57 protein-coding genes (2 of these 57 running past the window's edge) are annotated in these 54,712 nt (G+C 64.2%); 28 read left to right on the plus strand and 29 right to left on the minus strand.

Annotated elements, in window-relative coordinates; translation table 11 throughout:
• The 4 genes in view from AB7Z56_RS26860 to AB7Z56_RS26875 are tightly spaced (at most 20 nt apart) and all read left to right on the plus strand, a layout consistent with a single transcriptional unit that may run on beyond the window.
• Positions 1-362 carry the final stretch of an ABC transporter ATP-binding protein gene (locus tag AB7Z56_RS26860; protein ID WP_063983924.1) on the plus strand. It extends 382 nt beyond the left edge of the window, so 362 of the gene's 744 nt are visible here — the last part of the coding sequence; its start codon lies off the left edge, out of view; the stop codon is at positions 360-362.
• Complete coding sequence (locus tag AB7Z56_RS26865; RefSeq protein ID WP_063983925.1) at positions 359-1,213, plus strand: branched-chain amino acid ABC transporter permease; 855 nt, start codon at positions 359-361, stop codon at positions 1,211-1,213. The genes AB7Z56_RS26860 and AB7Z56_RS26865 overlap by 4 nt, the downstream gene beginning before the upstream one ends.
• On the plus strand, positions 1,210-2,187 hold the full coding sequence (locus AB7Z56_RS26870) for a branched-chain amino acid ABC transporter permease (RefSeq protein ID WP_354176840.1): 978 nt from the start codon (positions 1,210-1,212) through the stop codon (positions 2,185-2,187). Before AB7Z56_RS26865 ends, AB7Z56_RS26870 begins: the two co-directional genes overlap by 4 nt.
• Before the next feature lie 20 nt (positions 2,188-2,207).
• Positions 2,208-3,347, plus strand: coding sequence for an ABC transporter substrate-binding protein (locus AB7Z56_RS26875; protein ID WP_166352383.1), 1,140 nt, complete (start codon positions 2,208-2,210; stop codon positions 3,345-3,347).
• Positions 3,348-3,412: 65 nt separating this feature from the next.
• On the opposite strand, the gene AB7Z56_RS26880 is transcribed toward AB7Z56_RS26875, so the two are convergent.
• From AB7Z56_RS26880 to AB7Z56_RS26895, 4 genes are read right to left on the minus strand one after another with little or no spacing between them, the layout of a single operon-like run.
• Positions 3,413-4,852: an amidohydrolase family protein gene (locus tag AB7Z56_RS26880; RefSeq protein ID WP_441256524.1), complete on the minus strand. Its 1,440-nt coding sequence runs from the start codon at positions 4,850-4,852 to the stop codon at positions 3,413-3,415.
• Positions 4,853-4,879: 27 nt separating this feature from the next.
• A complete protein-coding gene (locus tag AB7Z56_RS26885) occupies positions 4,880-5,905 on the minus strand; it encodes an ABC transporter substrate-binding protein (protein ID WP_028146640.1) in 1,026 nt (341 codons plus the stop codon).
• A gap of 40 nt (positions 5,906-5,945) precedes the next feature.
• Positions 5,946-6,722, minus strand: coding sequence for an ABC transporter permease (locus AB7Z56_RS26890; protein WP_063983930.1), 777 nt, complete (start codon positions 6,720-6,722; stop codon positions 5,946-5,948).
• Positions 6,722-7,579: an ABC transporter ATP-binding protein gene (locus AB7Z56_RS26895; RefSeq protein WP_063986446.1), complete on the minus strand. Its 858-nt coding sequence runs from the start codon at positions 7,577-7,579 to the stop codon at positions 6,722-6,724. The genes AB7Z56_RS26890 and AB7Z56_RS26895 overlap by 1 nt, the downstream gene beginning before the upstream one ends.
• 198 nt (positions 7,580-7,777) lie before the next feature.
• On the opposite strand from AB7Z56_RS26895, the gene AB7Z56_RS26900 reads away from it, so the two are divergent.
• Complete coding sequence (locus tag AB7Z56_RS26900; RefSeq protein WP_231144594.1) at positions 7,778-8,533, plus strand: GntR family transcriptional regulator; 756 nt, start codon at positions 7,778-7,780, stop codon at positions 8,531-8,533.
• 84 nt (positions 8,534-8,617) lie between these two features.
• Here the strand turns inward: AB7Z56_RS26900 and AB7Z56_RS26905 are convergent, their stop codons facing one another.
• Positions 8,618-9,034 (minus strand): hypothetical protein, encoded by a 417-nt coding sequence (locus AB7Z56_RS26905; RefSeq protein WP_063983932.1) that lies wholly within the window; start codon positions 9,032-9,034, stop codon positions 8,618-8,620.
• Between the two features lie 148 nt (positions 9,035-9,182).
• On the opposite strand from AB7Z56_RS26905, the gene AB7Z56_RS26910 reads away from it, so the two are divergent.
• The 3 genes from AB7Z56_RS26910 (at position 9,183) to AB7Z56_RS26920 (ending at position 12,164) form a co-directional block, all read left to right on the plus strand.
• Positions 9,183-10,421, plus strand: a complete 1,239-nt coding sequence (locus tag AB7Z56_RS26910) for an amidohydrolase family protein (protein WP_441256525.1) — start codon at positions 9,183-9,185, stop codon at positions 10,419-10,421.
• 73 nt (positions 10,422-10,494) lie between these two features.
• Positions 10,495-11,700: an amidohydrolase family protein gene (locus tag AB7Z56_RS26915; protein WP_441256526.1), complete on the plus strand. Its 1,206-nt coding sequence runs from the start codon at positions 10,495-10,497 to the stop codon at positions 11,698-11,700.
• 152 nt (positions 11,701-11,852) lie between these two features.
• Positions 11,853-12,164, plus strand: coding sequence for a hypothetical protein (locus AB7Z56_RS26920; RefSeq protein ID WP_063983934.1), 312 nt, complete (start codon positions 11,853-11,855; stop codon positions 12,162-12,164).
• 19 nt (positions 12,165-12,183) lie between these two features.
• Here the strand turns inward: AB7Z56_RS26920 and AB7Z56_RS26925 are convergent, their stop codons facing one another.
• The 6 genes from AB7Z56_RS26925 to AB7Z56_RS26950 are packed head-to-tail and all read right to left on the minus strand — an operon-like array spanning position 12,184 to position 17,059.
• Positions 12,184-13,098: a DUF1932 domain-containing protein gene (locus AB7Z56_RS26925; protein ID WP_441256527.1), complete on the minus strand. Its 915-nt coding sequence runs from the start codon at positions 13,096-13,098 to the stop codon at positions 12,184-12,186.
• The gene (locus AB7Z56_RS26930; RefSeq protein ID WP_441256528.1) at positions 13,098-13,967 is read right to left on the minus strand and encodes a hypothetical protein; all 870 of its coding nucleotides are present in this window, start codon (positions 13,965-13,967) and stop codon (positions 13,098-13,100) included. The genes AB7Z56_RS26925 and AB7Z56_RS26930 overlap by 1 nt, the downstream gene beginning before the upstream one ends.
• A 21-nt stretch (positions 13,968-13,988) precedes the next feature.
• The gene (locus tag AB7Z56_RS26935) at positions 13,989-14,672 is read right to left on the minus strand and encodes a 4-carboxy-4-hydroxy-2-oxoadipate aldolase/oxaloacetate decarboxylase (protein WP_441256529.1); all 684 of its coding nucleotides are present in this window, start codon (positions 14,670-14,672) and stop codon (positions 13,989-13,991) included.
• On the minus strand, positions 14,669-15,382 hold the full coding sequence (locus AB7Z56_RS26940; RefSeq protein ID WP_027517331.1) for a PIG-L deacetylase family protein: 714 nt from the start codon (positions 15,380-15,382) through the stop codon (positions 14,669-14,671). Before AB7Z56_RS26940 ends, AB7Z56_RS26935 begins: the two co-directional genes overlap by 4 nt.
• Before the next feature lie 51 nt (positions 15,383-15,433).
• Positions 15,434-16,318: an amidohydrolase family protein gene (locus AB7Z56_RS26945; RefSeq protein ID WP_441256530.1), complete on the minus strand. Its 885-nt coding sequence runs from the start codon at positions 16,316-16,318 to the stop codon at positions 15,434-15,436.
• A gap of 30 nt (positions 16,319-16,348) precedes the next feature.
• Positions 16,349-17,059, minus strand: coding sequence for a TetR/AcrR family transcriptional regulator (locus AB7Z56_RS26950; protein WP_441256531.1), 711 nt, complete (start codon positions 17,057-17,059; stop codon positions 16,349-16,351).
• 114 nt (positions 17,060-17,173) lie between these two features.
• Here AB7Z56_RS26950 and AB7Z56_RS26955 point away from each other — a divergent pair, with 114 nt between their 5' ends.
• From AB7Z56_RS26955 to AB7Z56_RS26965, 3 genes are all read left to right on the plus strand, one after another.
• A complete protein-coding gene (locus tag AB7Z56_RS26955) occupies positions 17,174-18,151 on the plus strand; it encodes a tripartite tricarboxylate transporter substrate binding protein (RefSeq protein ID WP_441256532.1) in 978 nt (325 codons plus the stop codon).
• A 10-nt stretch (positions 18,152-18,161) separates the two neighbouring features.
• The gene (locus tag AB7Z56_RS26960; RefSeq protein WP_441256533.1) at positions 18,162-18,962 is read left to right on the plus strand and encodes an ABC transporter substrate-binding protein; all 801 of its coding nucleotides are present in this window, start codon (positions 18,162-18,164) and stop codon (positions 18,960-18,962) included.
• A gap of 104 nt (positions 18,963-19,066) precedes the next feature.
• Positions 19,067-20,317, plus strand: a complete 1,251-nt coding sequence (locus AB7Z56_RS26965) for a DUF763 domain-containing protein (protein ID WP_441256534.1) — start codon at positions 19,067-19,069, stop codon at positions 20,315-20,317.
• Here the strand turns inward: AB7Z56_RS26965 and AB7Z56_RS26970 are convergent.
• From AB7Z56_RS26970 to AB7Z56_RS26980, 3 genes are all read right to left on the minus strand, one after another.
• Positions 20,218-21,525: a cytochrome P450 family protein gene (locus AB7Z56_RS26970; protein ID WP_441256535.1), complete on the minus strand. Its 1,308-nt coding sequence runs from the start codon at positions 21,523-21,525 to the stop codon at positions 20,218-20,220. The genes AB7Z56_RS26965 and AB7Z56_RS26970 overlap by 100 nt on opposite strands.
• Positions 21,526-21,614: 89 nt before the next feature.
• Positions 21,615-21,938 (minus strand): hypothetical protein, encoded by a 324-nt coding sequence (locus AB7Z56_RS26975; protein ID WP_441256536.1) that lies wholly within the window; start codon positions 21,936-21,938, stop codon positions 21,615-21,617.
• A gap of 106 nt (positions 21,939-22,044) precedes the next feature.
• Complete coding sequence (locus tag AB7Z56_RS26980) at positions 22,045-22,818, minus strand: ferredoxin--NADP reductase (protein ID WP_085404801.1); 774 nt, start codon at positions 22,816-22,818, stop codon at positions 22,045-22,047.
• Positions 22,819-22,975: 157 nt separating this feature from the next.
• On the opposite strand from AB7Z56_RS26980, the gene AB7Z56_RS26985 reads away from it, so the two are divergent.
• Together AB7Z56_RS26985 and AB7Z56_RS26990 are read left to right on the plus strand one after the other, a co-directional pair.
• Positions 22,976-24,172: an amidohydrolase family protein gene (locus AB7Z56_RS26985; RefSeq protein WP_441256537.1), complete on the plus strand. Its 1,197-nt coding sequence runs from the start codon at positions 22,976-22,978 to the stop codon at positions 24,170-24,172.
• Between the two features lie 125 nt (positions 24,173-24,297).
• Entirely contained in the window at positions 24,298-24,981 is a 684-nt protein-coding gene (locus AB7Z56_RS26990; protein WP_441256538.1) for a hypothetical protein, read from the plus strand.
• Positions 24,982-24,985: 4 nt separating this feature from the next.
• On the opposite strand, the gene AB7Z56_RS26995 is transcribed toward AB7Z56_RS26990, so the two are convergent.
• The 9 genes from AB7Z56_RS26995 to AB7Z56_RS27035 all read right to left on the minus strand — a co-directional run bounded on the left by AB7Z56_RS26995 (position 24,986) and on the right by AB7Z56_RS27035 (position 33,768).
• Positions 24,986-25,375 (minus strand): hypothetical protein, encoded by a 390-nt coding sequence (locus AB7Z56_RS26995; RefSeq protein ID WP_441256539.1) that lies wholly within the window; start codon positions 25,373-25,375, stop codon positions 24,986-24,988.
• Positions 25,376-25,539: 164 nt separating this feature from the next.
• On the minus strand, positions 25,540-25,995 hold the full coding sequence (locus AB7Z56_RS27000; RefSeq protein ID WP_063983949.1) for a MarR family winged helix-turn-helix transcriptional regulator: 456 nt from the start codon (positions 25,993-25,995) through the stop codon (positions 25,540-25,542).
• A 14-nt stretch (positions 25,996-26,009) separates the two neighbouring features.
• Positions 26,010-26,714 (minus strand): ABC transporter ATP-binding protein, encoded by a 705-nt coding sequence (locus AB7Z56_RS27005; RefSeq protein ID WP_085404805.1) that lies wholly within the window; start codon positions 26,712-26,714, stop codon positions 26,010-26,012.
• Entirely contained in the window at positions 26,711-27,496 is a 786-nt protein-coding gene (locus AB7Z56_RS27010) for an ABC transporter ATP-binding protein (RefSeq protein WP_063983951.1), read from the minus strand. The genes AB7Z56_RS27005 and AB7Z56_RS27010 overlap by 4 nt, the downstream gene beginning before the upstream one ends.
• Positions 27,493-29,382, minus strand: a complete 1,890-nt coding sequence (locus AB7Z56_RS27015; protein ID WP_441256540.1) for an ABC transporter permease — start codon at positions 29,380-29,382, stop codon at positions 27,493-27,495. The genes AB7Z56_RS27010 and AB7Z56_RS27015 overlap by 4 nt, the downstream gene beginning before the upstream one ends.
• Positions 29,383-29,534: 152 nt before the next feature.
• Positions 29,535-30,737, minus strand: coding sequence for an ABC transporter substrate-binding protein (locus tag AB7Z56_RS27020; protein ID WP_063983953.1), 1,203 nt, complete (start codon positions 30,735-30,737; stop codon positions 29,535-29,537).
• An 80-nt stretch (positions 30,738-30,817) separates the two neighbouring features.
• Entirely contained in the window at positions 30,818-31,402 is a 585-nt protein-coding gene (locus AB7Z56_RS27025) for an amino acid synthesis family protein (protein WP_063983954.1), read from the minus strand.
• 15 nt (positions 31,403-31,417) lie between these two features.
• Complete coding sequence (locus tag AB7Z56_RS27030; protein ID WP_063983955.1) at positions 31,418-32,314, minus strand: UPF0280 family protein; 897 nt, start codon at positions 32,312-32,314, stop codon at positions 31,418-31,420.
• Positions 32,311-33,768: a 6-hydroxynicotinate reductase gene (locus AB7Z56_RS27035; protein WP_187387735.1), complete on the minus strand. Its 1,458-nt coding sequence runs from the start codon at positions 33,766-33,768 to the stop codon at positions 32,311-32,313. Before AB7Z56_RS27035 ends, AB7Z56_RS27030 begins: the two co-directional genes overlap by 4 nt.
• A gap of 250 nt (positions 33,769-34,018) precedes the next feature.
• Here AB7Z56_RS27035 and AB7Z56_RS27040 point away from each other — a divergent pair, with 250 nt between their 5' ends.
• Positions 34,019-34,501 (plus strand): (2Fe-2S)-binding protein, encoded by a 483-nt coding sequence (locus AB7Z56_RS27040; protein ID WP_063983956.1) that lies wholly within the window; start codon positions 34,019-34,021, stop codon positions 34,499-34,501.
• On the plus strand, positions 34,501-38,028 hold the full coding sequence (locus AB7Z56_RS27045) for a molybdopterin cofactor-binding domain-containing protein (protein ID WP_063983957.1): 3,528 nt from the start codon (positions 34,501-34,503) through the stop codon (positions 38,026-38,028). The genes AB7Z56_RS27040 and AB7Z56_RS27045 overlap by 1 nt, the downstream gene beginning before the upstream one ends.
• A gap of 71 nt (positions 38,029-38,099) precedes the next feature.
• Here AB7Z56_RS27045 and AB7Z56_RS27050 read toward each other — a convergent pair whose 3' ends face one another.
• On the minus strand, positions 38,100-39,068 hold the full coding sequence (locus tag AB7Z56_RS27050; protein WP_038955078.1) for a catechol 2,3-dioxygenase: 969 nt from the start codon (positions 39,066-39,068) through the stop codon (positions 38,100-38,102).
• Between the two features lie 367 nt (positions 39,069-39,435).
• Positions 39,436-39,654, minus strand: coding sequence for a hypothetical protein (locus AB7Z56_RS27055; RefSeq protein ID WP_231144588.1), 219 nt, complete (start codon positions 39,652-39,654; stop codon positions 39,436-39,438).
• On the opposite strand from AB7Z56_RS27055, the gene AB7Z56_RS27060 reads away from it, so the two are divergent.
• From AB7Z56_RS27060 to AB7Z56_RS27080, 5 genes are all read left to right on the plus strand, one after another.
• Positions 39,653-41,242 (plus strand): ATP-binding protein, encoded by a 1,590-nt coding sequence (locus tag AB7Z56_RS27060; RefSeq protein WP_224580704.1) that lies wholly within the window; start codon positions 39,653-39,655, stop codon positions 41,240-41,242. The genes AB7Z56_RS27055 and AB7Z56_RS27060 overlap by 2 nt on opposite strands.
• A 136-nt stretch (positions 41,243-41,378) precedes the next feature.
• Positions 41,379-44,387, plus strand: coding sequence for an ATP-binding protein (locus AB7Z56_RS27065; protein WP_354176872.1), 3,009 nt, complete (start codon positions 41,379-41,381; stop codon positions 44,385-44,387).
• A 274-nt stretch (positions 44,388-44,661) separates the two neighbouring features.
• Positions 44,662-46,434 (plus strand): di-heme-cytochrome C peroxidase, encoded by a 1,773-nt coding sequence (locus AB7Z56_RS27070; protein ID WP_063983960.1) that lies wholly within the window; start codon positions 44,662-44,664, stop codon positions 46,432-46,434.
• A 114-nt stretch (positions 46,435-46,548) separates the two neighbouring features.
• The gene (locus AB7Z56_RS27075; protein ID WP_063986449.1) at positions 46,549-47,130 is read left to right on the plus strand and encodes a peroxidase-related enzyme; all 582 of its coding nucleotides are present in this window, start codon (positions 46,549-46,551) and stop codon (positions 47,128-47,130) included.
• Positions 47,127-47,624 carry an MgtC/SapB family protein gene (locus tag AB7Z56_RS27080; RefSeq protein ID WP_063983961.1) on the plus strand — a complete coding sequence of 166 codons (498 nt, stop codon included), beginning with the start codon at positions 47,127-47,129 and terminating at the stop codon, positions 47,622-47,624. The genes AB7Z56_RS27075 and AB7Z56_RS27080 overlap by 4 nt, the downstream gene beginning before the upstream one ends.
• A 32-nt stretch (positions 47,625-47,656) precedes the next feature.
• Here the strand turns inward: AB7Z56_RS27080 and AB7Z56_RS27085 are convergent, their stop codons facing one another.
• Together AB7Z56_RS27085 and AB7Z56_RS27090 are read right to left on the minus strand one after the other, a co-directional pair.
• Positions 47,657-47,824: a hypothetical protein gene (locus AB7Z56_RS27085; RefSeq protein ID WP_166094532.1), complete on the minus strand. Its 168-nt coding sequence runs from the start codon at positions 47,822-47,824 to the stop codon at positions 47,657-47,659.
• A gap of 139 nt (positions 47,825-47,963) precedes the next feature.
• Positions 47,964-48,695 (minus strand): Crp/Fnr family transcriptional regulator, encoded by a 732-nt coding sequence (locus AB7Z56_RS27090; RefSeq protein ID WP_063983962.1) that lies wholly within the window; start codon positions 48,693-48,695, stop codon positions 47,964-47,966.
• Positions 48,696-48,857: 162 nt separating this feature from the next.
• Between AB7Z56_RS27090 and AB7Z56_RS27095 the strand changes: the two genes are divergently transcribed.
• Positions 48,858-49,061 (plus strand): hypothetical protein, encoded by a 204-nt coding sequence (locus AB7Z56_RS27095; RefSeq protein WP_063983963.1) that lies wholly within the window; start codon positions 48,858-48,860, stop codon positions 49,059-49,061.
• Between the two features lie 43 nt (positions 49,062-49,104).
• Here AB7Z56_RS27095 and AB7Z56_RS27100 read toward each other — a convergent pair whose 3' ends face one another.
• A complete protein-coding gene (locus tag AB7Z56_RS27100) occupies positions 49,105-49,248 on the minus strand; it encodes a hypothetical protein (protein WP_166094525.1) in 144 nt (47 codons plus the stop codon).
• A 276-nt stretch (positions 49,249-49,524) separates the two neighbouring features.
• Here AB7Z56_RS27100 and AB7Z56_RS27105 point away from each other — a divergent pair, with 276 nt between their 5' ends.
• Positions 49,525-49,680 (plus strand): hypothetical protein, encoded by a 156-nt coding sequence (locus AB7Z56_RS27105; RefSeq protein WP_166094517.1) that lies wholly within the window; start codon positions 49,525-49,527, stop codon positions 49,678-49,680.
• Between the two features lie 15 nt (positions 49,681-49,695).
• On the opposite strand, the gene AB7Z56_RS27110 is transcribed toward AB7Z56_RS27105, so the two are convergent.
• On the minus strand, positions 49,696-50,325 hold the full coding sequence (locus AB7Z56_RS27110; protein WP_063983964.1) for a ParB-like protein: 630 nt from the start codon (positions 50,323-50,325) through the stop codon (positions 49,696-49,698).
• Between the two features lie 336 nt (positions 50,326-50,661).
• Here AB7Z56_RS27110 and AB7Z56_RS27115 point away from each other — a divergent pair, with 336 nt between their 5' ends.
• From AB7Z56_RS27115 to AB7Z56_RS27140, 6 genes are all read left to right on the plus strand, one after another.
• Positions 50,662-51,003 (plus strand): hypothetical protein, encoded by a 342-nt coding sequence (locus AB7Z56_RS27115; protein WP_441256541.1) that lies wholly within the window; start codon positions 50,662-50,664, stop codon positions 51,001-51,003.
• Positions 51,004-51,212: 209 nt separating this feature from the next.
• Positions 51,213-51,500 (plus strand): acyl carrier protein, encoded by a 288-nt coding sequence (locus AB7Z56_RS27120; protein WP_007592476.1) that lies wholly within the window; start codon positions 51,213-51,215, stop codon positions 51,498-51,500.
• Between the two features lie 10 nt (positions 51,501-51,510).
• Positions 51,511-51,981, plus strand: a complete 471-nt coding sequence (locus AB7Z56_RS27125) for a 3-hydroxyacyl-ACP dehydratase FabZ family protein (protein ID WP_063983966.1) — start codon at positions 51,511-51,513, stop codon at positions 51,979-51,981.
• Positions 51,978-53,183: a beta-ketoacyl-ACP synthase gene (locus AB7Z56_RS27130; protein WP_063983967.1), complete on the plus strand. Its 1,206-nt coding sequence runs from the start codon at positions 51,978-51,980 to the stop codon at positions 53,181-53,183. The genes AB7Z56_RS27125 and AB7Z56_RS27130 overlap by 4 nt, the downstream gene beginning before the upstream one ends.
• A 47-nt stretch (positions 53,184-53,230) precedes the next feature.
• Positions 53,231-54,508 carry a beta-ketoacyl-ACP synthase gene (locus AB7Z56_RS27135; protein ID WP_063983968.1) on the plus strand — a complete coding sequence of 426 codons (1,278 nt, stop codon included), beginning with the start codon at positions 53,231-53,233 and terminating at the stop codon, positions 54,506-54,508.
• Between the two features lie 8 nt (positions 54,509-54,516).
• Positions 54,517-54,712, plus strand: partial view of a lipid A biosynthesis lauroyl acyltransferase gene (locus tag AB7Z56_RS27140; RefSeq protein ID WP_441256542.1) — the 5' portion only. Its footprint extends 737 nt past the window's final position; 196 of the gene's 933 nt are visible here — the first part of the coding sequence; its start codon is at positions 54,517-54,519; its stop codon lies beyond the right edge, outside the window.

Here is a 54,712-nt window from a genome sequence, read left to right on the forward strand (position 1 = left end):
CGCGCCTCGCCGAGCGCCGTTCGCACAAGGGCGCAGCACTCTCCGGCGGCGAACGGCAGATGCTCGCGGTCGGGCGCGCCTTGCTCGCCGGCCCGCGCGTGCTGATGCTGGACGAGCCTTCCGCGGGCCTCGCGCCCCGGCTGATCACCGACCTGCTCTCCCGCATCCGCCTGCTGGTCGATCGCGGCCTGCCGGTGCTGCTGGTCGAGCAGAACATCAAGGCGGCGCTGAAGGTGGTCGACCACCTCTACCTGCTCGAACGCGGCAAGATCGTCGGCGAAGGTCCTGCCGACGTCATGGCCGCGGACCATCGCATCATCGAGGCCTATCTCGGCACCATCGCCGATGGAACGCCGGCATGAATATCGCGCAGCAGGTCATCAACGGCATCGTGCTTGGCTCCGGTTATGCCTGCATCGCGCTGGGCTGGACCATTTTGCTCGGCGTCGCACGACTGGTGAATTTCGCCCATGGCCAGCTCTACATGCTCGGCGCCTTCGTCACCTGGTACGCCATCACCAAACTGGGCCTGCCCTACCCGCTCGCCATTCTGGTGGCGATCATCGTGCTCGGCGTGATCGGCCTCCTGATGCAGAACGCGATGATGCGCCTGGTCATGACGCAGAACCTGACCAGCCTGATGATCGTGACGCTCGGTCTCGGCTACGTCCTGCAGGGCAGCAGCGCGCTGATCTTCGGCGGCAATCCGCAGACGCTGCCCGGAACATTGGCGCGCGCCAAGATCGACATCGGTCCGCTCTGGTTCACCTGGCAGGACGTGCTGGTGCTGGTCGTAACCCTTCTTCTTTACGGCGCAGTCTGGCTGTTCACCCAGCGAACCCGCTTCGGCTCGGTCATCCGCGCCGTCGCCGAGGACCCGAAGCTCGCAGAGCTGTTCGGGATCAACGCAAAGTTCGTCTATCTCGGCGTCTTCGTGTTCGAATGTTCCGCGGTCGCGCTGGGGGCGGCGCTGGTGGCGCCCCGCTCGCCGATCCTGACCAGCATGGGTTTCAACGAGGTCATCATGACCTTTGTCGTGGTCGTGCTCGGCGGCATCGGCTCGATCGGCGGCGCGCTCGCAGCCGGGCTCGGGCTCGGCCTATTCACCGCCTTCTTCGGCGCGTTCGTCGCGCCGGCCTATACGACGGCGGCGGCCTTTGCGCTGTTGCTGGCGCTGCTCGTGATCCGTCCCGCGGGGCTTGCAACCAAATGACCGCGATCGAATCCCCGCAGCCCGCCTCGATCCCGTTCCTGCGCCTCACCGTAGTTGCGGCCTTCGTCGTGATCGGCTTCTTCCTGCCGCGCCTGCTGGGCGGTACCTCGGTCGCCTATTCCACGCTGACCACGATCGCGATCTTCGCGGTGATGTGCTACGGCGCCGACATCGTGCTGTCCTATCTCGGCGAGGTCAGCCTCGGCCACACCGTGTTCTGGGCCATCGGCGGCTATGCGGCCGCGAACCTCTCGGTCAAATACGGCCTGAACGGCTGGGCGACGGCGGCCGCGACGATCGCGCTGTGCCTCGCGGCCGCGGCCTTCCTCGGCGCCGTCACCTTGCGGACCCGCGAGTTCGTGTTCTCCCTCGTGACCTATGCGGCCGCCGTGGTCGCCTACGAGATCGCGTTCAACTGGGACGCCGTCGGTGGGTCCGACGGCATCGTCGGCATTCCGCCGCTGAAACTCCCATTGCTCGTGACCAACTTCTCCGGCGCGATGCAGGAAGATCTCTGGCCGATCGCCTTCGCGCTGCTGCTGCTCACCCTCGCCTTCATCGCGCGCTTCCGCCGCTCGCGGCTGGGCACCACCGCGCTGATGGTGCAGATGAACCCCGCGCTGGCCGCAAGCCTCGGCGTCGATCCGCGCCGGATCAGGCTCGCCGTGTTCGTGATCTCGGCACCGATCACCGGGCTTGCCGGCTGGCTTTACGCCTATCAGCGCGCCTATGTCGGCCCCGACATGTTCGAGTCCTACTTCCTCGTCATGATGCTCACCGCGATCGTGCTGGTCGGGCGCCGTATCCTGCTCGGCCCCTTGATCGGCACCGCCCTCCTGATTGCCCAGCAGAACTTGCTGTCGCTCGGCGGCGACTGGAACAAGATCGTGTTGGGATCGGTGCTGGCGCTCGTCCTGATCTTCTGGCCCGCCGGGCTCGTGGGCCTCTACCGCCGTATCACCAAGAAGACGTAGAACGCATTGGGAGGAAGCGCATGCACAAGACGAAACTGGCTCTCGCGCTATTGTTGGGTCTCGCATCTGTGCCAGCCGTGGCGCAGGACATCAAGGTCGGCACCATCTTTCCGCTCAGCGGCGGCGCCGGCCCTGATGGCCAGACCGTGACCAACGCCGTCAAGCTGATGGTCCAACAGATCAACGACAAGGGCGGCCTGCTCGGCCGCAAGCTGACGGTGATCTCCAAGGACGACGAGAGCACGCCCGCGGTCGGCGTCAGCCGCGCCAACGAGATGGTTGCCGAGAAGGCGGACATCGTCATCGAAGGCTGGAACTCACCGGTCACATTGGCGATGCAGCCGATTCTTGCCCGCGGCAACATTCTCGACTTCACCGCGGTCTCGAAGTCGGATCTGATCCTCAGCGGCGAGACGAACCCTTACGCGATGCGCATCAACAGCTCGAACGGCTTCGACGCGGAAGTCATCGCAAAATACGTCGCCCAGACGATGAAGGCGAAGAAAATCGCGTTCCTCACCCAGAACGACGTCTATGGCAACGGCTTTCAGACCGCCGTCGAGGCCGAGTTCAAGAAGATGAACTTTTCGGGCGAAGTCATCATGACCGAAAAGTTCGCGTTCAAGGACACCGACTTCCGCGTCCAGCTGACCAATATCAAGGGCGCCAATCCAGACGCCGTCATCGTCACTAGTTCGTCGAATTCCTCAGGCCTTCCCGCGCTGGTCGACCAGTATCGCCAGGCCGGCATAAAATCCACCTTCGTCGGCGCCGTCGGCATCATGCTGAGCACCGTGTACAAGGTCGCCGGCGACGCCAACAACGGCGTGATATCGGCCGACATCTTTTTCCCCGATCTGCCGCCGTTCACGACGCAGCCGGAGAGCGTAGCGTTCGTCGCGGCCTACAAGAAGGCCTACGGCGTTGATCCGGACAAGAGCGCCGCGCTCGGCGCCGCCGCCGTGCAGGTGTGGGCGCAGGCGGTCGAACAGACCAAGTCGCTCGATCGCAAGACCGTGGCAGAGGCGATCCGCGGCAAGCCCGTCAAGGGCACCGTGTTCGGCGACGTCCAATTCCTGCCGAACGGCCAGATGCAGCCTCGCTATGTCGTTTTCGAGGTGGTCGACGGCAAGAACACCAAGCTCAAGGCATTGCAGTAACGACGGCATTCGTGCCATTGGAAGCGCTCGCCCGATCGTCAGGCGGGCGTTTCCCTGGTCGCCTCCTACTCGCAAGTGAGCTGCTGCTCGAACCAACCGGAGACGCGCTCCGATAGGGACGGCCACATGCGCTGAAAACTTCCGAGCTTGCCGACATTGACGCGGTACATCGCCCGCAACTCCTGCTCGATGGCCGGCAGGTCAACGCCCATGCAGGCCCCGTCCTTCGCGATCGTCTTGCCGGCGACGACGACCTCCTTCACCAGCGACGCATTGCCCCGCGCGAACAGAAGCGCCATGGGGTCGACGGGCATGATCTGATCTCGGTCCAGCCGGTCGAGGTCGATCACGACGAAATCGGCGGGATTGCCTGCGACGAGCCCGCCGCTCCCGGGCGCGCCGGTGGCACGACGCCCGTTGCGGACAGCAAGCGCGAACATCTCGGCCGGCGTCCAGGTCGCCCTGAAGCCGAGGCCGCCATGGGCCATCTGCACCAGCCGCATCTCGCGCAGGATGTCGTCGTCCTCGTCCAGCGCCAACCCGTCGACGCCGACCGCGATGGCGCAGCCACATTTGTGTGCGGCGGCGATCGGGGCGAGCCCCGAGCGCAGATGCATGTTCGAGCTGAAATTGGTGACGATGCGCGCGCCGGAGGCCGCGATCATCTCCAGCTCATCGGGACGGGCGTGGATGCAGTGCGCCAGCGTCAGCCGCTCCGAGAGGAAGCCGATATCGCGCAGCCAACGCACCATGTCCGGAAAGTTTTGGTCGGCCCAGGCGCGCTGATAGACGGTCTCCAGCAGATGCATGTGAATGCGGCGGCCCGTCTGCGCCGAGTTCTCGGCGACCGCCTCCAGCAGCGGCTTCGAGCACCATTGCACGCCGGCGGGTCCAAGCTGCACGTCGACCATCGGGCCGAAGATGGCGGCGGCAATCGCATCGGTCAGCTCGATATAGGCCTTCGGAGACATCGGCGCGCGGACAAAGAGGTCTTCGATGGTCTTGCGGTCGTCACTGGGGAGGTCGGAGAGAATCGGCTCGGCATCGCCATAAACGATCGGATTCTGGTCTCGCACCGCGAGGGCAAATGCCACGTGGATGCCGACATCGGATGCCGCCCTCGCAATCGCCTTGGCTTCATCGAGCAACGGCATCGTCCCGCTTGGGCGGGTGTAGTGCACCATCATCGCCGCGCAACCAGCCTTGGCGGAACGGGCCAGTGCAGAGGCCGCGGTCAGATATGGATCGACCGGCGTGCCGAGCGCGGTCCGCAGGATCCAGCTTTCGAGCGGCATGCCGACCGCGCCGAAAGATGATGCGGTCGCGCGGGCATGATCATGGGCGTTGACGAAGGCAGGAATGACGAAGGAGCGAGGCCCGCCAGCAGGCCCCGCTCCTTCAAGAATGTCGGTGATGATACCGTTATCGTACCGCAGCACGACATTGTCGGTCACACCGAGATCAGGGCCACGGAACAGGCTGGTTGCCGCAATCTCCGTGGCCATGACGGTCTCTCCAAAGATCTGTGAAGATCAGTTGGCAGTATACACCAGCTCCCGCTCCGCACGCGGCGGCAGGAATTCGCGAGAGAACACCTCTGCGGGTGTCGGCGCGCGGGCGAGCTGATAGCCCTCCACCACAATGCCGATCGCGCGCGTCATGCGGTCGTCCTTGATGTCGCCGATGCCGATCTCCTTCATCTCGGGCGAGACGATCAGCTTGTCGAAGGAATATTGCAGCCGGCGTTTCTCGACGGCGACGTCGATCAGATTGTCGTAGTTCAGCGCCGCCTTCATGCCGGCGTTCTGGTCCTTGGCCACCGCGATCGCGCCCTTGTTGATGGCGCGCACGAGCCCGGCCACGGCCTTCGGGTTCGACGCGATCAGCTTCTTCGAGACCATCACGCCGTTGGAGTAGAGGTCGAGGCCGTACTCGCCGAACGAGAACCATTTGAAATCCTTGTCCGGGTCCTGGCGGTTCAGCACCAGGTTGAAATAGCTGGTGATGTTGAACACGAGCGCGGCGTCGATGTCGCCCTTGATCAGCATCGGCTCCTGGAGGTTCGGGGCCATGTTGGAGATCTTGATCTTCTCGCCGTCGAGCCCGTTCTTGCGGGTGAACACCGGCAACAGGCGCGTCGTCGGCGTGCCCTGCGCGCCGCCCAGCGTGTGGCCCTCAAAATCCTTGATGGTGTTGATGCCGCTGGTCTTCTTGGCGACGATCGCGAACGGCGGCTGGTTCCACATCATATAGACCATGACGGGCGCCTCCTGCGGCTTGGTCGAGGCGTTCTGGATGATGGCGTTGACGTCGCCGAAGCCGGCGTCATAGGCCCCCGACATCACGCGCGTGACGGTGGCGCCGGAGCCTTCGCCCTGGTCGATGACGACGTTGAGGCCTTCCTCTTTGAAATAGCCGTTGTCCTTGGCGTAGAAGAATGCCGCATCGCTGCCTTGCGTCTTCCAGCCCAGCGTGAACTTGATCGTGGTGTCCTCGGCCGTGGCAGCGCCCGCGGACAGGGCCAATCCCAGCAGCGCGACAGTTACTTTTCTCAACATCGAGATCTCCTCAAGCTTCGTTGCATGACGGTTCAAGATTTCAGGTGGCGATCACGTCGTTCTTGCGCGTGGCCCAGCCGGTGACGCGCCCTTCGATCAGCGAGAACACCGCGTAGAGCGCGACACCGAGGCCGGCGAGCACGAACAGGCCGGCGAACACCAGCGGCACGTTGAAATTCGAGGACGCGGTCATCATGACGTTGCCGATGCCTCGGTTGGAGGCGACCGTCTCCGACAGCACCGCACCGACGAAGGCGTAGGAGATCGCGACCTTCAGCGAGGCGAAGAAGAACGGCATGGTCCTGGGCAGACCGACGTTCCAGAGGATGTCGAACTTGCTGGCGCCGAGCGCCTTCAATACGTCCTCGAGCTCGGGCTCGGTGGTCGCAAGGCCCGTGGCGATATTGACGACAATCGGGAAGAAGCAGATCGACAACGCGGTCAGCACCGCCGGCACCGTGCCGGAGCCGAACCACAGCACAAAGATCGGCACCACCGCGACCTTGGGGATCGAAGAGAAGCCGATCAGCAGCGGATAGCAGGTGTCATAGGCTGTCTTGGAGACGCCGATGATGGCGCCGAGGGCGACCCCAAGCGCAACGCCGAGGACGAAGCCGAACATGGTGGTCGCGAGCGTCTGCACGATGTGCGGCCACAGCACCGGGAAGCGCTGGAACAGCGTGACAAAAACCTGCGACGGCCGTGGCAGCACCAGGTCGGACATGCCGGTCATCAGGCAGAACAGCTCCCAGGCGACAAAGAACAGCACTATCAGCCCGGCCGACCACGCCTTCTGCCTGACATCGATCCCGAACATCAGCCTGTCCCCTGTTGGGCCGCGCTGCGCGCGTCCTCGATAAAGGCGCGCAGCTTCTGGTTCAGCGCGACGAAATCCGGCTCGAAGGTCATGGCGACGGTGCGCGGCCGCGCGAACTCCACACGGCTGTCATCGAGGATGCGGCCGGGACGCGCGCTCATCACGCAGATGCGGCTGGCGAGGAAACCGGCCTCGCGCAAATCGTGCGTCACCAGCAGCACGGTCGGCTTGTGCGTCATCCAGAGGTTCTGGAGGATCGCCCACAGCTCCTCGCGGGTAAACTGGTCCAGCGCGCCGAACGGCTCATCCAGCAGCAACATGCGCGGCTCGTGGATCAGCGCGCGGCAGAGATTGGCGCGCTGGAGCATGCCGCCGGATAGCTGCCAGGGATAGCGACTGCCAAATCCCCTAAGGCCGACCTGCTCCAGCAGCGCATTGGCCTTGTCGCGAAACTCGGTCTTACGCAGCTTGCGGAAGTTCGAGCGGAACGGCTCGACGATCTTCAGCGGCAACATGATGTTCCGCTCGATCGTCATCCACGGCAGCATGGTCGGGTTCTGAAAGGCCATGCCGACCCGCAGCGCCCGCGCCGCGACCTCGCGGCCGCCGACGATGACGACGCCGCTGGTCGGCTGCACCAGGCCGCTGACGAGACGCAAAATGGTCGATTTGCCGCATCCGGACGGGCCGACCAGTGCGACAAACTCGCCGTCGGCGATCCGCAACGTCGTCTTCGACAGAGCGGGCACGGCGCGGTCGCCGCGCCCGAAGGTCACGGTGGCCTCGGACAGCTCAATGGCGGTCGGGCCGGAGCCTTCGGGAACGGGCTGGCCGTCAAATTGGGCGTTGGGTTGCATGCGCATCACAGGCAAAGTGCATGCAAGCTGGGTGCCAGTCGGTCGTCCTCGCAAAATCAATGATTTGGCCAAACTCCCCGCCGGATGGCCGGATTCGATTTAGGCAATTCGGCTGCCAAACTGCATGCAATTGGAGCGCTGGATTGGACAAAGCCTGTGCTAAAGAGAGGTTTCGACCCTCCCCGCAAGGATTCGCCGATGGCGGCGCGCACCACCAGCAAGACGTCTGAATCATCGGACAAGGTCGGCGTGATCTGCCGCGCACTCAGGCGCGCGATCATCGAGCAGGCGCTGGAGCCCGGTGCAAAGCTGCCCGAGGATGCGCTGGGCGAACGTTTCGGCGTCAGCCGCACCATTGCGCGCCATGCGCTGGGACAGCTTGCTGCCGAAGGCCTCGTCGAGCTCCGCCGCAACCGGATCGCGGTGGTGGCAACGCCGAGCTGGCAGGAGGCGCGCGATGCCTTCGACATCCGCATCCAACTCGAGGGCCTTGTCGTCCGCCAGCTCGCGGGCAAGCTAAGCAAGAGCCAGATCGCCGAGCTGAATGCCCATGTCGATGCCGAGGACCGCGCACGCGGCGGCACGGATGCAGTTTCGATCCGGCTCGCCACCGAATTCCACATCCTGCTCGCGCACATGACGAACAGCCCGATCCTGGTGCGCTATGTCAGCGAGGTCGCCTATCGCTGCTGCCTGACGCTGTCACTCTACAGCCGACCGCATTCCACCGAATGCGCGATCAACGAGCACCGCGCCATCATCGCATCGCTCGCCAAGGGCGACGAAGCCAAGGTGATGGAACTGATGCACCATCATCTGGATTCCGTGGCCAATCGTGCATTGGTGGCCCCCACCCCGCAGCGTGGCCGCGATCTGCTCGATATCCTCGCGCCCTATGCGGACGAGGTGACGAGCGACCGCGTCGTCAAGCTGCCGAAAGTGGCTCGTCGCTAAAGCGCAGCGAATTGCGCTTTAGCTTTTCGTTTGCGCATGATCTTATCGGAAAACCGCTGCACACTTTTCCGGATCATGCGCGTGTTAAGCCTCGATCCCGCGCTGGACCAAAATCCGCTCTGCGCTATCGTTCCAGACGTCCATCTTCACGATCTGTCCGCCCCGCACGACGAAGCGGTCGACATAGCGATTGCCCTCGAACGGCGTGCCGTCCATCCACTCGCCATAGAGCATGCCGACGCTGTAGACGATGGTCTCGTCCGTGCCCGGACAGACGTCGAACCGGTCCATCTTCTTCTTGACCCAGCGATAGCGGTTCGCATTGAAGCCGGTCGGGCCGCGCGGATGATCGAACTCGCGCCCGCCGGTAAACGTGATCACCGTACCCGGCTTCATATAGGCCGCGGCGGCATCGGGATCGGGTATCATCGAGGCCGTGAGATAGGCCTCCACGATCTCGGCGTCGGTCATCGGGCGTTCGGCTTTTGCGGGGACAGACATGGTGGGCTCTCCGAGGTGGCGGCATTCTACAATTCACGCCCCAAAGTGTATGCACATTTTTTGAACAATTTGGTGGCATAACTGCACACAATCTGGAGCTGCCCGCTTCCCCAGCTTCCGCTAGGCTACCACAGCTGAATCCGACGCCATGACCGCCCAACCCGCCCTTGACCTGATCTTCCGCAACACGCTGTTGCGATCATCCGCCGCACCCGTCGATATCGGCGTGAAGGGCGGCCGCATCGCCGCGATCGAGCCGCAGCTTGCCTGCGAGGCCGTCGAGGTCGATGTCGGCGGGCGCCTCGCCCTGCCCGGGTTCGTCGACACCCACATCCATCTCGACAAGGCCTGCCTGCTCGGCCGCTGCGGGCACAATCACGGCAGCGTCTCGGACGCGATCCGCGCCGTGGCCGGGATGAAAAAGGATTTCACGGTCGAGGACGTCTACGCGCGCGGCGCAAAAGTGCTCGAGCGCGCCATCGTGCACGGCACGACGCGCATGCGGACCCATGTCGAGATCGACCCCCGCATTGCCTTGCGCGGCTTCGAGGCGGTCAAGGCGCTGAAGCGCGACTATGCCTGGGCCATCGACCTGTCGCTCTGTGTCTTCCCGCAGGAAGGCCTGACCAACGACCCCGGCAGCGATGAGCTGCTGGTGCAGGCGCTGCGCGATGGCGGCGAAGCAATCGGCGGCTGTCCCTATATGGACACCGACCCGAACGCGCATCTCGAACGCATCTTCGATCTCGCGCAGGAATTCGACGTCGACGTCGACCTCCATCTCGATTTCGACCTCGACCCCTCCTGGTGGCACCTCGACGAGGTCTGCCGCCAGACCGAGCGGCGCAACTACGGAGGACGCGTGGCGATCGGCCATGCGACAAAACTCTCGGCACTGCCGCCGGAGCGGATGAAGGCGGCCACCGCGCAGCTGGCGAAATCAGGCGTTGCCGTCACCGTGCTGCCCGCAACCGATCTTTATCTGATGGGCCGCGAAGCCACCCACAACGTGCCGCGCGGGCTGACGCTTGCGCACAAGCTCGCCGGCGACGGCGTGCTGTGTTCGGTCGCGACCAACAATGTGCTCAACCCGTTCACGCCGTTCGGCGACGCCTCGCTGCTGCGGATGGCAAATTTCTACGCCAACGTCGCGCACGCTTCGGTCAGCGACTTCGATACCTGCCTCGATCTCGTGACCGAACTGCCGGCGCGGCTGATGAACCTTGGCGATTACGGCATCAAGGTCGGCAACCCCGCCGATCTCGTCGTGCTCGAAACCCAGGACAGCCGCTTCGCCATCGCCGAGCTGCCGGATATCGTGATGGGCTTCAAGAGCGGCCGCCAGACGTTTGAGCGGCAGCGGCCCACCTTGTTCGGGCCGGGCTGACCGACTTTCCGCGCCTTGCGCCCGACCCGCGGCTTGCGCGATGATCATCGCAATCGACCAACGGAGCAACCGGATGGCCTTCGACACGATCTTCCTGAACGCGCGCTTCGACGGCGGAGCCCGGCATCACATCGCCGTCGCGGACGGCCGCATCGCCGCGATCACGCCCGTCGATGAACGTCCCGCCGCAAACGAGACCATCGACCTCGGCAACGTCCTCGTCGTTCCCGGCTTCGTCGAAGGCCACATCCATCTCGACACCAGCTTCTATGGCGACGCCTGGCGTCCGCACAAGCCATGCACCAACGGGTTCGACGTGCATGAGCGCGTCGCCTTCCAGGCCCAGAACATGGCCGTATCAGCGCCGATGGATGTGCGCGCACGCAACCAGCTCGATCTCTGCATCGGCCACGGCACCACGCAGATGCGCAGCCACGTCATGGTCGACGGCTCGGTCGGCCTGAAATCGCTCGAGACGATTTTGCGCGTGCGCGAGGAATACAAGGGCCTGATCGACATCCAGCTCGTCGCCTTCCCCCAGAGCGGCATCCTGATGAGCCCGGGCACGCCGCAATTGCTGGACGAGGCCATCGGGCTCGGCTCCGATCTCGTCGGCGGGCTCGATCCCGCGAGCTTCGATCGCGACATCGAGAAGCATCTCGACGTCGTGTTCGGTGTCGCCGGCAAGCACGGCGTCGACGTCGACATCCATCTGCATGACATGGGCACGCTGGGCGCATTCGAAATCGAGCAGATCGCGGCGCGGACGCGCGCGCTCGGCATGGCGGGACGCGTTGCCGTCAGCCATGCTTACGGGCTCGGCGACATCCCCATGGATCAGCTCAAGAAGATCGCCGACACCCTCGCCCGCTCGGGCGTCGCGATCATGACCAATGCGCCAGGCGCCCGGCCCTTCCCGCCGATCCTGGCCCTGCGCAATGCCGGCGTCACCGTCTTCAGCGGCAACGACAACATCCGCGATTCCTGGTGGCCCTATGGCGACGGCGACATGCTGCGCCGGGCCACGACGCTCGGCTATCGCTCGGGCTTCAATATCGACGAAGAACTGCGCGTCGCGTTCGATGTCGTCACCGTATCCGGCGCAAAGGCGCTGCGGCTCGAAGGCTATGGCCTGCGCGTCGGCGCCAAGGCCGATTTCGTGACACTGAATGCCGAGCATATTCCTGAAGCCGTTGTCGGCGTGCCGCAAGGGCGCACCGTGTACAAGGAAGGCAAGCTCGTCGCATGCGACGGTAAGATTGTCGGGAAGCGCAGCTAATGATCGGATCTTTTCCGTTCGATTATACCGCTAGCTTTCCTCACTCCCCAATCCGGTAGAATCCCTGACCGTAAATACGCGCATTGCACGACGGGCCAAGGAGATCATACTAAGACACGCACTGACATCTGCGTTCTCCGGGGAAGTATCGAATGTTCAGCGCATTCAGCAGCATCGATTACCATTCCATTCGGGCCAACACGCCCGCCGAGATGGCCATCAAGCGACTGACCGGCATCGGCGAAGTCCTGTCGGGCATCGACATATCGGCAATCCACACGCAGGACGACATGGCCCGCGCGCTGTTGACGCTCGATACCGCCGACAAATGCATTCGCACGATTCTCACCGAGTTCCGCACCGAGCGCACCACGGAAGTCGTCCGCGAAGCCACGAGCCTGATGAGCCTGATCGAGCTCGCGCGCGACGAACTCTCGGACTACGCGGCGGCAGCAGAGTCTTGAGCTGAATGCGCGCTGGATCTCAGCGCTTGATCTTCGCCAGAATGCGATCCGCCTCGGTGCGCCAATCGGCGCTGCGGGCAAATTCCTTCGTCCCCTTGATGCCGAACAGCCCCTCGTCAGCGAGATCGGCAACCCAGGCCTGGCGCTCGGCGGTGCCCTGCGCCGACCATGGCGTGAGCCCGACCTCGCGCACGGTCTCCGCGACTTCACGCACCTCCTCGGCACGGCGACGGCCGTGCTCGATCACGCGCTGGAAGCAATAGGCGCCCTGCTTCTCCCAGTCGATCGCGGGAAAGGTTTCAGCGAGCGAGGCCAGCACCGCATCCTCGACGCCATAGGCGCGCGCGGTGGTAAAGCTCTCGATGACCATGGCCTCCAGGCCCTTGATCATGATGCTGCGGCACATCTTCACCGCCGAGGACACGCCGAGCTTGTCGCTCGCAACCTTGGCCGCAAAGCCAATCGCGTTCAGCAGCGGCTCCAGCTCCCTCGCGCCGGGACCGCCGAGCAGCAGCGGCACCTTGATACGATAAGGCGGCACCGAGGTCATCACCGCGCCCTCGACATAGCGTCCTGCAGCGTCGATCAGAGCGGCGGCGCGCTGCTTGGCACCCGGCGAGGCCGAATTGAAATCGAGGAACCAGGTGCCCTGGTTGATCGCAGCCGCGCAGGCTTTTGCAACAGGCACGGCCTGGCTCGCCGTGACCGCGGAGATGATGAAATCGGATTTCGCGGTCAGCTCGGCGTGAGACACGGCCAGCGTCACGCCGAACTTCGCCGCATGCTCCTTCAGCGGAGCGCCGTGCTCGCCTCCGAGCTTGATGTCGTAAGCGGCTACCTGGATATCCTGCTGCCGCAAATCCTCAGCCAGGATCCTGCCGACCTCGCCGTAGCCGACGAGCCCGATCTGCCAGCGCCTGGGATCACCTGCCATCAATTCAATCCTCGTGTCGTCTCGTCGAACAGCTCCTCGACCGCATAGCGGCGCGGGATCAGCGCCTGCTGGAATGCGTAGTCGACGATCAGCTCCAACGGTTTTCTGTTCGCCTCGATCCCGAACGGAACGAGGTCGGGCGTCGCCGCGGGTCCCACCTGCGCCTTGTTCCGCTTCAGGAGATCATAGACGCCCGCAACCACATCGGGGCGCGATCTTGCAAGCTGCTCGGTCACGACCACGAGATGATTGACCGGGACGACGCCACGACGGGTGTACCATTTGGCAGCCTCTGCGGCAGGATCGGAGAATAGCGGCCTCAACGTAGGATGATCAGAGGTCTCGCCGAGGAGGGCGTCGAGCTCGCCATCGATCAGCATCTGCAAGATCTTCTTGTCCTTCGGCGCACGCTCGGTGCTGTCGACATATTCGGCAACGTGCGGATCCTCGAAGGTGATCCAGCGGATCTTGTCGAGATTGACACCGTAGTCGTTGGCGAGAATGCCCCTGATCCAGGCGCCGGTCGTCGTCGTGAACGAGCGGATGCCAACGCGCTTGCCTTCGAGATCGGATGGCCCGAGCACTCCCCTTGCAGGGTTGTAGAGCGCGTAGGAATGCTGAAAGCGGCCGAGCATGGTCGCCGGTAGCAGCACCAGCGGCTTGCCATGCGCCTTCGCCATCAGATAGGTGACGATCGCCATCTCGCAGACGTCGAACGCCTGCTCCCGCACCATCGGCTTGAAAGCCGTGTTGGTCGGCGTGTACGCGATGAAGTCGAGGTCGAAGAGGTCGGAGCGGAGCTCGCCGCTCTTCACCGCCTGCACGTGAGGGTGACTGCCGAGCACAGCCTTCAACTTGAGACGATCCATCCACCCGCTCCGCTGATTGCCTTAGACGTCCTCGGGATTGTCGACATAGACGAGCCCGGCTTTCGCCAGCGCCTCGCGCATGTTGTACATGTCAAGGCCGAGCTCACCCGAGGTCAGCCGCTTGCGCTTGCCGCCCTCGTCCGCGTTGCGCTTCTTCGCCTTTTCGGCGACCTCAGAGGCATAGCGCTTGGGCACCACGACGACGCCGTCGTCATCGGCCACGATGATATCGCCGGGATCGACGTTGACCCCGGCACAGACCACGGGAATGTTGACCGAGCCGAGCGTCGCCTTGACCGTGCCCTTGGCCGAGACGGCGCGCGACCATACCGGAAACTTCATCTCGTGCAGCGCTTTGACGTCGCGGCAGCCGGCGTCGATGATCAGCCCCTGCACGCCGCGCGCCTGAAGCGACGTCGCGAGCAGCTCGCCGAACATGCCGTCGGTATTGTCGGTGGTGCAGCCGACGACGAGGATGTCGCCCTTCCTGCACTGCTCGACCGCGACATGGATCATCCAGTTGTCGCCGGGCTGTGCCAGCACGGTGACGGCGGGGCCGGCAATCGAGGCACCTGCCCAGACAGGCCGCAAGTAAGGCTTCATCAGGCCGAGGCGGCCATAGGCCTCGTGCACGGTCGAGACGCCGTACTCTGCCATTCCGGCGGGATCGGCGCGCCTGATGTTGCGAACGACGACGGGCTTCATGCCAGTTCCTCCGCAACCGTCGGGAACAGGCGCTGATAGGCCTCGCCATAGGTCATGGGCACGCCGGTGTTGCGGCTGCCCTGGATGCCGCGGTTGAGCGCGACGCGCTCGTAATAGCCCCAGAGATGTTTTTGCGCGGCGAGGATCTGGAACGCCTCGTACTTCTCCTTCCAGACCTCGTCGATCTTGAGGAGCAGGTCCGGCTTGTAGTTGCACTGCTCGGGCTGGTGCGGCTCGAACAGGAACACCGGGGGCGCCGAATATTTGTACTGCGCGCCGGGCTTGTGGCCCATCGCCTGCGCGACCACGCGGGTCTCCTGTGCGAAATGCGCCGCGTTGGGATGGTCGAAATTGTAGGGGTCTTCCAGCGCGTGCGTCAGCACGAAGCTCGGATTGAGCTCGCGGTAGATGTCGACCATGCGGTCGAAATGCGCCTCGGTGAGCTTCAGCGGATAGTCGCCGCAGTCGAAGAACTCGATCTCGGCGCCAAGCAGCTTCGCCGCCCGCTCCGCCTCGTCCTTGCGGCCGGCCTTGACCGACTCCAGCGTCGCGCCTTTCTCCTTCCAGGCGAACTGGCTCTCGCCGCGCTCGCCAAAGGACATGCAGACGATCTTCATGCGATAACCCTTCTTCGCATGCAGCGCGATGGCACCGCCAGCGCGCCAGACGAAATCGCCGGGATGGGCGGTGATCACGAGACCTGTCTTCATGGGACTACTCCCCTCTTTCCTTGATAAGCAACGTATCGATCGCGAGCACCGTCATGTGTCGAACTCGAACAGACGCGCGGGATTATCGACGAGGATCTTCTGCTGGAATTCCGGCTCCGGCGCGAACAGCGGGATCAGGTCGACGAGGTCGCCGTCATTCGGCATCACCTTGACGTTGGGATGCGGCCAGTCGGTGCCCCAGATGACACGGTCGGGCGCGGTCTCGACGATCTTGCGCGCGAACGGCACCGCGTCCGTGAACGGCGGTCCGGCCGAGGACACCCGCTCCGAGCCGCAGATCTTCACCCAGCATTTCTCGTCGCGCTGCATCATCTCGATCAGGATCTTGAACGGAAGCTGGTCGAGCCCCTCGGACGCCTTCACCCGTCCCATATGGTCGATGGTGTAGCTCAGCGGCAGCTTGGCCAGCATGTCGGCATATTCGGGCAGATCGATCGCATCGAAATGCAGATCGATGTGCCAGCCGAGCGGCGCGACCATCGCGATGACGCGGTTGAATACGCCCTTGTCTGGGACGCCGCCGAGATGGCGCACGAAATTGAAGCGGCAGCCGCGGAAGCCGCCCTCGTGCAGCACCTGGAGGCCACGCTCGGTGATACTGTCGTCGATATTGGCGACCGCGCGATAGGCGCCATTGCTCTGCGCGATCGCATCGAGCGCGACCGTGTTGTCGGTGCCGTGCACGCTGGCATTGACGATGACGGCCCGCTCGACGCCGAGCTTGGCATGCAGCGCACGAAAGTCCTCGAGCGGCGCATCCGGCGGCGTGTAGGAACGGTCAGGCGCGTAAGGGTATTTCGCGCCGGGCCCGAAGATGTGGCAATGCGCGTCGCAGGACAGCTTTGGCAGCTTGAACTTCGGCGTGCGCGTGTTCGGATCTGGCGGCGGAATGGTCGGCGTGTAAATCGTTGTCATCAGGTGAACCGCCGAGCGAGATCGCTTCTTTCAAGTCTTGCTGCTGACGACCGGCCGCCGCCGTACCGGCGCGGCCTGATCGAGCGCCGGCGCCTGGAAGGCGGCGACGGTGGCCTGCACCAACTGCTCGATGGCGCTGGCGGCATCGCTGCCGTCGGCCTCGCCGCGCGACAGGCGCGAGACGCGATCCGGCGTCACCAGCGAGTAATAGAGTGCGCCGAGCAGGAAGTGGCTGCGCCAGACGATGTCGGTGCGCGGAATATGCGGCAGGCTCTCGTGGATCGCGTCGATGAAGGCATGGCTGGTGTCGTCAAAGGTCTGCGCGATGATTTTTCGCACGACCTCGTTGCCTTCGGCGGACATCACGGCGCGCAGCCGCGTGAAGCGCGCCCCGCCCCCGGCGAGATCGCTGCCCGAGGTGAAGGCCGGCACCACATAGGCGCGCACGATCGCCTCCAGCCGGTCCTGGAGGTCGCGCACGCGCTTGGCTGCGGCGAGCAGCTCGGAACGGCGCAAATTCATCGGCCCGCAATGGCGCTGGTAGATCTCCAGCAGCAGGCCGTCCTTGGTCTTGAAATGATAGGTGACGCTGCCGGGATTGGCGCCGGCGGCCTGCGCGATGTCGCGCACCGAGACGGCATTGAAGCCGTTGGTGGCGAACAGCTCCTCGGCCGCGGCGAGGATCGCCTCGCGCATGTTCGGCTTGCGGGCCGTTTCCTTGCTGGTGGGCTTGCGTACCATGTGATTTGTACTATCGTACAAAAGATCAGGTCTCGTCAACAAGAACCATGGGCGGCGTCCGGACGGCTCGGAACACCGAGGCAGGATGCGAAAGCCCGCAAGGAGTGCTGGAAAATGCTGGGTTTGAACAAGACAATCGGCGGTTTGATGCTGGGTGCCGGCCTGCTGCTCGGCGGCGCCGCGCAGGCCGCCGACAATTACCCGAGCAAGCCGGTCCATATCCTTGTGCCCTACGCGGCAGGCGGCGCCGTCGACGTGCTTGCGCGTACGCTCGGCCAGGCGCTGGCGAAGACCTGGGGCCAGCAGCCGGTGATCGACAACCGTCCCGGCGCCGGCGGCATCGTCGCCTCGCAGGCGCTGACGCAGGCCGCCCCCGACGGCTACACGCTGATTCTGGTCGCGAGCGGCCATCCGCTCAACCAGTTCATCTATCCGAGCGTGCCCTACGACACGTTCCGGGACTTCACCGCGATCACCGAGGTCGCCTCGTCGCCGCTCGCAATCGTCGTCGCCAAGGACAGCCCCTACAAGACGCTCGGCGATCTCCTCGCCGCCGCAAAGAAGGAGCCGGACAAGCTCTCCTACGGCATGTCCGGCAACGGCACCTCGGCGCATCTCGCCGGCGAGCTGCTCAAATACATGTCCGGCAGCAAGATCGTCGCGATCCCCTACAAAGGCGGCGCACCGGCGCTGACCGCCGTCATCGCTGGCGAGATTCCGCTCAGCATCAATCCGCTCGCGGAAGCGATTGGCCAGCTAGAAGGCGGCCCGGTGCGGGCGCTGGCGGTGACCTCGGCCGAACGCTCCAAGGCGCTGCCGAATGTGCCAACTATCGCGGAATCCGGCGTCCCCGGCTACGACGTCTCGGTCTGGTGGGGCGTTCTTGGACCTGCCAAGATGCCGCCGGAGATCGTGGCGAAGCTAGAGACCGATCTGAAGGCGGCGCTGCAGGATGCGAACGTGCTGTCGACGCTGGGCAAGATCGGCGCGGCGCCGGTCGGCTCCTCTGCCAAGGACTTTGAAGCCTACATGCACGCCGAGGCGACCAAATGGGAGCCGGTGCTGAAGGCCGCCGACATCCGTGCGCAGTGAGGCTCGCCACATGAGGACCTCTTCCCGGCGACTTGTCCCCACCGCCCTGCTCGCATTTGCAATGACCGGCCTGCTCGGCGCGCCCGCGCGCGCCGATGGCGTAGCAAAACTGCTGGCGCCGAGCGGCAGCTTGCGTGTCGGCATCTATCCGGGCAGCCCGACCTCGATGGTGACGGATGCGGCCGGCAAGCCGCATGGCCTCGCCTACGATCTCGGCGGCGAACTGGCCAAAAGGCTCGGCGTTGGCGTCGACTATGTCAGGTTTCAGCGCGTCGCCGACATCGTCACCGCGATCCACGACGGCCAGGTCGATTTCACCGTGACCAACGCCACGCCGGCCCGCGCCAACGAGGTCAGCTTCAGCCAGCCCGTGCTGGCGATCGAGCTCGGCTATCTCGTCCCGGCGAACTCGCCGATCGGCAAGATCGAGGACATCGACAGACCGGGTGTGAAGATCGGCGTCACCAAAGGGTCGACCTCAGAACGGACATTGCCGGCGAAGTTCAGGAGCGCGACCATCGTTCCCGCGGAAAGCGTCAAGGTCGCCATCGCCATGTTCGGCCGCGGCGAGATCGACCTTTACGCCACCAACAAGCCGACGTTGTTCGAGATGTCCGACCAGATGCCGGGCGCGAGAATCCTCGACGGCAATTGGGGCGCCGAGCATATGGCCATTGCGATCCCCAAGGGGCGTGAGGATGCCCTTCCCCTGCTCAACCGCTTCGTGACGGACGAGCAGTCGTCCGGCGCGCTGGACACGATCCAGCAGCAAGCGGGCCTGCGCGGCGCAACCAAGGCGGCGCGCGAGTAGCTCGCGGACTTGGGTGCCGACTTGGGTGACGTGTCCTCCCGCCCGGCCCAATACAGTATTCCCTCGATGCAACCGTCGCCGAACTGCGCTAATTTGCGTCGATCATGACTCGACGTACCGGCGGCGCCGATCTTCCTCTCCACACCGGGCGGGTTCCGCCATGGCTTGCGAGCCGCATGTCGTCACTGGGCGCGATCGTCACACAGGCGATCGTGCATCATTATGGACGCGACGCCTTCCTCCAGCGGCTGTCGCATCCGTTCTGGTTCCAGTCATTCGGCGCCGTGATGGGGATGGACTGGCATTCCTCGGGCATCACGACCTCCGTGATCGGCGCCCTGAAGCGCGGGCTAGGCCCGCTCCAGGACGAGCTCGGCATCTATGTCTGCGGCGGCCGCGGCCAGCATTCGCGCAAGACGCCTGACGAGCTGTTGCAGCTCGGCGATCGCGTCGGCTTCGACGGTGCGAGCCTCACGCGGGCCAGTCGCCTGGTCGCAAAGGTCGACAGCGCCGCGGTCCAGGACGGTTTTGACCTTTACCTGCACGGCTTCTTCGTCACTGCAGACGCCAAGTGGACCGTGGTGCAGCAAGGCATGAACGGCGACAAACGGCAGGCCCGCCGCTATCACTGGCATTCGGAAGCATTGAAGAGTTTTGTCGACACGCCGCACAGCGCGATCGACGGCCCGCAGCAGGGCGAGATCGTCAATCTCACCGATCACCGCGCCGATGTCTCGCGCGCCGCGCAGCTCGAGCTGTTGAGCGGTCTCGGCCCCGATCGCATCCTCACTGAATTCGAGCGGCTCACCGGCACTGCGCCCGAGCCGGCGCAGGCGATGCTGCCGCATCTGATCATGCCCGCGCATCATGATATCAGGCCCAAGGACGTGTTCGCGCGCCGGCTCCATGGCACTCTCGCCGCAGCGGCCGAACGCGGCCCGGTCGATTTTCCGGAATTGCTGCTGACGCCCGGCGTCGGCGCGCGCACCGTGCGCTCGCTGGCGATGGTCGCCGAGGTCGTGCATGGCGCGCCCTATCGCTTCCACGATCCCGCGCGCTTCTCGCTCGCCCACGGCGGCAAGGACCGGCATCCCTACCCCGTCCCGATCAAAGTCTATGACGAGACCATCCGCGTGCTGAAGGGCGCGATCCAGAACGCCAAGCTCGGACGCGAGGAGGAGATGCAGGCGATCAGGCGCCTTGACGACCAGGCGCGGCGGCTGGAGCGGACTGCCAGCGGTCCGTCGGTCGAGGCCTACATCGCCGGAGAGCGTGAAGCCTCGCCCGATCTCGACGGCCGATCCGTGTTCGGCTGGGAGCGCGATGTCGTGGCGTCACGGAAATCGACGGGCTGACTGTCCACCGCAACGACCGGCAACTCCGCGATGGCACGCATGCCCGGCCGCTTGCGCCAGTGGATTTGCGCGGGATCGACGGCGAGACCGAGCTTCGGCCATCGCGCAAACAGCGCCTCCAGCGCACAGGCCGCCTCGATGCGTGCGAGCTGATGGCCGAGACAGAAGTGAATTCCCGTTCCGAACGAGATGTGGCGGTTCGGCTTGCGCGCGAGGTCGGGCCGCTCGGGCTGGTCATGCACCGCCGGATCCACGTTCGCCGCGGCGAGCATGACCATGACGCGATCGCCCTTTTTCAGCGGCACGCCCGCAAGCTCGATATCCCGCCGCACATAGCGCGGCTTGGAAAACTGCACCGGTGACACGAAGCGCAAAAACTCCTCGACAGCGAGCCCGACGCGGCTCCGGTCTTGCTCCAGCCAATCGCGCAAGCCCGGATTTCTGAGGAGCTCGTAGACCGAGCCGCTGATCAGATGCGTCGTGGTCTCCGATCCTGCCGCGAGCAGCAGGAACACCATCGACACCATTTCGTCCGGCGTGATCTGGCCGCCCTCTCGCTCGACCTGAACCAGCTCGGCAATCAGGCCCTCGCCGCCCTGCACGCGTGCGACCTGCAACTGGTGTTCGAGATAGGCGCGCATCTTGCGAAACGCGAGCAGCAGGCGGAAGAAGCTGACGACATTCGTCAGCGACGACATCTTGTTGGCCCAGGCGATGAATCGCGGACGATCGGCCGCAGGCAGGCCCAGCAATTCGCAGATCACCGACACCGGCAGGATGCGGGCGTAACGCTGGACGAGGTCGGCGGGGCTGCCATCGGCAAACAGGTCGTTCGCCAGGCCGTCGGCGATGGCGCGAATACGTGGCTCCATCGCCACGATCGCGCGGCGGCGAAAAGCCTCGTCGACGATGCTGCGCAGCCTCGTGTGATCAGGCTCGTCCATCGTCAGCATGTTATTGGCGATGGTGGTGACCAGTTTTGGCATCCACCAGCGCAGGCCGGCGACTTTGCCGTCCCCCTTGCGCAGCGTGAAGGTGGTGCCGTCCTTCAGGACTTGCGCCGTGGCGTCATGGGTCGTGGTGACCCAGACATCGCCGACCAGAGGAAATCGCGTCGCGATCACGGGGCCGGACGCGCGCAGTGCCGCGATCGCCTTGGGCGGATCGCGGAAGAAGGCCTCGCTGGTGAAATCGAGGCGCGGTGTCATGGGATCACCGTATTGGTTGGTGGCGCCTCAACCAGATGGTGTGTACGCGGCGACGCGCAAGGGCGGGAACCGCGCGAAGAGAAGAGAGCCTATCCGCGTCCCGGCGAGCGCTGACCGGTCTTGCGCTGCTGATTGGTGTAGGCGTCCCAATGGCTCCAGCTACCGTTGGCGAGGCTTTGCAGATCGGTGCCGAGGGGGCGGCGCGTGCGCTTGTCGTGATCGGCGATCACGCGCTCGGACTGCGCGATCTTGCGCTTGAGTTCCGCGATCGTCTTCTGGGTCTCCCCATTCCGCTTCGAAGACGCGATCTCGCCCATCGTGAAGCGCGCGGTCTCGAGCGCCTTCAACTCGGCGCGGTTCTTCTTCAACTGGACCCGGTGCCAGGCGATGTTGCTGTCGCTGTCCGCAACCATGTGGGAACTCCGCTGATTCGTTCCCACAGTGTATCGCGCACGGAATCGGCGCCGCAACGCCCGCCGAACGGCGGAAATACGGTCTTATTGCGCGAAAAATCCGCGATCAGCGCTCGGCAAAGGCCTTTTCGACCACGAATTGGGCCGGCTCGCCGTGATTGCCCTCAATGAGGCCACGCTCGCCCAGCAGCACGCGGGTGTCAGCGACCAATGCCGGGCTGCCGCAAATCATGACCCGGTCATGGGCGGCTTCCAGCGGCGGCAGGCCGATATCGGCGAACAGCTTGCCCGTGGTGATGAGGTCGGTGATGCGGCCGCGGTTGCGGAAGGGATCGCGGGTCACGGTCGGATAGTAGATCAGCTGATCGCGGATGTACTCGCCGATCAATTCGTCCTTCGGCAGCGTCTCGGTGATCATCTCGCCATAGGCGAGCTCCTTCACATGCCGGCAACCGTGCAGCAGCACGACCTTCTCGAACCGCTCATAGGTCTCGGGGTCCTTGATCACGCTCAGGAACGGTGCGAGGCCGGTGCCGGTGCCGATGAGGTAGAGGTTGCGGCCCTCTTCGAGATTGTCGATCACCAGCGTGCCGGTGGCCTTGCGGCTGACGATGATCTCGTCGCCTTCCTTCAGATGCTGGAGGCGCGAGGTCAGCGGACCGTCCGGCACCTTGATCGAGAAGAACTCCAGCGTTTCCTCGTAATTGGCGCTGGCGACGCTGTAGGCCCGCAGCAGCGGCTTCTCGCCGACCTTGAGCCCGATCATGGTGAATTCGCCGTTGCGGAAACGGAAGGTCGGGCTGCGGGTGGTCTTGAAAGAGAACAGCGTGTCGGTCCAGTGGTGGACGCTCAAAACGCTTTCCTGATTGAAATTGCTCATCTCACCTTCCCTGTCGCTTCCAATGCGGTTCCGAGGCGGGCAGCTATGCGTCGTTTGTACACGATCATTCGTGTACTAATGAATAATCCTGCTTGCTCCCGGGGTCAAGGCTGCCCAAGATCGCGAGCGTTGCAGTTAGGAACAAGGAGCCCCTTCCATGGCGCATGACGCCCCCCAGGCCACCGGACCCTCGAAGCTCGTGATCCGGAATATTGGCCTGATCCTGTCCGGCGCCCTGGAAAAGCCGATCCTGGACGGCGACACCATCGTCGCCGAGAACGGCAAGATCACTGCGATCGGCCGCTTCAAGGACCTCAACACCGAAGGCGCGACCACCATCGTCGAGGCCAACGGCACCACGGTCGCGCCCGGCCTGATCGACAGCCATGTCCACCCCGTCGCGGGCGACTGGACGCCGCGCCAGAACCAGATCGGCTGGATCGACAGCAATTTGCATGGCGGCGTCACCACGATGATCTCCGCCGGCGAGGTACACATGCCCGGCCGCCCGCGCGACGTCGTCGGGCTGAAGGCGATGGCGATCTTCGCACAGCGCGCATTCTGGAATCTGCGCCCGGGCGGCGTGAAGGTTCACGCCGGCGCACCGGTGATCGAATGCGAGATGGTCGAGGAGGATTTCAAGGAGTTGGCCGCGGCCGGCGTCAAGCTGCTCGGCGAGGTCGGCCTCGGCGGCGTCAAGGACGGCCCGACGGCGCGCAAGATGGTCGGCTGGGCTCGCAAATACGGTATCCAGAGCACGATCCACACCGGCGGCCCCTCGATCCCCGGCTCCGGCCTGATCGACAAGGACGTGGTGCTGGAGGCCGACACCGACGTGGTCGGCCACATCAATGGCGGCCACACGGCGCTCCCCGACGACCAGATCCGCTGCATCTGCGAGGGCTGCAAGCGCGGCCTCGAGCTCGTTCACAACGGCAATGAGCGCTCGGCCCTGTTCACGCTGCGCATCGCGCGCGAGATGGGCGACCTGCACCGCGTCATCCTCGGCACCGACGCGCCCGCCGGCTCCGGCGTGCAGCCGCTCGGCATTCTGCGCATGGTCTCGATGCTGTCTTCGCTCGGTGACCTCCCGGCCGAGATCGCGTTCTGCCTTGCGACCGGCAACACCGCGCGGATGCGCGCGCTCGATTGCGGCCTGATCGAGGTCGGCCGCTCCGCCGATTTCGTCATCATGGACAAGGCCCAGCACTCGCCCGGCAAGACCATCCTGGAGAGCGTCCAGCTCGGCGACCTCCCCGGCATCGGCATGACCATCATCGACGGCATCGTGCGCACCCAGCGCAGCCGCAACACGCCGCCGGCCGGCCGGGTGCCGGAAGTGGTGGCGAAGTGACGCGGCCGGAGCGGCTCGCCGCTCGGCATCGCCCCTCGAAGGCATTGAACAAGTCTGCTGCCTGCTGCGTCTAACGCAGGCAGCCCTCGGCGGCGGCAGTTCATTGCTGGACCATCGAGGGAGACATGAAAAGTTCGCTGCGGATTGCCGCCGGCATCGCCGGTGCGGTGGCAGGCTTCATCGCCACGATCGGGCTGCTCGATCTGACCGGCTTCGGCAATCGTGCAGACCCGATCACGACGGGGCTGGTCGCCCTGTTCGTCATCGCCCCCATCGGCGCAGTTATCGGCCTGGTGCTCGCCACCAAGCTGGCGACACGCAAGGACGACAATAGCGGCGGCCTCGCACGCAACAGCCTGAAGTCATTCGGCGTCGTCGTCCTGCTCTGCCTCGCCGCCGGTGTCACTTACGCCGTCTACGCGTATGCGACCGCAACGCCCTGGCTCAATCCGAACGCCAGCAATCCACTGCTCGTGTTCGAGGTTCGCTTTCCGGCCGGCGCCACGGTGCCGACGTCGCCGCAGGGCATTGCAATCGAATTGCAGACCGACCTCAACACCATGCCGGGCGAAGTGACCCCCGCGGCCTTCTATCGTGATGGTGAGCAGCCTGTCATCTCAGGCGAAGTCGAGCTTGCCTTTAGAACCTCGCACCGGCAGCTCACCATCAACATCCAGGGCCAGCCGAGCCGGATCTATCCGATCGACTTGACGGCCCGGGCGCCGCATACGCCGGAGTTCGGCACGTGGCGGCGGCTCGCCGACGGCAGCGAGATCCGCTACCGCGCCAAATGGCCGGGGAAGACGTGAGGGATCAGCGCTTCTTTGCGACCTCACAGCGCACGTAGGTCTGGCGCTTGGCCTGGCCGACCGGGCCATTCTCGATCACCAGCCGGCCATCCGTCGCGACCGAAACCCGAGGATTGGAACGAAACTTTTCGCCCTCGCCTTCGCAGGCAAGCCGCATCTTCCAGCTTTGCTTGCCGTCTGCGGTGATCTCGCCGGCGCGGCAGCGCGTCTCGTACCAATAGAGGCGGTTGCCGCCTTCGATGCTCATCCGGCTGGCGCTGTCCTGATCGCGGCAATCCTTCTTGGTCGACGCCCAGAAGCCCTCGTAGGGCTGCGCGGCAAAGGCGGCAGTGCAGCTGCTCGCCAACGCGGCAGTAAGACTCAGAACCATCGCAAATCGCGTGACTGCTCGCATGACGACAACCTCGATAAACCCTTCATCGAGGTTAGTCGCCAGTTCCCGCCCCTTGTTCAACTGCCGTAGGGTGGGCAAAAGGCGCGAAGCGCCGTGCCCACCATCTTTGCGACTTGAGGAAGAACGGTGGGCACGCTTCGCTTTGCCACCCTACGGCACCGTCCTCACCGCAGCTTGTTCAACAGCGCCATCAGCATCTCGCGCTCCCTGGCATCGAGCGGCGCCAGCGTTTCCCGGGTGATCGCGAGCGCACTCGGCGCGACCTTCTCCGCAAGCTGCTGACCGGCGCGCGTCAGGCTGACCAGAAGCCGCCGTCCGTCCTCGGGATCCTGGCTGGTCTCGGTCAGGCCTCGTGCGGTCAGGCGGTCGATCACGCCCTTGATGGTCGCGACATCCATCGCCGTCAGCCGCCCGAGCTGGTTCTGCGAGCATGGCCCAGTCTCGGCCAGTTTCGACAATGCCGCCCATTGCGTCGGCGTGAGATTGGTGCCGATGTCGCGCGAGAAGATCGAACTGTGGCGCTGCCAGACCTGACGCAGGATGAAGCCGACCTGCTCGTCGAGCACGTAAGACGATTTTGCCGGTTTGACGCTTTTCTTCGCCGCAACGCTTCTTGCCATCCGCTCCCCGCCCCTCACAACGACAGATGCGCGTCGCGGACATCCGGACGCGCGTCGAGCTCGGCCATGGTGCCGCCGAAGCAGATGCGGCCACGCTCGATGATATAGGCGCGATCGGAGATCAGCCGCGCAAAGTGCAAATTCTGCTCGGACACGACGATGCTGACGCCTTCCTTCTTCATGGTCAGGATGGCATCGACCATCTGCTCCACGATCTTCGGCGACAGGCCTTCCGAGGGCTCGTCGAGCAGCACCAGCGACGGATTGCCCATCAGCGTGCGCGCGATGGTGAGCATCTGCTGCTCGCCACCGCTCATGCGGCCGCCCGGTCGGTTCTTCATCTCACCCAAATTTGGAAACAGCGCGAACAGCTTTTCGCGGGTCCAGTGCGGGGCGTTCGGACGCTTCGGCTGCCGGCCGACCTCGAGATTCTCCTCCACCGTCAAATCAGTGAAGATGCGCCGCTCCTCGGGCACGTAACCAAGCCCGTCGCGCACGATCTCATGCGTCGGGCGCGCCGAGACATCCTTGCCCTCGAACATGATGCGCCCCGAGCGCTGGGCAACGAGCCCGACGATCGAGCGGAACGTCGTCGACTTGCCGGCGCCGTTGCGGCCGAGCAACGCCACCACCTCGCCCTCGCCGACCTCGAAACCGATGTCGAACAGGATATGCGCCGGGCCGTAATGGCTGTTGAGGTCTTGCACCGTGAGCTTCATGCGGAGGCTCCATGCCCGGCATCGTAAAGCAGGCCCTCGCCGAGATAGACGGCCTGCACCTGCGGATTGCCGCGCACCTCGGCCGGCGATCCTTCGGCGATCAGCGTGCCGCGGTTGAGTACGATAATGCGGTCGGCATGCTCGAACACCACGTCCATGTCGTGCTCGGTGAAGAGCACGCCGATCGATTTTTCCCGCGCGATCTGCGCCGTTAGCCGCATCAGATCGACGCGCTCGCGCGGCGCCATGCCGGCGGTTGGCTCGTCCATCAGCAGCAGCTTGGGCTCGTTGGCAAGCGCAACCGCAAGCTCGAGCCGCTTGAGGTCGCCATAGGCAAGCTCGCCGCAGGGACGATCGGCGTAGCCGCCCATGCCGACGAGCTCGAGCAGCCGCCCGGCCTCGCCGCGGTCGAAGTTCGGCGCCGAGCCGAAGAGATTGAATAGCTGCTTGCCATGCGAGATCAGCGCGACCTGCACGTTCTCGCGCACGGTCATCGTCGCGAAGGTTGCGGTGATCTGGAAAGTGCGCCCGACGCCGAGCCGCCAGATCTCGCGCGGCTTCTTGCCGGTGGTCTCCTCGCCGAGCAGGCGGACATGGCCGGTATCAGGCTTGTTCTGGCCGTTGAGCATGTCGAAGCAGGTGCTCTTGCCCGCGCCGTTCGGACCGATCAGCGCCAAAATTTCGCCTGATCGCAGCGAGAACGAGACGCCGCGCACGGCGTGGATGCCGCCATAGGATTTGGACAGGCCTTCAACCGCGAGAAGTGGGGGTGCGACGCTCATTCGACGGACTCGATCGGCTTGGCAAGCAAGGGAGATCCCGGCGGCGATGTCTTCCTGCGCCGCTGCGCCAGCATCTCCAGCGTGCCGACGATGCCCTTGGGGAAGACGACGACGATCAGCACGATGAAGCCGCCGAGTACGAGCTTCGACAGGTCGGTCTGGCTGACCAGCCAGATGTTGAGCGCCTTGTAGACGATGGCGCCGATCACCGCGCCCGACACCGTCTCGACGCCGCCGAGCAGCACCATGACCAGTGCGTCGACCGACAGCGAGATGCCGAGATTGTCGGGGAAGACGCTGCCCTTGAGGTAGGCGAACAGCGCGCCGCCGATGCCGGCGGTCGTGCCTGCGATCACGAACGCCGTCCACTGGATGCGCTTGGCATTGATGCCGACCGCCTCGCTGCGCAGAGGCGAGTCGCGCGTGGCCCTGAGTGCGTAGCCGAACGGCGAGAATACCATGGCCCGAAGCGCAACCGTCACAATTGCCGCAACGCCGAGCGCCAACCAATAGAAATGCCCCGGGCTCGCCGCCCAGCTTGACGGCCAGACGCCGAGTATGCCGTTGTCGCCGCCCGTGACGCTCACCCACTGGAACGCGATCGACCAGACGATCTGCGCAAACGCAAGCGTCAGCATCGCGAAATAGACGCCGGAAAGCTGCACCGCGAAGAAGCCGAACACGGCCGCGCCCATGCAGCCCAGCAGCGGCCCGAGCAGCAGGCACACGACCATCGGCAGCCCTGCCATCTTGGCGAGGAAGGCGACGCCGTAGGCGCCGAGACCGAAATAAGCGGCATGCCCGAAGGACGCGAGCCCACCGACCGACATCAGGAAATGCAGGCTGACGGCGAAGATCACGAAGATCGCAATCTCCGAACCGACTGTGAGAACATAATTGCCGGCGAACAGCGGCAACGTCGCCGCGATGACGAGCGCGGCAAGCGCCGCGAGCCGCTCGTTCGACTTCAGCGGCCGCCAGGGATTAACAGTGAGGCCTGGTGTCTTGCGCGCGGGCGCCTCGGGCTTGCCGAACAGACCCCAGGGCCGGACGATCAGCACCACCGCCATCACCAGGAAGACCAGGATGATGGAGATCTTCGGGAAGATCAGGATGCCGAAGGCGTTGAGCTCGGAGACCAGCACCGCCGCAACGAAGGCGCCGACGATGCTGCCGAGGCCACCGATCACGACGACGACGAAGACCTCGACGATGATCCGCAAATCCATGGCGTGATGCACGGCATCGCGCGGGATCTGGAGCGCGCCGCCGAGTGCGGCGAGGAAGACGCCGACCGCAAACACGGATGTGAACAGCCATTTCTGGTTGACGCCAAGCGCTGCGACCATGTCGCGGTCCTGCGTCGCCGCGCGCACCAGCACGCCCCAGCGCGTGCGCTGGAACAGCAGCCAGAGAATGCCGAGTACGACCGGGCTGAGCACGATCAGGAACAAATCGTAGCTCGGGATGTTCTGGCCGAAGAAATCGATGGCGCCCTTGAAGCCCGGCGCGCGGCGGCCGACGAGATCGTCGGGGCCCCAGATCAGCACGACGAGATCCTCGACCATCAAGGTCAGGCCGAAGGTCGCAAGCAGCTGGAACAGCTCGGGCGCGTGATAGATGCGGCGCAGCAGCACCATCTCGACGATGACGCCGATCAAGGCCACGGCAAACGCGGCGACGACGATCCCGCCCCAGAAGCCGAACGCACCCGAAAGCCGCTCCGTCAGCGTGAAGGCGATGTAGGCGCCGATCATGTAGAAGGCGCCATGCGCGAAATTCACGATCCGCGTCACGCCGAAGATGATCGACAGGCCCGAGGCCACCAGGAACAGCGACGCTGCGCTGGCGAGACCGGTCAGAAACTGTACGACATAAAAGGCCATCGGCGGTCCGGGTTAAGAATAAGTCTCAGTATGGGGCTTCATCCTTCGAGACGGCGCTACGCGCCTCCTCAGGATGAGGTCCGGGACCCTCATGGTGAGGAGCGCGGCAACGCCGCGCGTCTCGAACCACGAGGCCCCGGTTCCTCTTCACATCAGTCCTTCGGACGCAGCTTATCGACTTCGGCGTCGCTCGGCAGATAGTCCGAGCCCTTCTTGTAAGAAGAATCCACCATCACGCCCTTGCCGTCCTTCAGCGCGGTCTTGCCGACATAGGCACCGAGCGTCGACTGGTGGTCGATCTTGCGGAAGGTGATCTCGCCGAACGGCGACGGCATCGACAGCCCCTCCGCCGCGGCGATCAGTTTCTCCGGATCGGTCGAGCCGGCCTTCGCAAGGATCGCAGCGGCCGCCTTGATGGTCTGGTAACCGACGATCGAGCCCAGGCGCGGATAGTCGTTGTACTTGGCCTGGTAGGCCTTCAGGAACGCGTCATGCTCGGGCGTCTTGATCGAGTACCAGGGATAGCCGGTCACGATCCAACCCTCCGGCGTCTCGTCCTTGAGCGGATCGAGATATTCGGGCTCGCCAGTCAGGAACGATACGACCTCGCGCCCCTTGAACAGGCCGCGGGTGTTGCCTTCACGCACGAGCTTCACGAGGTCGGCGCCGAAGGTGACGTTGAGGATCGCTTCGGGATTGGCCGCGGCAACCGCCTGCACCACCGGACCCGCGTCGATCTTGCCCTGGGGCGGCCACTGCTCGTCGACCCACTGGATGTCGGGGCGCTTCTCCGACATCAGCTTCTTGAACACCGCGACCGCGGACTGGCCGTATTCATAGTTCGGCGCGATGGTCGCCCAGCGCTTGGCCGGCAGCTTGCTGGCTGCTTCCACCAGCATCGCCGCCTGCATGTAGTTGGAGGGGCGCAGACGGAAGGTGTACTTGTTGCCCTTGGACCAGGTGATGGCATCCGTCAGCGGCTCGGCCGCGAGGAAGAACACCTTCTTCTGGTTGGCGAAGTCGCTGACGGCGAGGCCGATGTTCGACAGGAACGTACCCGTCAGCATCGCAACACCCTCGCTGGAGACGAGCTCGTTGGCAGCGGTCTGCGCATCGGCCGGCTTGCCGCCGTCGTCCTTGGAGACGACGACGAGCTTCTTGCCGTTGATGCCGCCGGCCGCGTTGACCTGTTCGACTGCGAGCTGCCAGCCCTTGCGATAGGGCTCGGTGAACGCCGGCAACAGCGAGTAGCTGTTGATCTCGCCGATCTTGATCTCCTGCGCCACGGCCGAATGAGCCATGCCGCCCGCCAGCAGCGCGAAGGCCGCGCCCACAAAAGTGTTTCTCGCTCGCATCCCAACCTCCAGTTTTGAACTCTCTACGTCTTCAGCGTGATCTTGTCGGAGAAGCTATGCCCGCCTCCCCGGTTCAAACTCTATTTCAAACCGTCTTCACCCTTCACTTCCGCAACCGTCAGCCCGCCGACGCGCGGCAAGGGACGGCCGCTATCGGTGACGGCGACCGCGACCATGATCTCGTTGGCGCGCGGCGCGTCGTTGATCTGCACCTCCATGCCGTCGAAATGGCTGCGCACGAAGGCTGCGTCCTTGTGCCCGAGCGGAATGTCCAGCGTCGTGCCCGGGCCGCTGCGCTTCTTCGACGATGGGATCAGCGCCGCGCCCTTGCTCAGGACCTTGCGCACCGGAGCGCCCATCTTCGGATGCAGGATAGCCGCCGCATGCTCCAGCTCGCCGTTCTCGCCGACAGCCGCGGCCTTGCCGTAGCTTTGCGCCTTCGCGCCATCGATGCCCAGCGCCGCCACCGCGCGCTTCGCCAGGAGCTCGCCGAGCTCCTCGCCGATCGCGATCAGGGGCGAGAGATCCTCGACATATTTGCCGGCAAAGGGATTTTCGATCACGGCGATCGCCGCTGCGCGCCGCGTCGGCGGCGAGACCTGGCGGCCCATTTCCATCTGCGTCTCTTCGACGACGGTGACGATCTTGCGGATGATCGCGCTCATGTTTCGCTTCCCTGTTCAGGCATAGACCGCGTTCTCCAGCATGCGCGGGCGCGTTCGTTGCTCTTCCATATCCCTGGTTCCGATGACAAGCATATCACCACAAAGCTGCAACACGGCACCCTCGATCAATCCACGATCGAACAATTGCCGTGCACATTCCGCGCCAGATTCCAGCGCGGCCGCGATCTCGCTCTGCGACAATTCACCGACATCGCGGGTGACGAGACGCGCGCCGAGGTCGCTGTCGGGCTGAAGCTCGTTCGCAGACTTTCTGATGATGGCGGGATGCCCGGGCAGATCGACGGCATTGGCGATGACCGTCGCGGCCGCATCGGCCTGCGATGCGGTGGCAGCCAGCACCGTGACCGCGTCGGCAATGCCGAGCGAAAAGCTGCGGCCGTGACGCCCGCTGGTCGCGATGCCGCGCACGGGATCACCTGAGTAGACCCTCATCTTGCGCAGCACGCCGGCACGATCAGGCCGATCCATCAGGCCGACCGAAAAATGCTCGCCCTCGCCGAGATGCAGCGCGATATCGCCGCCATTGTTGACATAGGCCTGATCGAGCGTCGCAGCGCCCAGCATGGCGCCAAGAATCTCCTCTGCAACGCTGCCGGCAACCGCGGCCATCGGCGTAATGAAGCAATCGGCGGCATAGGGTGCGACAGCAGCGTGCATCCGACGCGCCACCACGCCTTTTAGCGAAGTTTGCTTTTCAGCGGCCGTCCGCAGTTCCGGCAATTCCGCGCAGAGTTCGTCGAGCAGTCCGGTGAAATGCTGCGCCGCTGCCTCATAGGCCGCACGCACTGCGTCAGCGCGCCCCCTCGCCTCCACGATCAGATCAATCGGTCCATCCTGCAAATGCAGCCGCCGGCCACCAGACAGCAATGCGATTTGCGGGAGCCTGGTCATGCCCAGCGCCCTGGAATCGGATTCTGCCAGGGCAATTGGCGGACGTCGTCACCGCTCTGCACCTCGGACAGCGGCTTCACATAATCCATGTGCCCGCCGAGCGCGGCATAGTCGGACAGCTTCATCGTGAACTCGATCGGCGCGACCAGCGCCGGGGTCGGCACATAGCCGAACGCGCCTGAAGGCATCTGTGTCACGTCGACCATGTAGGTGATGCCGCCGCCCGGCCAGACATAAACAGGCGCGCCGCCGCTGGTGACGCGCGTCAGCGCGTCCTTCACCGAACGCGTCAGCCGCACCGGATTGTCGGTGACGCCGGCGCGCAAGGAGCCGCCGGCCCCCGCCATGAACAACACCGTGCACAGCGCCGGCTCGCAATTCTCCTGGATGCGCTCGACCGAGAACTTCAGGTCATCAGGCATCTCGGTTTCGACCGGCTTCAGGGCCTCGTCGAGCACATAGTAAGACGAGTGCTCGCCGGTCGTGGAGACCATCAGCATGGAGAGACCAGGCTTGGCTTCCTTGGCGTCGAACGGCCCGAGAATCGCCAGCGGATCGGAAATGTTGGTGCCGCCCCACCCCGTGCCGGGATCGGCGACCTGGAAATAGCGGCCCGGCGTCGAGCGGCGGCCCTTCATCTTGATGCCGGTGTCGGCGATGTCGAGCAGCTTGCCGGCCTGGTGCTCCGAGAGCACGCCGGTGATGTGGTCGTCGACGACGACGACCTCGTCGACCTTGCCGTGCCATTGCTTGGCGAACATGCCAATCGTCGCCGAGCCGCAGCCGACGCGCATGCGCTCTTCCTTCATGCCGTTGACGATCGGCGCCTGGCCGGCCTGCACCACCACGCTTGCGCCGCCGTCGATGGTGAGCTCGACCGCCTTGCAATTGGCGAGATCCATCAGCGTATCGCAGGTGACGCGGCCCTCTTTCTTGGAGCCGCCGGTGAGATGATGCACGCCGCCGAGCGACAGCATCTGCGAACCGTATTCGCTGGTGGTGACGTGGCCGACCGCCTCGCCCTGCGCGCGAACGGTCGCGGTTTCCGGGCCGAGATAGCGGTCGGTGTCGATCTTCACCTTGATGCCGCAATAGGAGAAGATGCCCTCGGTGACGACAGTCACCATGTCGACGCCATCGATCTCGGACGAGACGATGAAGGGCGCCGGCTTGTAGTCGGGATAGGTCGTGCCCGCACCGATCGCGGTGACAAAGGTAGAGGGCTCGTGGACGATCTTGCCGTCCCAGTCTTCGGTGCGGCTGAACGGAACGAGCTTCCCGCCATGCGAGACGGTGCGTTCCAGGATCACGTGCGGGTCGACGCGGACGAGCTTGCCGTCGTGGTTGGCATAGCGGTCGCAGGCGCCCGCCGCGCCCGGCTTGATGTAGCACATCACCGGACAGGCATCGCAACGGATCTTGTCGATGGCGGCGCTCGTCGTTTCAGTCACCATGTCCAAAGCCAGTCGACTGCGGGTATCATTCGTATACGAACGATGTTGCGCGCCCTCCCGAAGGCTGTCAAGCGGCGGTGCGGCGCAAAAGATGCGGCTGCCGCATAAAACCCCATTTGCCTATCCGCTCTGTCCACAAAGAAGGCAGTCGCGCTGCAGTGCGGCATGCGCGGCTTGCACGTTTGTGTACAAACGGTATCGTCGCGACGTAGGTTTTGATGAGCACTTGGCCACGGGCTTGGGAACGAGGATGACGCAGACACCGATCCGCCTCACCGTGAACGGCAGGATCCACGAGATCACGGCAGCGCCGCAGACACCGCTGCTCTATGTGCTGCGCAACGACCTCGCGCTCAACGGTCCGAAATATGGCTGCGGCTTGGGCGAATGCGGCACCTGCACTGTCCTGATCGACGGCGCCGCCGCGCGCTCCTGCGTGATTCCCGTGAGCGGCTGTGCAGGCCGCGACATCCTGACGCTCGAAGGGCTCGGCACGCACGACAAGCCGGATGTGGTGCAGCAGGCCTTCATCGACGAGCAAGCCGCGCAATGCGGCTATTGCCTTAACGGCATGATCATGACCACCAAGGCGTTGCTCGCGATCAACCCGCAGCCGACCGAACAGGAGGCGCTGGCGGCGCTGCGCTACAATCTCTGCCGCTGCGGCACCCATGTCGAGATCCTGCGCGCGGTGATGCGCGCATCCGGCCAGATCACTGAGGCCGTTGATTGATGGCCTCCCCTCTTTCGAACGGAGCTGAGCGGCAATCCGGTTCGCTCGTCGTCGTCCGCACCGTGGACGAAGTCACGTCCGAAACCTTCGTCCGCATCACCGCGGATGGATCGGTCTCGGCCTATAACGGCCATGTCGATCTCGGCACCGGGATCCGCACCGCACTCGGCCAGATCGTCGCCGAAGAGCTGGATGTGTCCTTTGCGCGCGTCGTCGTGGTGCTCGGCGATACCGCCGTGGTTCCAAACCAGGGCGCGACGATCGCGAGCGAGACCATCCAGATCACCGCCGTCCCCCTGCGCAAGGCCGCCGCGCAAGCGCGGCACTTTCTGATCGCGCGCGCAGCCGAGCGGCTGGAGCTGCCGGCCAGCGACCTCAAGATCGAAGACGGCCTCGTGCGCGGGCACAACCGCAGCGTCAGCTATGGCGAACTGATCGGCGGCGAGACCATTCGCCTCGAGCTTGCCGACGACGTCGCACTCAAGTCCGTTGGCGACTACGCCATCGTGGGCCAGTCGACGCCCCGCGTCGACCTGCCCGCCAAGGCGACGGGCGAGTTGACCTTCGTGCACGACATTAGGGTGCCCGGTATGCTGCACGGCCGGGTGGTGCGTCCGCCCTATGCCGGCGTCGATGCCGGGCCGTTCGTCGGCACCAGCCTGATCGCGGTGGATGAGGCCTCGGTACGCGACATTCCCGGCATCATTGCCGTCGTGCGCATCGGCGATTTCGTCGGCGTGGTCGCCGAGCGCGAGGAGAACGCGATCCGCGCGGCGGAGCAGCTCGCGGTGAGCTGGAAGCCGACACCTCATCTAACCGATCTCGCCGACGTCGAGACCGCGCTGCGCGCCCATCCATCGACGCCGCGCACGCTGATCGACAAGGGCGATGTCGATGCTGCGATATCGGGCGCGGCCAAGCCGATGCAGCGCACTTATGTGTGGCCGTACCAGATGCACGCCTCGATCGGGCCGTCCTGCGCAGTCGCCGATGTCCAGGACGGCGACATCCGCGTCTGGTCCGGCACGCAGAACCCGCATGTCCTGCGCAGCGATCTGGCGCTCCTGATCGAGCGTCCCGAGAGCGAGATCGAGGTGATCCGCCTGGAGGCCGCCGGCTGCTACGGCCGCAACTGCGCCGATGACGTCACCGCGGACGCGCTGCTGCTGTCGCGCGCCGTCGGCCGGCCCGTGCGCGTGCAGCTGACGCGCGAGCAGGAGCACGCCTGGGAGCCCAAGGGCACGGCGCAGCTCATCGACGTCAATGGCGGGCTCGACGCGGACGGCGGCGTCGCCGGCTACGACCTCGCCACGCGCTACCCTTCCAACGCTGCGCCGACATTGGCGCTGCTGTTGACGGGGCGAATCTCGCCGGTGGCCGATGTGCTCCACATGGGCGACCGCACCGCGATTCCGCCTTACGACTACGACCACATGCGCGTCGTCGCCCACGACATGGCGCCGATCGTGCGCGCGTCCTGGTTTCGCGGTGTCTCGGCGCTGCCGAACACGTTCGCGCATGAATCCTATATCGACGAGGCCGCGACCGAGGCCGGCGTCGATCCGATCGAATACCGCCTGCGTTACCTGAAGGACCAGCGCGCCGTCGATCTCGTCAATGCGGTGGCCGAGCGCGCGGGCTGGACGCCCCGGCCTGTCCGCGAAGAGAAAAACGGCGACATCGTGCACGGGCGCGGCTTTGCCTATGCGCTCTATGTCCACAGCAAGTTTCCCGGCTATGGTGCGGCGTGGTCGGCCTGGGTTGCCGACGTTGCGGTGAACAAGTCCACCGGCGATGTCAGCGTCACGCGCGTCGTCGCCGGGCAGGACTCCGGCCTGATGATCAATCCGGACGGCGTGCGCCACCAGATCCACGGCAACGTCATCCAGTCCACCAGCCGCGCGCTGATGGAGGAGGTTTCGTTCGAGCGCGGCGCGGTGGCGGCGCGCGAATGGGGCGCTTATCCGATCATCCCGTTCCCCGACGTGCCCAAGATCGACGTGCTGATGTTGCCGCGTCAGGACCAGCCGCCGCTCGGCGTCGGCGAGTCCGCCTCGGTGCCGAGCGCAGCCGCGATCGCCAACGCGATCTTCGATGCCACCGGCGTGCGCTTCCGCGAGCCGCCGTTCACGCCCGAGCGTATCCTGAGGGGGTTGCACGCTGAAACATCGCCCGTGCCGCAAGCCCTGCCCGCGCCCGCTGCGCCGCCGCCGTCACGCATCTGGCAGAATCCGTTCGCCAAGCGCGCCGGCATCTTCGCGACGATCGCGGCCGTCTGCACCGCCGCGATCGGCGTCGGCGCGGCCCTCTTGCCCGGACGCGCCATCGCGCCGATCGCGCGGCCTGATGCCTCGGTCTATTCCGCGGCGACGATCGCGCGCGGAGAGCAACTCGCAGCACTCGGCAATTGCGCGGAGTGCCACACCAGCCTCAATGGCGTGCTCAACGCCGGCGGCCGCGCACTTCAGACGCCGTTCGGCACGATCTACTCAACCAACATCACGCCTGACGTCGAGACCGGCATCGGCGCCTGGTCCTATCCCGCCTTCGAGCGCGCGATGCGCGACGGGCTGCACCGCGACGGACGGCAGCTCTACCCCGCCTTCCCCTACACCCATTTCGCCAAGACCAGCGACGCCGACATGCAGGCGCTCTACGCCTACCTGATGACCCAGCCTTCGGTTCGCGCCACAGCGCCGGCGAATGCGCTCGCCTTCCCGTTCAACCTCCGCCCGCTGCTTGCGGGCTGGAATGCCCTGTTCCACAGGACGAGCGAATTCAAGCCCGATCCCGCCAAATCCGAGCAGTGGAACCGCGGCGCCTATCTCGTCGAGAGCCTCGGCCATTGCACCGGGTGTCATTCGCCGCGCAACGCGCTCGGCGCGGAGCAGCGCAATGCGTATCTCGCGGGTGGATTTGCCGAGGGCTGGGAAGCGCCGGCCCTGACCTCGCTCTCGCATGCGCCGATTCCATGGAGTGAAGACGAACTCTTCGCCTATTTGCGCACCGGCCAGTCGCGTTATCACGGCGTGGCGGCCGGTCCGATGGCGCCGATCGTCAGGGATCTCACGGCGCTACCCGACCAGGACATCCGCGCGATGGCGATCTACCTCAACTCGTTCAACGACCCCGCAACCGATACGCAGACGCAGGATGCGCTCGCCGCGAAGCTCGAAGGCGCAACGCAAGTCGCGACCGCCGCTTCCACCGGAGCGCGGCTCTATCAGGGCGCCTGCGCCGTCTGCCACGAGGTCGGCGGCCTGCCGCTGTTCGGCAGCCGGCCCTCGCTCGCGCTCAACAGCAATCTGCACAGCAGAATGCCGGACAATCTTGTCCAGGTGATCCTGCACGGCGTCACCGAGCCCGTCTCCAGCGACCTCGGCTACATGCCCGCCTTCAAGAACAGCATGAGCGACGCACAAGTCGAAGAGCTCGTCACCTTCCTGCGCCGGCAGTTCGCGCCGGACAAGCCGGCCTGGACCGGCGTCCGCGAGACGATCGCGCGCGTGCGCACCTCAACGCATTGATGGAGCACGACCTAATCGGAAAGCCGCTTCACACTTTGCGCTAACGCGGCCCTTCGGGTCCGGGTCATGCTCTAGCCGTGCTTCTTCGCCTCCACCGGCGGTGTGCCGTGGGTGTGGAACGACTCGATCGTCTTCAATCCCCACGCCTGGCCCTTCTTGCGCTCCTCCTCGGTCCACACGATCGGCTTCCAGTCGGGGGCGAGGATGAGGCGCGCCCCGGCATTGGCGACCTCGACGCGGTTGCCGCCGGGCTCGTAGACATAAAGGAAGAAGGTCTGCTGGATCGCGTGCTTGTGCGGGCCGGTCTCGATGTGCACGCCGTTCTCCAGGAAGATATCGGCGGCGCGCAAAATCTCCTCGCGGCTGTCGAGCGCGTAGGTGACATGGTGGAAGCGGCCGGGTGTGCCGGAGTGGTCGAGCGAGTAGGCGAAGTCGTAGCTCTTGTTCGACATCGTCAGCCACATCGCCGCTTCCCGCCCGTCGTTGAGCACGATCTGCTCGGTGAGGCGGCAGCCGAGATAGTTTTCGAAGAACTCGCGGTTGGCCTTGATGTCGACGGCGAGGCAGTTGAGGTGATCGAGGCGGCGGACATTGACGCCGCGCGCGGGAAAGCGTTGCGCCTGGTTCTTCAGCGCGGGTCTAAGCTCCGGCGGCGCCTGGTACCATTCGGTCTCGTAATAGAGCTCGACGATATGGCCGTCAGGGTCGCGGCAGCGGAAGGTCGGCCCCTGCCCCATGTCGCCGTCGATCCAGCCGATGTCGAAGCCGGAGCCTTTCAGCGCGGCGACGCGGCGCTCCAGCGCCTGCTGGCTGCGCGCGCGCAGCGCCATATGCTCCATGCCTGATGTCTTCGACGCCGTCAGCTTGAGCGAATAGCGCTCATAATCGTCCCAGCCGCGCAGGTAAACCGACTCGCCCTTCTGCCCGCTGACGGTCATGCCCATGACGTCGACGAAGAATTTCAGGCTCTCGTCGGGCTTCGGCGTCAGCAGCTCCATGTGGCCGAGATGAGCAAGATCAAGGATCGGTTCGGGCTGCATGCTTTCCTCCAGGCGTGACTGCGATCCGCCGGACCGGATCGCGCAACCGGACGCAAGGCTGCAAACGCGCTCGAGCGTACGGGGCGGCATCCAGGCCGCAGGTTCATTTGTACTAATGTACAAATGATTAGGTCCCGTCAACAAATCAAAACATGGCCGTCCGGATCGAGTGACGCGCCAGCCGGGATGACCTCCATCCCCGAACGGCGGACCGACTGGCCGAATGGTAAAATCTTCCTTAAGCGCTGTCGGGCCTATCGGCCTAGAAAAGCGGCATCCCCCTACCGATTCCGCCCGCAAGTATGCATTAGGAGCAAATCTCTCAACCGAATTGTCGCAGATTTAACAAAGCCCCCGCGCCTGCCGTTTAACCGTTTGTCCAGCCGCGGCACGCATAGTCAGGGTTAAACCCCTTGCTCATGCCAGGTTCATTCATCGTGACATCCTTTGGACGCGTGATTTCGGTACGCGGGTCGCTCGCCCGGGTCGGGCTGCTGGCGGCAAGCCAGATGCCGGTCTCAGAAATTCGGGCCACCGTCGGCCGTTTCGTCAGCATCCGCTGCGCCAGCTCGGTGATCGTCGCCATGATCACCGAGGTGTCCTGCGAGAACCTCTCGAGCTCCGACTACATCGCCATCGCGTCGGTCGACCTGCTCGGCGAAATCCACAATGCCGCCGACAAGGCCAAGTTCCAGCGCGGCGTCACCAACTATCCGACCATCGGCGATTCCGTCGACCTGATCACGAGCCAGGAGCTGCGCACGATCTACGCGCCGACCGGATCGGACCAGATCAATGTCGGCTTCCTCCAGCAGGACCGCTCCGTCGTCGCCTATGTCGACGTCGAGGAAATGCTCTCCAAGCATTTCGCGGTGCTGGGATCGACCGGCGTCGGCAAATCCACCGGCGTGTCGCTGCTGCTCAACGAGATCCTGAAATCACGCCCGAACCTGCGCATCTTCCTGCTCGACGTGCACAACGAATATGGCCGCTGCTTCGGCGATCGCGCGCTGGTGCTCAACCCGCGGAACCTGAAGCTGCCGTTCTGGCTGTTCAACTTCGAGGAAATCGTCGACGTGCTGTTCGGCGGCCGCGCCGGCGTGCCCGAGGAGCTCGACGTCCTCGCCGAGGTGATCCCGATCGCCAAGGGCATCTACACCCAGTATCAGAACACCGATCGGCTCGGCCTGAAGCGCATCGATCCCAAGCAGGTCGGCTTCACCGTCGACACGCCGGTGCCATACCGCCTGGTCGATCTGATCTCGCTGATCGACGAGCGCATGGGCAAGCTGGAAAACCGCTCCTCTCGCATCATCTATCACAAGCTGATCTCGCGCATCGAGGCCGTCCGCAACGACCCGCGCTACGCCTTCATGTTCGACAACGCCAATGTCGGCGGCGACACCATGGCCGAGGTGATCAGCCATCTGTTCCGCCTGCCCGCCAACGGCAAGCCGATGACGGTGATGCAGCTCGCCGGCTTCCCGGCCGAGGTCATCGATTCCGTCGTCTCGGTGCTGTGCCGCATGGCCTTCGACTTCGGCCTGTGGAGCGACGGCGTGTCGCCGATGCTGTTCGTCTGCGAAGAGGCGCACCGATATGCCTCCGCCGACCGCAATGTCGGCTTCGGCCCGACCCGCAAGGCGGTGTCGCGCATCGCCAAGGAAGGCCGCAAATACGGCGTCTATCTTGGCCTCATCACCCAACGTCCAGCCGAGCTCGACGCCACCATCATCTCCCAGTGCAACACGCTGTTCACGATGCGTCTGGCCAACGAGCGCGACCAGGCGCTGCTGCGCGCCGCGGTGTCGGATGCCGCCGCGAACCTGCTGTCCTTCGTGCCATCACTCGGCACCCGCGAAGTCCTGGCGTTCGGCGAAGGCGTCGCGCTGCCGACCCGCCTGCGCTTCAAGGAGGTGCCGCCGCACCAATTGCCGCGCGGCGAAGCCACCATCTCAAGCGTGCCGTCGGTCACCTCCGGTCACGACATGCATTTCGTCGGCGCCGTGCTCGAGCGCTGGCGCGGCGCCACCTCGCAACGCGACGTGCCGAACGACCCGGTGTTCTCGCAGCCGCCCGCAAAGACGCTCGCGACCGCCGAAGCGCCGATGCTGCAGCCCTCGATGGGGCTGGACCCGGATCGCTTCTCGCTGCTGAAGAAGCCACTGCGGTAAGGAACGGACACCGCTTCGGCAAATTCCGCTGTCATGCCCCGGCTTGACCGGAGCATCCAGTACGCCGCGGCCCCTCGATTCAATCACGATCGCCTCTGGAATTTCCCGAACAGCGGACAGTCGTGAAAGACGGGGAATGCCCCCGGATATCGCGGCTCAAGGCCGCGTCTCGCGGATAGCCCAAGGCTTGTCCTTCGTGCTACCTTTGCCTTTTAGAGCCGGTTTGAGCACGCGGGGCGCGAAGATGTCCGTGGGCGGTGCCAATATTGCGGATCGTAACATCATAACGGTGCTCGCCGTCGACATGGTGGGTTCAACTCGCCACATCGCGGCTTGCGATCCCGATGAAGCTCAAGCGTTTTTGGACCAGTGGCTGGATCACATCCGCAACTCCGTGGAGCGTCTCGGGGGACAGATTGTCCACTATGCGGGAGACGGTGGCATTGCCATATTCGGCTGGCCAACCGCATATGAGGATCATGCGGATCGTGCGTGCATCGCAGCCTGGGACATTCAGAGTCATAGCCAGTCGTCCGGCCCCAGGGGAGATCCGGTCAATTTTCGCGTCGGACTTCACTCCGGCCTGGTCGGCTTACGCATAGGCGGCAAAAATGCCATCGCCCGCTTCGACGTTGCCGGAGCGACCGTGCACGTTGCTGCCAAGCTGCAGCAGGAAGCAGCGGCAGGCGAGATCAGGGTTAGCGCCGAAACCGCAAAGCTGTGCCGATCGCCACTCGGCCTTACGGCGCACAAGACGACTTCGGGAATCGCCGATCGGGTCATCGAGGCCTACACGCTAAATGCCCGGCCGGACGATGTCGATCACAACGAAATCGCCAGCCGCTATCAAAATCCGATCGTGAATCGGGTCGACGAACTTGCGGCGCTTCGGGAGCTCCTCCCGCGCCCGGGCGCCAAAAGCTGCTCCGTCACGCTGCTGGGCGAACCAGGTATCGGTAAGAGCCGCCTTGCGACAGCCGTAATGACCGAGGCACTGACATCCGACGTGCGATGCTGCGTCTTTTATGGCGGCGTACAGAAACGTGCCACCGCATTCGCCGCCGCCCGCACCTTGGTGGGCGACATGCTCGCTGCAAACAGCTCATCTTCGGATGCACATATTCGTGAGGCTCTCGCGGAACTGCACATCGAGGCAGCCGATCGCAGAAAGCTCGAAGCCCTATTCATCGCCGGAAAAGCGTCCTCTCGCCAACGATTGACCGACAATACGCAAACGCAAATTGCACGTGCACTTGTCAATGCCTTCCTCGCATTGGCGCTTGATAGACCAACTCTCTTGCTGATCGAAGACCTCCAGTGGATCGATCCGGAAAGCCGCCATTTCCTGAAATTGCTCGCGCGCGCAAGTACCCCAAAGCCGCTTTGCATATTGCTGACCGGACGTCCGGAATCATCAGACCAGTCCATGGAGATTGCGGACTCGCTCATTCATCTACAACCGCTGTCGCGGGCCTGCATGGAGGCTTTGGGACGCCAATTGTGGCCGAAAACTCGATCCCCGACCGTGTTTGCGAGAGCAATCGATCGCGCCGACGGCGTCCCCTTCGTATTGGAAGAGTTCTTGCGTTCGGCGGACGCGACGAACGCAACGAGCGAACATTCGCTGCCTCAGAGCGTCGAGTCCGTGATTCATGCGCGCCTGCAACGGCTTTCTCCGAAGTTGAAGGCATTCGTGCAGACGCTCAGCCTGCTGGGAGAGGAGGTCGAAATCCAATTGGCTACGACGGTGCTCGGCGTGGACGTAGGCGAGCTGCTGACTGCGTTGTTCGAGCTTGCCCGATTTGCTTTTGTCCATCCGCTTGCGGGTAACTCCGTGCGTTTCCGGCATCAGATCATCGCCGAGGCCTGTGCAAACACGATACCGCGTGGCCGGCGTCTGGAAATCCACCAGGCCGCTGTCCAGGCGATCATTCGGCGTTACCCGAATCTGGATGGTCGTTACGAACAGTTGGCCTTTCATGCAGAGGAAGCCGGAGATGCTGATGCTGCACTTGGCTACCTCTGGGACGCCGCCGTCGAAGCGCGCCGGAACGCCGCAGCCTCATCGCTCAGTTTGATATACGACCGGGCGCTCAAGCTCATCGAGCGTCTTGGGGAAGCCGCCGAAGAAAAATATGTCGACTTCGGTCGAATGAGCTTCGCTTCGATGCTGCAACTCGGCGAATTCAAAAAAGTAAATATGCATTTGCCACGGACGTTGGAGCTGGCGCGGCGCCAAGGCAGGATTGCTCACGTGTGCAGCGTCCAGTCGCAACTCGGGATGGTCTACTGGTTTGAGGGCCGGTATGAAGAAGGGCTGCAAATAACGAGCGAGGGACTGAGGACGGCTCGAGCGCTGAAATCGACTGCACTCATATTTTCAAATCAGACCATCATGGCAAATGTGTTGCACAGCATGGGCCACGTCCATCGCGCGATTGCGGCGATGGACGAACTGAATGAAATGCTCACAGGAGAACTCGAGACTGCCCGTCTCGGGACACCGGCCGGTCCAAAATGCACGGTTTTGGCATTCAGGAGCTGGTTCATGAATGCAACAGGTCAATATGCGGAGGCGCTCGGATTCGCATTGCGTGCATTGGAGATCGCAGTTCGCGAACAGGATTCATATGGGCAAGTGCTCGCCCGCATTACGATGGGACGAAATCTCCTCATGCTCCATCGAAATGACCAGGCTGTGGAATGCTTGTCGATTGCAAGGGAGATCGTCGAACGTAACGGCTACGATGCCAGCAAGGCCAACCTGACCGGAGCAATGGCGACCGCTCTGGCACGAACAGGCCAGGCACATCAGGCCGTCGACCTGATAGACGCCTGTATGGAGAGCGGCACGCATCTGCGGACAGGCCAGATCGAGCTCTGCCTTCTCTATGCGGGTTACGCTGAGGCTCTCGTTCGGGACGGGAAATCCGAACGTGGCCTGAGCGCCTTGGATGACGCTCTTTCCATCGCCAGGACCATCAGGAACCCATGGCTGATTGTCGAATGTCTTGGTTTGAGGGTGCGACTGCTCGCCGAGGCGAAGCCTGGCACCGCCCGCGTCGCTGAGGATCTCGCCGAGATGCACGCGATTTGCGATCAGTTTGGCATTGTTGCCTGGGACGGATCCCGGCTCGCGGTTTAGCAAGGCCGCTCGTGTCGAGACACACCAGTTCACCGGGCCCGTTTCGTGGGCTCGCCGCGCTTCAACGGGCGCGGCATGCAATCCGGGGCTCCGACCCGGAGCAACGACCTTGACGGGACTTTGCCAAGAAGTACAATCTCGAGCATCGGACGGCTATTTCTGACAGCTCTCGTCGCTACCGGGCGAGCTGCGTCTCGCCGAGCTGCGCATATCTCCACAAATTCTGATTTCGAGAAAACGGGTGGTTCAATTGTAGTTCACGGAGGCTCATGCGATGCGTCGTGTCGCTTTCCTCATTCGCTTTGCGCTGGTCGTCGCTGCAAGTTCGGGAATTGAGACCGCTCTCGGCGATCCGATATATGTCGACCAAGGCCCGACATGGACAGCGGAAGACAGGGCTGACTACTACACGCGCGACCAAGGCTCCCGCTTAATCAACCTCACCTGGTTACGGGCATTGAAAGCGAAGGACGGACAACCGTTCCTCTCGGATGGTCTTACCCGATACGGCTTTCTCCCAAATCCGGGCAATAATACCAACCTCCCCGTCGGCCTCCACACCACGGGTCCCGCAGAGTCCCAGATGGTCGGGATAACATGCTCCGCGTGTCACACGCGGCAGGTTGAAGTTGGGGGCAAGACGTACCGCATCGACGGCGGTCCGGCGTTTATGGATTTCCAGGAGTTCCTGAGCGACCTGGACAAGGCGGTAGGAGACGTAACCGCAAGCGACACGGCATTCGCTGCATTTGCTGCGGCCGTCTCCCAACCTGCGACACCTTCTGCTGCCGATGTTGCCGCACTACGTCAGAGGGTTGATGCATGGCACCGGCGCGTTCATGCATTCGTGACCGGTACATTGCCGCCAGTTGGTTGGGGCCCCGGACGTCTGGACGCGATCGGGATCATCTTCAACCGCATATCCGGCACCGACGTTGGGCCGCCGCCCGATTTTTTGATCCCGGAGAACATGAAGATTGGCGATGCTCCGGTGCGCTATCCTTTCCTGTGGAATTCACCGATGCAGAACCAGACCGACTGGGCCGGTTTTGTGTTGAATGGAAACCGCGTCTTCGCACTAGCCCGGAACGCGGGACAGGCTCTCGCATTCGGCAACTTCGAACCAAGGCGCTCGTTCGGCCCGTTCTTCAACTATGCCAACTCCATCAACTTCGATGGACTGAAACGACTTGAGGAATTGCTCCAGAAGATGGGCCCGCCAAAATGGCCATCAGATTGGCCTATCGACTCGAAGCTGGCTAAAGACGGTCAAAAAATCTTCGAGAGGCAGTGCAGCAAGGGGTGTCACGAGAAGAAGGAAGTCCGTGCCCTGCGCGACCTGTTTGTTACGACGTGGGTGACGCCGGTTCAGAACGTCGGCACCGACACACGTCAATTCGACGAGCTTGGTTGGAGGGTGAAGACCGGCGCGCTGAAGGGAGCAGGTATCCCGTTGATCGCCAGGCACCTCGAGGAGGAGGATTATGCCGTCCACATGATGTTCAGTGCAGTCGCCGGAGCGATCCTCGACAATAAGCTGTATCTGGGGAGCGACGTCGGCCCCGGTGACGGCTTTGGCTCCTCGTTGCCTCCCAACGCCCAAAAGGCGCCCTCCACATCCCTCTCTCTGTCACCGGCTCCGGTCAAGGCGTCCATCGCGCCGCCCAGCAGCGCGCAACCTCCGAACCAGCCAGAAAGCCTGACGATCGAACCTGGGACGCTTCTTGAGCGGACCCTCAACCGAGGCGAGTATGAAGCTCGCGTGCTGGAGGGAATTTGGGCCGCGGCGCCTTATTTGCACAACGGCTCGGTGCCGACATTGGCGGAATTGCTCGTACCGCCTGCGAAGCGCATGTCACAATTCAAAGTTGGCGCGAGATACGACATCAAGAATGTTGGTCTTGACGTCACACAAGAGGGGCCAACTCGTCCAGTCACCGATTGCAATGACCTCAATTCAGGAAACAGCCGGTGCGGGCATGACTATGGCACGCGCTTGAGCGACGACGAAAAGAAGGCACTCCTCGAATATTTGAAGACTCTTTGAGAGCCTCGGCTCTGTCTGCGCTAGCCAGGATGTAGTCCGCGCATGCGCTTTGCGCTAAGGACTGCGATCGACTATGTTCCGCGCTTCCCCGAGAGCCCCATCCGGAACATCGTCATGCCCCTTCCTCCTTCACAACGCTTCCCCGCACCCGCCCTCGACACGCTCCCCGACGACATCCGCACGCGCCTGCTCGCCGTGCAGGAGAAGAGCGGCTTCGTGCCGAACGTGTTCCTGACGCTGGCGTACCGGCCCGACGAGTTCCGCGCGTTCTTCGCCTATCACGACGCGCTGATGGAGAAGGACGGCGGCCTCACCAAGGCCGAACGCGAGATGATCGTGGTCGCGACCTCGGCGGCCAACCAGTGCCAGTATTGCGTGATCGCGCACGGCGCGATCCTGCGCATCCGCGCCAAGAACCCGCTGATCGCCGACCAGGTCGCGGTGAACTATCGCAAGGCCGACATCACGCCGCGGCAAAAGGCGATGCTCGATTTCGCGATGAAGGTCTCGGCCGACGCACAGCGCGTCTCCGAGGAGGACTTCGGGGCGCTTGCACCGCACGGCTTCAGCGACGACGACATCTGGGACATCGCCGCGATCTCCGCCTTCTTCGCGCTGTCCAATCGGCTGGCAAACTTCACCGGCATGAGGCCGAACGAGGAGTTTTACCTGATGGGGCGCTTGCCGAAAAAATGACGGAGCTCGACTGGTCCGAAATCCTTGCTCGTCTCGGTGCCGCGACCGTCGCCGCCGGCGCGATCGGCCTCGACCGCGACCTGCACGGCAAACCGATCGGGCTGAAGACGCTCGGCATCGTCGGGCTCTCCACGGCGACCGTGGTTCTGCTCGCCCTGCAGCTCGCCGAGCCAACCAGGGTCGCCGATGCCACCAGCCGCGTCATCCAGGGCATCCTCACCGGCATCGGCTTTCTCGGCGCCGGCGTCATCGTGCATCAGAGCATGGGATTTCGCGTCCGCGGGCTGACCAGCGCCGCCTGCACCTTTCTCGCGGCCTGCATCGGCATCGTCTGCGGCGCCGGACAGTGGAAGATCGTCGCCGTCGCGCTGGCGCTCGCCTTCGTGCTGCTGACGGTGGGCCGCCACATCGAGCGACGGCTGCACCGCATGCTCGGCGGCAAGGGGGATGCGCACACCGCGGAGACGTCTCCGGACGCGCCGCCGCGGACCTAGCCGGCTGCGCCAGCACGCGGCTCTCACATCCGTCACGTTTTCCGTCGCTGGCTCCAGAAGCTTCCGACACCGACGATGGCGGTGACGAGCAGAACGGCAACGAAGGTCTGGATGATCGTGAAATTCAGGGCATCGCGCGCGACGAACAGCGCGGTGATGGCACCGGCAACGATGAACAGAATGCGAAAGATTGCGCTCACGGTGATGCCTCCGGGTCAGCATGACTCGGAGCCACCTGCGCCCTCGACATTCAGGCAACACCGGTTCGGCAATCATGCCGACGGACCATAGCGCCCTGCACCGATACGAATTTGCGGTAGGTCAAGTCGCCTGCGCGCCTCAAAGCGTTGGCGACTGATGCAGGTAACGGCCGTCGAAATCGGCAAGTTCCAAGAATTTCCGCTCGTCCAGCACCGTGACGCGGCCGCGGTGCAGCTCGACGATGCCCTCCTGCCGCAACTGCTTGATCACGCGGTTGGCGTGCACCCCGGTGATTCCCAGGGCTTCGCCGATCTGCTCCTGGGTCAGCGGCATCTCGAAGCTGTTGCCGTCAAGACGCCCGATGACCCGGAGGCGTTCGCGCAGCTCGATCATGACATGGGCAAGCCTTGCGGGCGCGGGACGCTGGCCGACATTGACGATCCATTCGCGAAACATGGCAGCGTCGATCAGCGTGTCTCGCCAGAACAACTCGGCGACGCTTGGACTGCGCTGGTGCAATTTTCGCAGCGTTTCGTGACTGATGAAGCCGAGCGTGCATGGCGTCAGCGTCGACAGATCGTGATCCATCACATGCAGGAACAGGCTCATCAGGTCGGGGATCTCGCCGGGGATGTGGATAGAGAGGATCTGACGCTTGCCGCTTGCTATCGTCTTGGAACGCGCACAGAAGCCATCTGCGATCAGGCAGCAATCGGTTGCGCGCTCGCCGTCGTGCACCACGGGCGCCTCCGCCGGATATTGACGAACCGCGATTGGGAGCGCCTCGATCTCCTTCACGTCGTCGTCCGAGATGCCTGAAGATGTACGCAAACGCCTGACAAGCGCAGCACGGATCGTATCGCTAGGCACGCGAGCTAGCTCCGGTTGGTATGAGGTGGGATCTGTATTGCAATCCCTGGCGCCGAAGCGCCGCTGCAATGAAAAACCCGCGATCCACGCCCCCGGTTCCAACAAAAGTTAAGGACGCCACTCGCCTCCCCATGGTTGGCTTTGCGCCGGAAAGGTGCAGCCATGACCAAGAAGCGCAACCGCACGCGACCGGCCCTGTCACTCCAGGAGCGCCTGAACAGGTTCACGCAGGACGCCCGCGCCGCGGCCAAGAAGCTGCCCGCCGGCACCGAACGCCACACACTCTTGCAGAAGGCGCGCAACGGCGAGGCAGCCGCCGAGATCGAACGCCTTCTGTCCTCACCCGGCCCGCAGCACCAGAAGTGATCGTCCCACCGTTGCGTAGCGGCGACTGCGAGGCGCTACACCGCTAGCGCTGCGCCATCAACTCGAGCGCCGGAGCAAAGCGCTCAGAGAATGTCAGCGTCTTGGCGTGGCGAACTGCAGCAAACGATGCCGAGATTCCTGCTGTGGCGACTGCGAGCAAGGCGATTACGAAAACCAGACGGCGCATTTCGGCCTCCTGTGTGAGCTCGACTACCCACCAGAGATGGGGTGGCTCTGTTTCAGGACGGTTTCATCCCTGCAGAAAATGACTTCGCTCAAGCGGCTGTGATGAGATCCGGCTTCTCGGGCCGCCGCGCCGTAACCAACTAATAATCATCGTCGTTGTCTTGCGACGGTCGCGAGCGGCAACGGGAATTTCGCGCCAGCGACCACGATCATGAATCGCAAGACTGCCGCGATAAGCAGTATTCGCGGGAACGCGGAGTCATCGAGGATTGCTCAAATGAACGTCGTCATCCGGAGGCTCAATGGTCTGTGGCACCTCGTCGTCGGCTCGTGCCAAATCCGAACGCCCTTCCTGGCAACCCAGGACCGCGCGCTGGTCGTGAGCTACGCCCGGCGCGTCTACCCCGGCGCCAAGATCTTTCAGCGCGACTGATGCGAGCGGTTGCGCCTAATCGTCATCCGCCGGCCCGCACCAGCCGGGCAGATAGATAGCGTCCTTGCTCTTGGCCGCGGACAGGGCCTTCTCGAGCGCCTTGTCGAAATTGGCATCGACCGCCTTGCGCGTCAGTTTCCGGCGCAGAAAGTCGGCCCACAGGAATTCCGAGAACGGCGTGGTATCCTTGGCGAAGCCGCCCATGCGGCGGAGCTCGCCGGCAAGGCTCCGGAACGGATCGTCCTTGAGATCGACGACCGATTTCGGCAGATCGCGGAACGGACGCCGCTCGCCCTTGGAATCGTAAGGATAGACCCAGCGCTTGTTGTCCATCACGCCCCAGAAAGCTTCGCGCTCGACCATTCTGAGGTCGCCGACCACGGTCACCAGCACTTCCTTGACGCCCTCGTCGTGCAATGCGCGGCCGAGATGATGATGGTCGATCACGTAGTAGCGCTGGTCCGGTCCGTAGACGACGGGGATCATGTGATTGCCGAGCAGGTCGGCCTGCTTCTTCTTGCCGTGCTCGCGCCAGCGCTTGCGCTTCTCCTTGACCTCGCGCATGCCGACCGTCATCTGCGTCGGCCGGAGCGACAGGATCGGCACCGGATGCACTCTCGGTTCGCGTGCGTTGGTGGTGGTCATGATGAAGGCCCCTCACATGGTTGCAACCGGTGGTCCGGTTCCCTTGATTATGCCATGGGCCCCGCGGCGGCAAAATGCGTTCGATCCGGCCGCGGATATCACAAGCAGATGTTCACGAGAGCCGACGGTGCGTGCTTCGGTGTCGTTGCTGCGACGCAACCTCCGCTTCCTGTCACCGACCTGACAGCCGGCACCGCGTTCGCGCGCGCCGTTCCGGAAATATGCCATGCAAGATAGTGCGAAAGCGCAATGCACGTGTGCGTTGAGAAGATTTTCTGCAAGGCATTCACGACGTATGCTATCTAAAACCCGCTGCTTCGGAGTGATCCCCTCACCATGAAAACACAGCGGCCCATCAGCTCGGATGACGAGCACCGGGTGCTCCAGTTCAGGCCGCGCAACGCGTCTCCCCCGCCGGTCCAACGGGGCAGCGGTACCGTGCAGCCGCTGCGCGTCGCGCCCGAGCCGCTCGACCTGTCGCGCTACGAGAAGCCCCGCCCGGAACCGGACAATTTCCGCCACCGCATGCTCGCCAATATTGCGGCGCTCGCCTTCACCATCGCGCTGACCGCGATCGGGATCTGGCTCGCGGTGAGCATTGCCGACCTGCGCCGCACCCAGGATTGCGTGCTGATGGGCCGCCGCGACTGCGCCAAGGTCACGACGCCCCATATCTAGGCACCCCCCGGGTGAAAAGGCCCGCCGACGGCATCCCCAGCCCTGTCGCCGGGGCCGCCCGGCTCCATTGAACTCAGGGCGGCGCTCCGATATACGGGCTTTCGACCCGGCCAGAGGGGGGGTTGAGGGCGTCATCGGGGCGCGATGCCCACCCACCGTTCCACTCTGGAACTTCCGACAAATATCAGCAATATATCAAAGGCTTAGTGATGTCCTCCACATTCGATCAGGTCGCTACGATCATCGCTGAAACCTGCGACATCCCGCGCGACACGATCACGCCGGATAGCCACGCCATCGATGACCTCGGCATCGACAGCCTCGATTTCCTGGACATCGCGTTCGCGATCGACAAGCAGTTCGGCATCAAGCTGCCGCTGGAAAAATGGACCCAGGAGGTCAACGACGGCAAGGCGACCACCGAGCAGTATTTCGTGCTGAAAAATCTGTGCGCCCGCATCGACGAACTGGTTGCGGCCAAGGGCGCGAGCGCCTAAGCGCGCGGTCATGCAACTCGAATACTTCCACATGATCGATCGCGTCGTCGACCTCAACGTCGACGCGAAGACGATTGTCGTCGAAGCCCTGGTCCCCAAGGAGAGCACGATCTTCGAGGGGCACTTCCCGGGCTATCCCCTGATGCCCGGCGTGCTCCTGATCGAATCGATGGCCCAGGCCTCGGGCTGGCTTCAGCTCGGCGTGCTCAAGTTCGAGCGCATGCCGATCCTGGCCGCCGTCAAGGAGGCCAAGGTCCGCGGCTCGGTCTTCCCCGGCGATCTCATGACCATCGAGGCGACCCTGTCGCATCAGGGCTCGGGCTATGCGGTGACCGAGGCCAAGATCAAGGTCGGCGGCAAGCTGCGCGCGAATTCGACGCTCACCTTCACGCAGATCCCCTTCCCCAATGCGGATATGCGCGGCTTCATGGACGCGGTCGCCAAACGCGTCGGCTTCCCGCAACAGGCCGGATCGCCATGACTGACACTGCTTCGAAGCCCGGCCAGACGGAAGTCTGGATCACCGGCATTGGCCTTGCCACCTCGCTCGGCGAAGGCCTGGACGCCAACTGGGCCGCGCTTCAGGACAAGCGCATCAATGTCGACGAGAAGGGCTTTGCGCCCTGCATCGTGCATCCCCTGATGCCTGTGACCTTCGACAGCCAGATCCCGAAGAAGGGCGACCAGCGCCAGATGGAAGCCTGGCAGCGCATCGGCACCTATGCCGCGGGCCTTGCGCTCGATTCCGCCGGGATCAAGGGCAACAAGGACATCCTGTCGAAGATCGACATGGTGGTGGCCGCCGGCGGCGGCGAGCGCGACCTCAATGTCGACTCCGGCGTGCTCACGGCCGAGGTCAAGGGCGCCAATGCGCCCGGCTTCCTCAACGAACGGCTGATGAGCGATCTCAGGCCGACGCTGTTCCTGGCCCAGCTCTCGAACCTGCTCGCCGGCAACATCGCCATCGTGCACGGTCTCGGCGGCACCTCGCGCACTTTCATGGGCGAAGAGGTCGCGGGTGCCGATGCGGCGCGCATTGCGCTCGCGCGCATCGCCTCGGGCGAGAGCGACATCGCGCTGATCGGCGGCTCCCACAATGGCGAGCGCAAAGACCTGATGGTCCTCTACGAATTCGGCGACTTCAACCTGAAAGACAAGTTTGCTCCGGTGTGGGCGCGCAAGGATCACCCCGGTTTCGCGTTGGGATCTGCCGGCGCGTTCCTGGTGCTGGAATCGAAGGCGCACGCGGAAGCGCGCGGCGCAAAGCCGTTCGCAAAGCTGTCGAGCGTCGTTGCCGACCTCGCCCGGCGCAAGCAACCCGGCGACACGGCCGCGACGCTGGAGAAGCTTTGGGAAAAGCTGCCCAGGCGCGAGGGCAAGGGCGCGATCATATCGGGCGCGACCGGCGCGGAGCCCGCGACGTCAGAGGAGCGCGGCTTCCTGAAGGGCCATGCTGACTTCCCGGTGCGTTCGACCGGCACGATGTTCGGCCACGCCATGGAAACGCAATTCCCGCTTGGCATCGCGCTCGCGGCGCTGTCGATCTCGCGCGGTGCGCTGTTCCCGCCGAACGATTCCACCGGGACCGAGATTGAAATGCAGGGCGCGCCCACCCAGATTGTGGTGGTGGGGGCCGGACACTGGCGCGGCGAGGGCATGGCTCTGGTCGAGGCCGTAAGCTGAAGCGCGTCGCGCTTTGGCGGATGCTCTAGCTCAATCGGGGGATCGACATGACTGCACCACGCGACAAACTCGGGCGTCCCGTCGTCGTCGTCACCGGCATGGGCATCATGACCTCGCTCGGCAACGGCAAGGCCGACAATTGGGCGAAGCTCGTGGCCGGCGAATCCGGCATCCGCACCATCACGCGCTTTCCGGTCGACGGCCTGAGGACGACGATGGCCGGCACGGTCGATTTCGTCAGCGTCGATCCGTTCTCCTCCACCGGCCTGTCCGAGCGGATGGCTGAGCTCGTCACGCAGGAAGCGCTCGCGCAGGCCGGCATCGGCGCCAAGGCCGATTTCCCCGGTCCGCTCTTCCTTGCGGTTGCACCGGTCGAAGTCGAGTGGCCGCAGCGCCGTGAGCTCGGCCGTGCCGTCGGCGCGCAGGATATCACCTATGACGATCTGCTGCGCATCTCCGGCGGCGGCAAGTACAGCGCCTATCACCACCGCTTCATGTTCGGCTCGGTAGCAGCTTATCTCGCCGAGACCTTCGGCACCAAGGGCTCGCCGATCTCGCTGTCGACGGCCTGCGCCTCGGGCGCGACCTCGATCCAGCTCGGCGTCGAGGCGATCCGCCGCGGCGAGACCGATGCCGCGCTGTGCGTGGCAACCGACGGCACCGTGAACCCCGAAGCTCTCGTGCGGTTCTCGCTGCTCTCGGCGCTGTCGACCCAGAACGATCCGCCGCAGGCGGCCTCCCGCCCCTTCTCCAAGAACCGCGACGGTTTTGTCATGGCCGAAGGCGCCGGCGCCCTCGTGCTGGAAAGCTACGAAGCAGCGACCGCGCGCGGCGCAAAAATCCTCGGCGTGATCGCCGGCTGCGGCGAGCTCACCGATTCCTTCCACCGCACCCGCTCTTCGCCTGATGGCAAGCCGATCATCGGCTGCATGAACAAGACGCTGGCCGATGCCGGCATGACGCCGGACCAGATCGACCACATCAACGCGCACGGCACCGCGACGCCCGAGAACGACAAGATGGAGTTCAACACGACATCGGCCGTGTTCGGCGATCTCGCGCAGAAGATCCCGGTGACCTCCAACAAGTCGATGGTCGGCCACACCATCTCGGCCGCGGGCGCGGTCGAAGCGATCTTCTCGCTGCTCACCCTCGAGCATCAGCGCATTCCGCCGACGATCAACTACGACAATCCGGATCCCACGATCCTGTTCGACGTCGTCGGCAACAAGGCGCGCGATGCCCGCGTCACCGCGGTCATGTCGAACTCGTTCGGCTTCGGCGGCCAGAACGCCTCGCTGATCCTGACCCGCGAACCGGCCTGACCGGACGCATGGCGCTGTTACCTGCGAGCATCAAGGCCCGCGCGCGGGAGGCTGCCAAGTCGCTCGGCGGAAGCCTGATCGGGGCCACCACCGTCGGCATGCTGCGCACCACGCGCTATTTCGATCCGGCCAAGACCTCGGACTTCTTCTCCCGCGTGGTGAAGACGATCGGCCCGCGCCTGCGCGAGCACCGCATCGGCCGCG

It is taken from the genome of Bradyrhizobium sp. 482_C4_N1_8, assembly GCF_052075965.1.
GTDB classification, from domain to species: Bacteria; Pseudomonadota; Alphaproteobacteria; order Rhizobiales; family Xanthobacteraceae; genus Bradyrhizobium; species Bradyrhizobium barranii.

What these genes read in the sequence shown, in the direction of transcription:
- AB7Z56_RS27095 (WP_063983963.1), top strand. Translation starts at nt 48,858, where the DNA reads ATGACCAAGAAGCGCAACCGCACGCGACCGGCCCTGTCACTCCAGGAG.
- AB7Z56_RS26950 (WP_441256531.1), bottom strand. Translation starts at nt 17,059, where the DNA reads ATGGTACGCAAGCCCACCAGCAAGGAAACGGCCCGCAAGCCGAACATG.
- AB7Z56_RS27115 (WP_441256541.1), top strand. Translation starts at nt 50,662, where the DNA reads ATGAAAACACAGCGGCCCATCAGCTCGGATGACGAGCACCGGGTGCTC.
- AB7Z56_RS26865 (WP_063983925.1), top strand. Translation starts at nt 359, where the DNA reads ATGAATATCGCGCAGCAGGTCATCAACGGCATCGTGCTTGGCTCCGGT.
- AB7Z56_RS26965 (WP_441256534.1), top strand. Translation starts at nt 19,067, where the DNA reads ATGACTCGACGTACCGGCGGCGCCGATCTTCCTCTCCACACCGGGCGG.
- AB7Z56_RS27020 (WP_063983953.1), bottom strand. Translation starts at nt 30,737, where the DNA reads ATGCGAGCGAGAAACACTTTTGTGGGCGCGGCCTTCGCGCTGCTGGCG.
- AB7Z56_RS26910 (WP_441256525.1), top strand. Translation starts at nt 9,183, where the DNA reads ATGACCGCCCAACCCGCCCTTGACCTGATCTTCCGCAACACGCTGTTG.
- AB7Z56_RS27050 (WP_038955078.1), bottom strand. Translation starts at nt 39,068, where the DNA reads ATGCAGCCCGAACCGATCCTTGATCTTGCTCATCTCGGCCACATGGAG.
- AB7Z56_RS27110 (WP_063983964.1), bottom strand. Translation starts at nt 50,325, where the DNA reads ATGACCACCACCAACGCACGCGAACCGAGAGTGCATCCGGTGCCGATC.
- AB7Z56_RS26975 (WP_441256536.1), bottom strand. Translation starts at nt 21,938, where the DNA reads ATGGTTGCGGACAGCGACAGCAACATCGCCTGGCACCGGGTCCAGTTG.
- AB7Z56_RS26885 (WP_028146640.1), bottom strand. Translation starts at nt 5,905, where the DNA reads ATGTTGAGAAAAGTAACTGTCGCGCTGCTGGGATTGGCCCTGTCCGCG.
- AB7Z56_RS26960 (WP_441256533.1), top strand. Translation starts at nt 18,162, where the DNA reads ATGAGGACCTCTTCCCGGCGACTTGTCCCCACCGCCCTGCTCGCATTT.
- AB7Z56_RS27045 (WP_063983957.1), top strand. Translation starts at nt 34,501, where the DNA reads ATGGCCTCCCCTCTTTCGAACGGAGCTGAGCGGCAATCCGGTTCGCTC.
- AB7Z56_RS27055 (WP_231144588.1), bottom strand. Translation starts at nt 39,654, where the DNA reads ATGGCGACGATCACCGAGCTGGCGCAGCGGATGCTGACGAAACGGCCG.
- AB7Z56_RS27005 (WP_085404805.1), bottom strand. Translation starts at nt 26,714, where the DNA reads ATGAAGCTCACGGTGCAAGACCTCAACAGCCATTACGGCCCGGCGCAT.
- AB7Z56_RS27135 (WP_063983968.1), top strand. Translation starts at nt 53,231, where the DNA reads ATGACTGCACCACGCGACAAACTCGGGCGTCCCGTCGTCGTCGTCACC.
- AB7Z56_RS27040 (WP_063983956.1), top strand. Translation starts at nt 34,019, where the DNA reads ATGACGCAGACACCGATCCGCCTCACCGTGAACGGCAGGATCCACGAG.
- AB7Z56_RS27065 (WP_354176872.1), top strand. Translation starts at nt 41,379, where the DNA reads ATGCCCCCGGATATCGCGGCTCAAGGCCGCGTCTCGCGGATAGCCCAA.
- AB7Z56_RS26925 (WP_441256527.1), bottom strand. Translation starts at nt 13,098, where the DNA reads ATGGCAGGTGATCCCAGGCGCTGGCAGATCGGGCTCGTCGGCTACGGC.
- AB7Z56_RS26905 (WP_063983932.1), bottom strand. Translation starts at nt 9,034, where the DNA reads ATGTCTGTCCCCGCAAAAGCCGAACGCCCGATGACCGACGCCGAGATC.
- AB7Z56_RS26970 (WP_441256535.1), bottom strand. Translation starts at nt 21,525, where the DNA reads ATGACACCGCGCCTCGATTTCACCAGCGAGGCCTTCTTCCGCGATCCG.
- AB7Z56_RS26900 (WP_231144594.1), top strand. Translation starts at nt 7,778, where the DNA reads ATGGCGGCGCGCACCACCAGCAAGACGTCTGAATCATCGGACAAGGTC.
- AB7Z56_RS26985 (WP_441256537.1), top strand. Translation starts at nt 22,976, where the DNA reads ATGGCGCATGACGCCCCCCAGGCCACCGGACCCTCGAAGCTCGTGATC.
- AB7Z56_RS26980 (WP_085404801.1), bottom strand. Translation starts at nt 22,818, where the DNA reads ATGAGCAATTTCAATCAGGAAAGCGTTTTGAGCGTCCACCACTGGACC.
- AB7Z56_RS27030 (WP_063983955.1), bottom strand. Translation starts at nt 32,314, where the DNA reads ATGACCAGGCTCCCGCAAATCGCATTGCTGTCTGGTGGCCGGCGGCTG.
- AB7Z56_RS26940 (WP_027517331.1), bottom strand. Translation starts at nt 15,382, where the DNA reads ATGAAGACAGGTCTCGTGATCACCGCCCATCCCGGCGATTTCGTCTGG.
- AB7Z56_RS27070 (WP_063983960.1), top strand. Translation starts at nt 44,662, where the DNA reads ATGCGTCGTGTCGCTTTCCTCATTCGCTTTGCGCTGGTCGTCGCTGCA.
- AB7Z56_RS27105 (WP_166094517.1), top strand. Translation starts at nt 49,525, where the DNA reads ATGAACGTCGTCATCCGGAGGCTCAATGGTCTGTGGCACCTCGTCGTC.
- AB7Z56_RS26880 (WP_441256524.1), bottom strand. Translation starts at nt 4,852, where the DNA reads ATGGCCACGGAGATTGCGGCAACCAGCCTGTTCCGTGGCCCTGATCTC.
- AB7Z56_RS26955 (WP_441256532.1), top strand. Translation starts at nt 17,174, where the DNA reads ATGCTGGGTTTGAACAAGACAATCGGCGGTTTGATGCTGGGTGCCGGC.
- AB7Z56_RS26915 (WP_441256526.1), top strand. Translation starts at nt 10,495, where the DNA reads ATGGCCTTCGACACGATCTTCCTGAACGCGCGCTTCGACGGCGGAGCC.
- AB7Z56_RS26920 (WP_063983934.1), top strand. Translation starts at nt 11,853, where the DNA reads ATGTTCAGCGCATTCAGCAGCATCGATTACCATTCCATTCGGGCCAAC.
- AB7Z56_RS27075 (WP_063986449.1), top strand. Translation starts at nt 46,549, where the DNA reads ATGCCCCTTCCTCCTTCACAACGCTTCCCCGCACCCGCCCTCGACACG.
- AB7Z56_RS26935 (WP_441256529.1), bottom strand. Translation starts at nt 14,672, where the DNA reads ATGAAGCCCGTCGTCGTTCGCAACATCAGGCGCGCCGATCCCGCCGGA.
- AB7Z56_RS26875 (WP_166352383.1), top strand. Translation starts at nt 2,208, where the DNA reads ATGCACAAGACGAAACTGGCTCTCGCGCTATTGTTGGGTCTCGCATCT.
- AB7Z56_RS27080 (WP_063983961.1), top strand. Translation starts at nt 47,127, where the DNA reads ATGACGGAGCTCGACTGGTCCGAAATCCTTGCTCGTCTCGGTGCCGCG.
- AB7Z56_RS26995 (WP_441256539.1), bottom strand. Translation starts at nt 25,375, where the DNA reads ATGCGAGCAGTCACGCGATTTGCGATGGTTCTGAGTCTTACTGCCGCG.
- AB7Z56_RS26870 (WP_354176840.1), top strand. Translation starts at nt 1,210, where the DNA reads ATGACCGCGATCGAATCCCCGCAGCCCGCCTCGATCCCGTTCCTGCGC.
- AB7Z56_RS26895 (WP_063986446.1), bottom strand. Translation starts at nt 7,579, where the DNA reads ATGCAACCCAACGCCCAATTTGACGGCCAGCCCGTTCCCGAAGGCTCC.
- AB7Z56_RS27100 (WP_166094525.1), bottom strand. Translation starts at nt 49,248, where the DNA reads ATGCGCCGTCTGGTTTTCGTAATCGCCTTGCTCGCAGTCGCCACAGCA.
- AB7Z56_RS27010 (WP_063983951.1), bottom strand. Translation starts at nt 27,496, where the DNA reads ATGAGCGTCGCACCCCCACTTCTCGCGGTTGAAGGCCTGTCCAAATCC.
- AB7Z56_RS26890 (WP_063983930.1), bottom strand. Translation starts at nt 6,722, where the DNA reads ATGTTCGGGATCGATGTCAGGCAGAAGGCGTGGTCGGCCGGGCTGATA.
- AB7Z56_RS27130 (WP_063983967.1), top strand. Translation starts at nt 51,978, where the DNA reads ATGACTGACACTGCTTCGAAGCCCGGCCAGACGGAAGTCTGGATCACC.
- AB7Z56_RS27035 (WP_187387735.1), bottom strand. Translation starts at nt 33,768, where the DNA reads ATGGTGACTGAAACGACGAGCGCCGCCATCGACAAGATCCGTTGCGAT.
- AB7Z56_RS27120 (WP_007592476.1), top strand. Translation starts at nt 51,213, where the DNA reads ATGTCCTCCACATTCGATCAGGTCGCTACGATCATCGCTGAAACCTGC.
- AB7Z56_RS27060 (WP_224580704.1), top strand. Translation starts at nt 39,653, where the DNA reads ATGATCACCGAGGTGTCCTGCGAGAACCTCTCGAGCTCCGACTACATC.
- AB7Z56_RS27125 (WP_063983966.1), top strand. Translation starts at nt 51,511, where the DNA reads ATGCAACTCGAATACTTCCACATGATCGATCGCGTCGTCGACCTCAAC.
- AB7Z56_RS26945 (WP_441256530.1), bottom strand. Translation starts at nt 16,318, where the DNA reads ATGACAACGATTTACACGCCGACCATTCCGCCGCCAGATCCGAACACG.
- AB7Z56_RS26990 (WP_441256538.1), top strand. Translation starts at nt 24,298, where the DNA reads ATGAAAAGTTCGCTGCGGATTGCCGCCGGCATCGCCGGTGCGGTGGCA.
- AB7Z56_RS27015 (WP_441256540.1), bottom strand. Translation starts at nt 29,382, where the DNA reads ATGGCCTTTTATGTCGTACAGTTTCTGACCGGTCTCGCCAGCGCAGCG.
- AB7Z56_RS26930 (WP_441256528.1), bottom strand. Translation starts at nt 13,967, where the DNA reads ATGGATCGTCTCAAGTTGAAGGCTGTGCTCGGCAGTCACCCTCACGTG.
- AB7Z56_RS27025 (WP_063983954.1), bottom strand. Translation starts at nt 31,402, where the DNA reads ATGAGCGCGATCATCCGCAAGATCGTCACCGTCGTCGAAGAGACGCAG.
- AB7Z56_RS27000 (WP_063983949.1), bottom strand. Translation starts at nt 25,995, where the DNA reads ATGGCAAGAAGCGTTGCGGCGAAGAAAAGCGTCAAACCGGCAAAATCG.